The sequence below is a fragment of the Coleofasciculus sp. LEGE 07092 genome (genome assembly GCF_015207375.1).
Taxonomy (GTDB): Bacteria; Cyanobacteriota; Cyanobacteriia; order Cyanobacteriales; family Coleofasciculaceae; genus LEGE-07092.
On sequence record NZ_JADEWY010000038.1, the window covers coordinates 1 to 49000 of the forward strand.

A 49000-nucleotide genomic window follows, 5' to 3' on the forward strand; every position below is an offset into this window, starting at 1 on the left:
GGGGGTGATGGGGGGAGTTGTGTTGGAACATTCGGGTTTTCTATCTCCTTGTCTCCTTGTCCCCGTTCTCCCCTGCCTTCTCGAATCAATCTTGAAGTTTAATCATAGCTGTACTGACTGGGAATCATAGCTTTACTGACTGGGATAGTAGTAAAATTAGAGATTGTGCGCTTATTATATGGAAGTCAATGCCCAAATTAAAAACCCGCAGAGCAGCAGCAAAACGCTTTAGAGTAACTGGTACTGGCAAAATTAGACGCCGTAAAGCGTTCAAAAATCACTTACTCCAGCACAAATCCTCACAACGGCGGCGGCGTTTGTCGAATCTGAGTCTAGTGGACGAACGCGATGCGGACAATGTGCGCTTGATGCTGCCATATTTGTAGAGCTTTAGCCACAAATCACTAACTACTAATACCAAATCACGAGCTATGACAAGGGTAAAACGCGGTAACGTCGCTCGCAAACGACGCAAAAAAATTCTCAAACTTGCGAAAGGATTTAGAGGTTCCCACTCAAGACTCTTCCGCACTGCCAATCAACAGGTGATGAAGGCATTGCGAAATGCTTACCGCGATCGCCGTAAGCGCAAGCGGGATTTTCGACGCCTCTGGATTACTCGCATTAATGCAGCAGCGCGTCAGCATGGCATGAGCTACAGTCAGCTTATGGGTCAGATGAAAAAGGCAAACATCCAGTTGAATCGCAAGATGCTGGCACAGTTGGCAGTTCTCGATCCAGCTAGCTTTGGCAAAGTCGTGGAATTAGCCGATCAAGCTGGAAAATAAGTGAGTCATTTGTCCTCTGTCATTAGTCATTTGTCCTTTGTTGACAATGGCTAATGACTGATGGCTACTGAAGCGATCGCCAATGAAAACGTTTTTTAATTTCACGCTGGTAGTTGGATTGCTGCTGGTATCTTATATCGCACCCGCACCAGTTAGGGCTGCACAACTCGCAGAAATCGAGAAACGGGGTGAGTTAATTGTCGCTGTCAAAGATAACCTACGTCCCCTCGCCTTTCAGGATGCTAATGGTAATCTGCAAGGATTTGAAATTGATGTGGCGAGGCGTTTGGCGGCAGAACTTTTGGGGAATCCTGATGCAGTAGTTTTGCAGCCCGTAACGAATCGCGATCGCTTAGATGTGGTAATACAGGATAAAGTTGACTTGACTATTGCCAGAGTGACGGTAACAGACTCTCGTTCCCGATTGGTAGAGTTCAGCATTCCTTACTACCTAGATGGAACAGGTTTAGTCACCAAGAATGCCTCCATTAATAAACTCAGCGATCTCAGCACTGGGACGATTGCAGTAATCAAGGGTTCTAGCACGATCGCAGTGGTAAAGTATGCGTTACCAGGGGCGACGTTAGTAGGTGTTGATTCTTATCAAGAGGCGCGATCGCTTTTGGAAGCAGGGAGGGCTGACGCTTTTGCTGCTGATCGCAGTGTGCTGACGGGTTGGGTACAGGAGTATCCTGAGTATCAGCAACTTGCTGTGTGGCTGTCTGGGGAAGCCTTAGGCGTAGTGATGCCCAAGGGATTAGAATACGTTGAATTGCGGCAAAAAGTCAATGAGGCGATCGCTCGCTGGCGGGCTGAGGGTTGGTTAGCTCAACGCGCTGCCGCTTGGGGTTTACCATAGGTAAAGATTGAACCTGTATAGATTCCAGCAATCAAAGATGGATAATCCGCTTCCCATTACTTATTTATTGATATTGCTAGTGCTGCTGGGCGTTGCTGCTTCAGCAGTTGTCCGTCAAGTTCTCAAAACTCGCCGAATCGAGACGAACCTCTCACGGCTCGAAAAAAAGCTGCGAAACGAGCGCGGAAAAGTACAAGAGTATTACGAGTTGGGCAGTATTTATTTAGATAAGAAACTCTTTGCCCAAGCGATTATTCTATTTCAAAAAGCAATGAAAGCTGTAGATGCTGAGGAACAAAACCTCGCGCCTGTTTACAACGCCCTAGGTTTTGCTTACTTTTCTCAAGAACAGTACGATATTGCCATTCGCAACTACAAAGAATCCTTAAAACAAGAGCCGGAATATGTCACCGCACTCAATAACCTGGCTCATGCTTACGAACGTAAGAAGCTGACGGCGCAGGCATTACAAACCTATGAAGAAGCGCTACAGTACGAACCAAATAATAGCACAGCAAAACGCCGCTCCGAATCCCTTCGCAAGCGGTTAGCGACACCGGCATGAGACAGACTCCTAAAAACCATCCTTGAATATGCCCGTGCGGACAAATAAAACCGCAGGGGCATATTTTATTTTATCTTGAAGTGTAAAGTTGCAAATCACATCTATGAAACTGCCCGATGGTCCCAAAAGCTCCCCGACGATGCAGCTCATCCGGTGGATTGCTGACCCGCTCGCCTTCTTGGATAGTTGTGCAGAACGCTACGGGGACACGTTTACATTAAATCTGAGAAACTTTGAACCTTTAGTTTTTCTCAGCCATCCCCAGGCAATTCAAGAGATTTTCACTGCCGATCCGAAGCTGTTTGACTCAGGTCGGGGGAACAAGATTGTAAAACCCTTGGTGGGAGAGAATTCTCTATTATTGTTAGATGGCGCTCGCCATGCAGCACAACGGCGTTTGATGATGCCTCCCTTTCACGGGGAACGGATGCACTCTTACAGTCAATTAATGTGCGAAATTGCCGAGCAGGTGGCAAGTCAGTGGAACGTTGGTAAACCGATCTGCATTCGTGCCCAAATGCAAGAAATTACCCTACAAGTCATCGTGCAAACAGTATTCGGATTGCGAGAAGGAGTGCGTTATCAACAACTGATACCACTCCTCTCCGCTATGTTAAACATGACTGACTCTCCCCTGAGTTCAAGCCTGCTATTCTTTCGCTTTCTGCAAAAAGACTTGGGTGCATGGAGTCCTTGGGGACGCTTTGTGGGACGCAGGCAGCAAATTTATGAACTCTTGCAAGCGGAGATTGACGAGCGTCGAGAGCGATCGCAATTGCAGGGCAATGATGTTCTCACTTTAATGATGTCGGCGCGTGATGAACTGGGTCAGCCGATGACTGATGCAGAGTTAAAAGATGAGTTGATGACCCTTTTGTTTGCGGGTCACGAGACTACCGCGACTGCCTTAGCCTGGGCTTTCTACTGGATTCATCAGCGTCCTTCAATTTATCAAAAACTTGTACAAGAACTGGATAGTTTAGGGGAAAATCCAGAACCCATTGCGATCGCAAAACTCCCCTACCTTACCGCCGTTTGCCAAGAAACCCTGCGGATTTACCCCGTTATTTTCTTTGCATTTCCGCGAGTCACGAAAGCACCCATGCAGGTAATGGGTCGTCAATATGACACCAATACCACGTTATTTCCCTGTATTTACCTAACTCATCATCGGGAAGATATCTATCCAGAACCCAATCAATTTAAGCCAGAGCGCTTCCTCGATCGGCAATTTTCTCCCTATGAGTATTTGCCCTTTGGTGGCAGTAATCGCCGTTGTGTGGGCTTTGCTTTAGCGCAGATGGAAATGAAACTGGTATTGGCTAGCATTTTGTCGCGCTATCAGTTAACACTGGCAGATACCAAACCCGTAAAACCCCAACGTCGGGGCTTCACCGTTTCTCCAGAGGGTGGCGTGCGGATGATGGTAATAGGTCAGAGATCGCCTTCGGAGCGGGTTTCTGTCGGGACTGCCAGCACTAGTACTCAATAAATGCGTACTACGAGCAAGTTGTCAAAGGATTAGGACACTGCTCCTCCGGCGCAATCCACCCTTTCAATCCTTCATAGTTAACTAACGCCCAAGATTGGTCACATCCTAACAGCTTTACCTCTGTTGCTGGTGGAATTCGACCCATGACTCTGCTATCAGCACTAGCATTGGCATAAACAGAAACGCCCTCAGTACCGTAACCGCGAGTACTAATCCCCAAAAGCGGAGCGTAAACCCATCCCGTTCCCTGAAATTCCACGTTTTCGGGACTTTCCGCCTTCATTACCTGTACCCACTCCCCTTGAGATGCCTTGATATCAACAAAAACAGCAACAGCAGAGGTAGGTAATTTGTCAATCGTTTCGTAATTCTTTCCCGGACCCGAACGCACGTTCAAACCTTGGGAATCTTTATCAATTACATAGGCGCTCATCTGACAGCTACGCTGACTTTCAGCCGTCGTGCTAGAAACCGCCGCCACTTGATCGCCTGTTTTAGCAGGGGGTTCAGCTTCAGGTGAACTAGATAATTGTGATCTTTGAGATGTCGAGTTCAAGTCAGAAGTCTGACAACCAGCGGCGATGCTGCCCCAAAGTAGAGTCAAAACTAGTAATTTTTTCATGAATTATCCCTATCCTGCACAGATGCATGACATCCAATCGAATTGATTAGTGAAGTGCAATGAAGCAACAGATTTGGTAGCGGATGTAGCGGATTAACGGATATGTGAGAGATTCTAAATATTGGGCTACTTGCAGTGAAGGAGCTATTGAATGGCGATCGCCTGTGGATGTGATTAGGGATTATAAAAATTCCCAGGAACCGAGAAACTCGGCTCCTAGGAGTACTAACTCTACTTCACAGAAGCCTTAGCACCAGCCTCTTCTAGTTGCTTCTTAGCCTCCTCAGCCGCATCCTTGGCAACGGCTTCTTTAACAGGCTTGGGAGCTGATTCCACCAAATCTTTGGCTTCCTTCAGACCTAGACCGGTTAACGTCCGCACTACCTTCAAGATGGCAATTTTCTTGTCAGCGGGAACGTCTTCCAGCACGACATCAAATTCGGTTTTCTCTTCAGCTTCTTCAGCCGGAACCGCAGCTCCACCGCCACCCGCCATACCGGGAGCCATCATCATCATGCCGCCAGCCGGAGCCGCAGCGCTGACACCAAAGGTATCTTCAATTTGCGTGACCAGCTCAGAAGCTTCTAGCAGAGTCAGTGATTTTAATTTTTCCAGAATTTCGTTGGTTGTATCAGACATCGATAAACTCCTTTAAGATGAATTATTTGGTTAGTCCCCCCATCCCCCCCTCTCCCCATCAAAGCTCCAGTGAATTACACCTGGAGAACGCCCATTAGAATTAGGCTTTGTCTTCTTTCTGAGCAGCGATCGCTTGTAAGACGCGACCCAGGGAAGCAGGAACCTCATTGATACCGCGACCCAGGGAAGCAGGAACCTCATTGATACCCACAGCCAGCTTGGTAGCGATAGAATTAATCGCACCAGCAATTTGGGCAATCAGTTCCTCCTTAGACGGCAAGTCAGCGATCGCTTTAACTTGGTCTTGATTCAAGGCACGACCTTGCATGACGCCGCCCTTGAATTCTGTCTTCTTACTGACTTTCTGGAAGTCCTGGTAAGCCCTGATTGCACCGCCAATGTCATCTTTGACTAGCAGAAAGGCGGTTGAACCGACAAGGAATTCGGTCATCGGTTGCCAGTTTTCATCACCCTCGACTGCCCGCCGCATCAGAGTGTTCTTGGTCACTTTACAAACGGTGCCAGTCGGACGCACACGATTCCGCAAGTCGCTGATTTCCGCAACCGACAATCCCTGATAGTCGATAACAATCGCTAACTGAGACTCGCCCAAAAGTTTCTGCAAATCGGCAACGACTTCCTGTTTGTTTTCTAGTGTTCTGCCCATTCGTTTCTCACCTCCTTTTTGTTATTAGTCATTAGTCATTAGTCATTAGTCCGTTGTTGAATTGTCAGTTGACCGAGGACTAACGACTAATAACCAACACAAAACCCCGGACACCATGCCGGGGTTGCGCTTTATATCTTAAGTGCTACGCCATTCACATAGAATGCCCATGGCACGGCAGATATATAGGGCGCTGACCTCGGCAGGATATTAAGCGATTCGCACCTGCTTTCTCTGGTACAAGCCAATTGAGTTTTAGTTTGTCAGACTGCTAAAACTTCAAATTAGACAGCCTCAATTTTCATGTCTCGCAGAGTATTAATTTCGACTTCAATTGATGGACCCATTGTCGCCGATACATATATACTACGCCAAAAACGACCTTTTGCTCCCGAAGGACGGTTGCGGTCGATTGTTTCCTGCAAGGATTTGAGATTCGCTAGCAAGTCTTGGGCAGAAAATGATGTCTTGCCAAACATAACATGAACGATGCCAGTGCGATCGGAACGAAACTCTACTTTACCAGCTTTAACTTCTTCGATTGCTTGCGCCAAATCAAAGGTTACTGTTCCGCCTTTGGGTGAAGGCATCAAACCTCGCGGTCCCAAAAGCCGTCCCAATTTTGCCACCTGCGGCATCATATCTGGTGTCGCAATCAGGCGATCAAAGTCCATCATGCCGTTTTGGATTTCTGCAATCAGTTCCTCTGAACCGGCAATATCAGCCCCAGCGTTACTCGCTTCCGTAACTTTCTCACCTCTGGCAATCACTGCTACCCGCACAACCTGACCAGTCCCCTTCGGCAGTGCCACAGTTGTCCGCAACTGCTGATCGGTGTACTTCGGGTCGATTCCCAAGCGGATATGGGCTTCTGCTGATTCTGGAAACTTAGCAGTGGCTGTTTCTTTTAAAAGATTAAGTGCTTCTAAGGGTTCGTAAGGTCTCTCTTCAACCTTCTTTTGCAATTCTTGCAGTCGGCGCGATATTTTTTTTGACATTTTCTCTCTCCTGGGGTCACTAACGAAGCGCTGCTTCTCCCCCTGATTGGGTTTAGTGAAATTGAGTACTCAGAAAGTCTGAACTTATAAAGTGTAAAGTATGAAAGAGGATTTTTGGTGGGTGTACCAAAGTCATCCTTCCCTTCATAGGTTAGCCTTCTAGTCGCTAATTGCCACTCCCATGTTTCGGGCAGTGCCTTCGACAATTTTCATGGCTGCCTCAATGTCATTAGCATTAAGGTCAGGCATCTTAGTCTGGGCAATTTCTTGGAGTTGCGCCCGCGTAATTGACCCAACTCTCTGTTTGTTGGGTTCACTCGAACCCCGTTCAACTCCTGCTGCTTTTTTAATCAGCACAGATGCTGGTGGCGTTTTGAGGACGAAGGTAAAACTGCGATCCTCAAAAACCGAAATCTCTACTGGCACCACCATGCCAGCTTGGTCTGCGGTCTTGGCGTTGTATTCTTTACAGAACGCCATGATATTTACCCCGTGCTGACCCAAAGCTGGTCCCACAGGCGGGGCTGGGTTGGCTTTCCCTGCCGGGAGAGCCAACTTAATCATTGCAACGACTTTTTTTGCCATTATTTAGCTCGTTTTTTCAACCTGGTTGAATTCTAATTCTACAGGTGTATCCCGTCCAAAAATTGAGAGTAATGCTTTGAGTTTGCTGCGTTCTGGGCTAACTTCAATCACTTCGCCTTCAAAATCTTTGAACGGACCTGATAGTACTATGATCTTATCCCCAACAGCCATGTCAACTTTAATGACTGGCTCTTGTTCTTCGGTCTGCTTGAAGATCCGTTCTACTTCTCCTGGACTCAGCGGCACGGGTTTCACGTGTCCCCGTCCTCGTCCGTAGCGACGTTTTTGTTCTGCCCCAACAAAATTAATCACATTTGGTGTATTTTTGACAACCTGCCAGGTGTCATCATCCATCACCATTTCGACTAACACGTAGCCTGGGAAGACCTTTTCTTCAGAGTGTTGCCGAGAACCATCCTTGCGGATTTTTACGGTTGGTGTCTGGGGAATCTGCACTCTCAAGATCCGATCAGCTACATCAAGGGTTTGAACGCGCTGTTCGAGGTTGGTTTTGACCCGCTTTTCACAACCAGATGCTACCTGAACCGCATACCAATGTGCAGATTGAGAGTCTTCTAGCTGTTGATTTGGATCGCTTGATTCGTTTGTTGTAAAACTCATCAAAATACCTGTCCTGATACCCACACGAAGAGACCATCCACCAAATAAATGAGGGTGGCTGAGAGAATTACCATCATCAGTACAGCCGCTGATTCACTGAGGAGCTGCTGCCGAGAGGGCCAAACCACTTTAGCGAGTTCTTCTTTTGTGTCTTGAAGAAACTTGACTGGATTTAACCCAGAGGTGGTTTCCTGAATCTCTACTTCATTTTTTGTTTTCTTTGCCACAATGTTTTTTCTCCCCCGTTAATCAATTTGGGATGCTCGTTAATGAAGTTAGGAGAACGCTGCCAAACCGAGAATTTGGCAACTATTCACAAAATTAAGTCTAACCCAAAGTCTTTCACTTGTCTGAGGCTACGCCTGCCACAGCGATGCTTTTGGGTAGACCTAAAATTCCGCCTTCATTTAACGGATTCAAGCGCGCCCTGGAGGACTTGAACCCCCGACATCAGGTTTTGGAGACCTGCGTTCTACCAACTGAACTAAGAGCGCTTGATTAGTAGGAGAGGTAAAGCTACCTCTGCTGCCTTATTCAGTGTAGCGCAATTGGGGCATGAATACCAAGTCAACCTTCCATATTAAATATGTGGATTAGCGATCAAAGCGCTGTTTGACTCGAGTCGCTTTACCAACGCGATCGCGCAAGTAAAATAGCTTGGCTCGACGCACTTTCCCCCGACGCACAATTTTAATGTTGGCAATTCGGGGTGAATGTATCAGAAAAATCCGTTCGACCCCAATACCTTGAAAGATTCGTCGTACTGTAATTGTCTCATTGATGCCACCGCTACGCATAGCGATAACGGTGCCTTCGTAAGGCTGTACCCGTTCTTTGTTGCCTTCCCGAATCCGGACGCCCACCCTTATGGTGTCGCCAATGTGGATGGTAGGCAGATCAGATTTAAGCTGTTCGGCTTCCAGTGAGCGAATAACTTCTTGAGCGTTCATTTCTTTTTAAGAAAAGTCACAGCCTATTATAATAACTCAATAACTGAGCTTTTGTCTAGCGAGTCTCAAACTTGCAGCACTGACAATAAACCCTAATACCGTAAGCTGGGCAAAAGCAACTAACGGTGGTATGAGCATTTCAGCTTTAGAAAGTTTGCCCACCCTACCTAAAATCAGCTTGTTGAGATTCGTGCAAGAGGTGAAGAGTTACACTCATCCTTAGACTGGCTATAGTTGATAAAACCCAATGATTTTAATCCGAGCGCATCTATCCAAATGTCACCCCAATCTCTAAAAAGTATTGCTACTACTGCCATTATTATTACCTTGACAGGGTGTAGTCTCCTGTCTAGTCCGGCGACTTATTCGGTTAAAAAAGTCAGCGATGGAGACACAATTACGGTGACAGATGCTAGCGGAACGGATATCAAAGTGCGCTTTGCCTGCGTGGATGCTCCAGAGGTTCCCCATACCGCTAAGGAGAGGAAAAGTCGAAAATTGGTAGACAAAAGCCAATTCCAGTGGGGCGGAAAAGCGCAACAGCGAGTGCAGCAATTAGTCGCACAAGGAGGCGATCGGGTGCAACTGACTGTAACCGATACCGATCAGTATGGACGTAAAATTAGTGAAGTTCATCTAGCAGATGGCACCTTGATTCAGGAAGTTTTAATCCAAGAAGGACTTGCACAAGTCTATCGCCCTTACCTAAAAAACTGTCCCAGTGCTGCAATTGTGGAACAGGCAGAAGCAGATGCTAAAAAGAAGCGTCGGGGAGTTTGGCAAGATCCTAAATACGTTTCGGCTTGGGAATGGCGTCGTAGTAGTAAGTAGGGAATGGGGAGTGGGGAGTGGGGAAAGAACTCAATTGTTAGTAATCTTCATTTTTATAAGATTCCTGTTGTCTCGAAACGGTTAGCTGCCACAAAACCGGCCCAATTGCTCCTCCCATGACCCCAATTCCGACACTAAATGCCAGTACGATTCCTACGGGTAGGCGAATGGATTCAAAGGTTAGAAACCTGAGAGAGACGAGTGTGGCATTCTGTACGGACAAAATAGCGATCGCTACAATCCAAGCTGCGGCTATTAGGGAAACAAGTAGATTCATGAAAGCTTTCATGGGTAATTCAAGAATTAAGATAGCTCAGTTACAGCAGCAAAGTGGAGGCAAAGGCAAGGCTGAGAATTTCCCAATCTGTTGCCAGAATCAGCATTTTAGGGTTAACCTGTCAATCATATTGACTCGATCCTAATACGACGAAAGTTGCCAGCACCGCTCTTCAGGGGGAAGATATATAGTGATATCATCCTCACTACCTAGCAACTGAACGCTGCCCGTCGCCTTCTGCCATTGGGAGAGTACCCTAGTATCGGAGCTGTAAGCCATCGTGAGCCAGACTGAATCCCCAACCCTACATACCTTTCAAACAGAAGTTTCTCGTCTGCGAGAAGAGCTGCACCTGAGAGATCAGCTTGTACAACAGCTATCTCAGGAACTATTTCGCCTCGTTAAGGGCAATGCCAACTTTACTCCTCCACCAGAGGTTTCCGAGCGGCATCAAGCTCAGATGCGAGTCTTGCGAGAACAGTTGCAAGAGGTCGAGCAACAGGTACGCTTTTACCAAGAGCAAATTACCACTCGCGATGAAGAAATTTATCAATTGCGGCAGTCAGTTCAGGAACTCAGTGACCGTTCCCGTATGCTTGAGCAGGTAGTACAGGAACTCCCGCACATTTATCGTCAGAAATTTTCTGAGCGCATGGCACCTGTAAGAGAAAAGGTGACAATGTTGCAACGGGAAAATCGGCAGCTTCACGCTGAGTTGCAAAGCGTCAGCTATCGGCTGGCAGTCAGAAATCGCAACATTACGCACATTGACTTGCCCAGTTTCTCTCGTCCTAGTGGTAGTCCGATTCCAACCTTTGGGAATATCTAGGGCGGTTGTCATTGCAGAAAGGCAGTTTTACGGCAAGGTAGAGACGTAGCGTGCTACGCCTCTACGTTTTGTTGCATATGAATACAGATAATCGTTACAGAACAGAGAATTTTCTGGAAATAATCCAGAGCAAGCCTCTGATGACTTGAAAGAGGTTGTACAAGCCGCATACCAAAAACGAATCGCTTCGTTGTTGGTGGCAGTGAACCATCAGCATTGGGGTGGCTTTGACCCACAAACCAATACGGTGCAACTGCACGAGCAAAAACAAGCTGGCGATGAAGACTTATTGGATTTTGCAGCAGTTCATACTATCTTGAATGGCGGAACTGTTTATGCTGTAGAACCCGAACGGGTGCCAGCCGAGTCATCAGTAGCCGCAGTTTTGCCCTATTGATAACGAAGGCTAGACCTCGCAAGTGATTGCTCTTTAAAGAATCAGGAAAGAATCACGAAAATTTGCTAGAGGGATTGATTGAAAGCACCCCATAGATGATAGGATTCCCATCAGTGCCGTGGGTCACACGGGAATCGTCAAGATGCTACGCATCGCGTTTTGTGTGAGGAATGTTCGCGAAAGGAATAAAAAGTCTGTGATAGATGCAAAATTAACGTCTGGACGGTCTATCAGCTTGACCGGCTCCAGACTCTTGACGTTGCTAGCGGTTAGTTTGAGCCTGGGCGCATTGATACTAGATTGGGTGGCAGGGCGAACGCCGCTATCAGGACTTTCAATCACCTTGCCGCTGTGGGTCTGCGCTTTGCTTACAGCAGCATTGGGATACTGGGTTGTCCCATTCCTGCAAACCCTCAAACTCGGGCAGATTATTCGCGAGGATGGACCCCAAACCCATTTACAAAAAGCAGGCACCCCAACCATGGGCGGGGTGTTTTTCGTACCAGTAGCTGTGATTGTTGCCCTGTTATGGTCGGCACTATTTGGGGCGCAAAACTTTATCTCTGTTTTAGTCGTATCAGTTGTTACCCTTGGCTATGCAGGAATTGGGTGGCTCGATGATTGGCAAATAATCCGCCGCCGTTCCAACAAAGGTATCTCGCCCCGCATGAAACTGGCGCTGCAAGTGAGCGTGGGCTTAGTATTCTGTCTGTGGTTGGCAGCGAGTCAACCTGCTAGTATGACAACGATTAACCTGCCCTTGGGTTTAGTCTTACCCTTAGGGGCGCTGTTTTGGCCCCTAGCGTTGTTCGTGCTGGTGGCAGAAAGTAATGCTACCAATCTCACCGATGGAGTGGATGGGCTAGCGGCTGGGACTTGTGCGATAGCTTTACTGGCACTCGCGGCGATTGTGGCTCCCACGTCACCCGGTTTGATGATTTTCTGTGCCTGTATGAGTGGCAGTTGCCTGGGCTTTGTCGTCCACAATCGGAATCCTGCCACGGTATTTATGGGAGATACTGGTTCTTTGGCACTGGGAGGGGCATTAGCATCAGTAGGGCTATTGAGTCAGAACCTCTGGTGCTTGTTCGTTATCAGTGGACTTTTCTTTGTGGAATCTATCTCGGTAATTGCCCAAGTGGGTTATTACAAAGCGACTAAAGGACCCGATGGCATTGGCAAACGTTTGTTTAAAATGTCACCGTTTCACAATCATCTGGAACTGAGTGGTTGGTCAGAAACTTACATTGTTGGAGTGTTTTATTTGATTAATGGGATTTTGGCGTTGATTGCGTTAGCCGGGAATCCGAATTTTTAAACAGTTGTTGGTTTTGAAGTTTTGTAGGTGAAGCCATCTCATCAGTGGGGTGGCTTTGCTGATTTTGGAAAGGGCGATCGCAAAAATCTGTGAGTTAGGATGGCGTTATCTCGATACCTAGCAACAAGAGATGGCGAGAAACTGGTTGCGGATTAATCACGAGGGTTATGCGATAGGATTGTCCTGGCAACGCGGACAATCTAATCCTCGCTTGGCTCCTGCAGTAAAGTTTGAACATCCGTTTCAGGAACAGGTAGGCAAGAAACCAGATGAGCAACCCTTAGCACAGTTACGCTGGTATCTGGAAGATTATCTGCGCTCTCCCTATGGGATTTTTCCAGACAAGGCGGCAAAGATTGAGCAAAAGTTTCAAGACTGGGGAGAGCAGTTATTTGAATTGGTATTTCGCAGTAGCGAACAAGCACGGCAATTTTTTCAGGCGGCGACTTACGAAGGACTGAATCAGTGCGAACTATTATTCAGTCCGTTTAAACTCAGATCTTGCACCAGTCTCACTAACAGCCAGTGGTTAAAACCACTGTCTCATAGCTGGCATTCGTCTTGCATACGACTGGATAAGACTTTCAGTCCATTTCAATGGACTTGAGCTATTAGCCCGGAGTTTGAACTCCGGGCGGATTTTCGGGCTTATCGACAAAGGTGCAAGATGTCAGTTTAAACGGACTCGGGCTATGAGCCTTGAAATTGATTTCAAGGCGGTGTGACAGCGTGGCGATAAATTCAAGCAATAGATTAACGTGGGGGGTAATTTATTCCAGATGGTGAGTAAGGGTGAACAACTTATTTTCCGGCAATATGACGGTGTAACCCGCTCATCCGCCTGCGAATCAATTCGCAGGCTCATAGCTCAAGTCGTCTGAAGATGACTCAGTAATAATATAAGTTAATCTCAATTATCAGGGCATAACTTTATGGCGTTTTGGCGGCTTTATTATCATCTAGTTTGGGCGACAAAAGAACGCCAACCTTTGATTACCCCTGCACGAGAACCCAGGCTATACAGCTATATAATCGGGAAAGCTGATTCGTTAGGTTGCATCATTCACAGTATCGGCGGTGTAGAAGATCATCTCCATTTAGTGACATCTATTCCACCCACTCTTTCTATTGCAGATTTTGTCAAAAATATCAAGGGTAGTAGCGCACATCAGTTTAACCAAGATTCATCCCCTACATCAGCTAAGTTTGGTTGGCAGCGCGGATATGGCGTTTTTTCGTTGGGAGGCAAACAACTTGATGAAGCAATTGCATACGTGAGCAATCAAAAACAGCATCATTCCCAAGGAACAGCGATCGCATCCTTAGAACGAGATAATTATGAAGATGACGCTCCCACCTCCCGACAAGGAAAAAGAGAATAAGAAACGCTATATTAAGTATTGCCGTAAAAACGGCTGTAAACCTCAACAGTTGCTATGTCTGAGCAGCGAATTGCCATTTCGCCTCGTAACCTACTGCTAATTTTTGCCACGGGCTTGCTGGTGGTGTTGCTGTGGCAGTTGAGCGGTTTGTTCGTCATTCTGATGATTGCAGTGGTGCTGGCTGCTAGCCTAGCACCGATTATCGAGAGTGCTGAACAATTGCGTATTCCTCGCTGGTTAGCCGTTATCCTAGTCTATCTAGGATTGCTAGCCATTTTAACGGGAGTGGGTTTGGCGATCGGTCCGACTGTGATCGCACAAATTCAGGGACTTTTTCAGAGACTACCGGGTTATCTGGAAGTTTTGGTAGCCCTGGTTGACAATTTAGCACGGCGTTTGGGCATCACTGAACCAGCTATTAGTCAGTTTTTTGACACGCAGACACTGACAAGTTGGGCGATTCGTTCCAGTCAGCAACTATTGGTTCGCTCTTACGGAGTAACGAGGGGCTTCGTTGGCGGTGCTTTTAGTCTGATTCTGGCGTTGTTTCTTTCAGGCTATATGCTATCTGGCTCTAAACAATTGATTAAAGGTTTGGTCAGTTTGTTCCCTAAGCCTTGGGATGAACGCTTGGCAGCGCAGGTTAAGCCCATGAGCAAGCGGATGGGAAATTATATTCAGGGAAGGGTTTTAGTTTCTGGAATTTTAGCTGTAGTGATTAGCGTCGGGTTGAAAGCTTTGGGGATCTCGGAGTTTGCCCTAGGTTTAGGTGCGATTGCAGGGGTAACTAATTTGATTCCCTTTTTTGGACCAGTATTGGGTGCTATTCCCGCATTAATTGTAGCAATCGCTCAAGGCAGTTGGACATTCCTATGGGTGTTGCTGCTGTTTTTGATTATTCAGAATGTGGAAACTTACGTCCTCGATCCCCTGTTAGTTGGTTCTTCCGTGAAAATTCACCCGTTATATCAGCTCTTGGCAGTGATCGGTGGCGCTCAGGTTTTGGGAATTATTGGTGCTTTGATTGTCCCTCCTTGGGTTGCAGGTGCTTCGGTAGTGTTAGAGAATCTTTACCTGCAACCGAAACGACTGTCCGAACAACAAGCTGCCGCGATCGCATCCCCTTCAGCCGAACAAGCCTAAAATACTTTATAGCGTTTCTCTGTTTGGTGAAGTATGAAGCCCTGGATTTAAGGGAGTGGGGAGTAGGGAGTTGGCTGAGAAAATTTCCTTAAGTAGGGCTTGCAAGTATTTAGCAACTATTGTTCCTGGTTCATTGTTCCTATGCAATACATTACCAAAAGCGAGCCATGAACTGTGAAGTGTCAACCTTTTTCAGTTTTCCACCTGTCCTAGTTCGGCTTATCCGGACGCTGGTTCTGGGATTTGCCCTCGGTTTGCTGCTAGCGGTTGTACCCGTTTTGGCTCAAGAGAATTCCACAGCACCGATTGTTTTTGATGGACGCAAGCTTTTTGTCGTTACTGAATCTGGGGATTTCACTGCCCAAGCACGGGCTGAATCTGCCAATCAAATCCTCCAGAACAACGTTATAAACGCTGATACTCCTGTGGAGGTTGAGGTCGATGAAACGGGCAAAATACCCGTGATTCGGGTCGATGGCAAGTACTTGCTGTCGGTAACTTCCGAAGATGCACTCGCAGGCAGAAGCCCCCAAGAACAAGCCCAGTTTTGGGCGGCAGAACTAAGGGTGGCAATTCAGCAGATACAGCGCGAGCGCACGCCTAAATACCTAGTCAGAGCGGCACTGTTGTCGATTGGCTGCGTGTTCCTAGCGATCGCTTTGAGTTGGGGATTTGGCTGGTTTTGGCATCACCGACTGAAACCCTGGATTGAGAGAGAAGTCACTGACTCAGAAGAACCCGGAAATGTCCAACAACCAACTAGCCTCAAATTTGGCGCACAGATTCTCCTCACACTCATTCGAAGTGCCATCTGGCTGTATGCCCTGATTTACATCAGCGACTTGTTTCCCCAAACTCGGCAATTGAGCCGCAACCTTACCAGCACTGTAGTGGGGAGTTTCACCTCAGATTTGTTTCCCTTAGGAAATGAGTCCTATTCAGTTTTAGATTTATTGATTCTGATCGGGCTGTTTGTGGCTCTGGTTATGGTAGCCAGTGCAATCAGGCGGGGATTGCGATCGCGGGTTTTAAACTTCACCGGTCTGAGCCGTTCTGCCCAAGAAACTATTGCCATCATTGTCAACTATGCCTTCATTTTCGTTGGTTCTATTGTCGTATTGCAGTTATGGGGACTTGATATTAGTTCCCTAACGGTCTTTGCGGGTGTATTGGGTGTAGGGATTGGCTTAGGATTACAGGGAATTGCCAAGGAATTCCTCAGTGGTTTAGTGCTGATTTTTGAGCGTCCGGTTCAAGTCGGTGACTTTGTAGAGGTTGGAGATTTGATGGGGACGGTAGAGCGGATCAGCGTGCGTAGTACGGAAATGCGGACATTAGATGACATCTCTATTATTGTTCCCAATTCTCGATTTCTAGAGTCAGAAGTTATCAACTGGTCTCATCACAGTCCAGTATCTCGATTAAAAGTACCTGTGGGTGTTGCCTACGGATCGAACCTAACCACTGTCCGGGCAGCTTTGATTGATGCGGCAAAAGAACATCCTGACATTCTCACTCAACCCACGCCGCGAGTATTTTTTAAGGGATTTGGCGACAGTTCCCTTGATTTCGAGCTGTTGGTTTGGATTAGCGAACCCCGCAAACAGTTCCAAATAAAAAGTGACCTTTACTTTCGGCTTGAGGTGATTCTGCGCCATCGGGGTGTGGAAATTCCCTTTCCTCAACGAGATTTACACGTTCGTTCTGGTAGCTTGCCGGTGGAGTTTTCACCTGAGTTGGCTCAATCTCTCACGCAGCTAGCAGATGGTTTGGCAAAGTGGTTGGAAAAACAGCCAAGTGTGGGGAGTCAGGATAATCAATCTAGTAACGGGATGCCTGACTCAGGGAGATAGACAGGATTGACAGGCAAGATGCCTGTCCTACGGGATAATTTATTTTTTGGAGTTTCCACACTTCAACAGTCCCCTTGTCTCCGCTTCCTTAACTTTCTGACGTAGGTCAAGGGAGTAAGCTTTCATCGGGGAAAAATCTTGGTTGACTAGCTCGCTTCACTCTCCTAACTGTATTCCATTCAACTGAGAGGAGTTTTTGTCCATTCACTGTCATCAATTGTGAATCGCTTACCACTAAGTTGAAATAAGTGACGTTTTGAGCTTTCAGCAAACCAAAGAACGCCCTTTGCTCGAAACACATTATCGGGCAGTCGGTAGTCGAGGAACTGTTGAAATTTTTTCATGGCAAGCGGGCGATCAGCTAAAGCACCGAAGAGAATTTGAGCATCTTCGAGCAAATCATCCCCCGGAAGGGCTTCATTGACCTGAGCGACCAGTTCTACGTTGAAACAACGTACCTGGCAGACATCGTTTGACTTTGGCTCGACCACAAATTCTAATGGCTCAAATTCTACAACTCAATTCTACCTATCTAGCGTTGCTCCACCTCACCGACAGCCTCAACGTACTGCCCTTGCCCTTGAGCTGAGTGGTATAACGATTGAGTTCAGCGGCGGTAGATAACTCTTCACTGCCAACCAAATATCTTTATTCCGCCGCTGCAACGATTTGTTAGCCTGCGGTAACACTTCACGGATGCGTCTCTGAATTCAATATCCACACACTCATTTTTTACAAAGATCCAGATACTTCTAACAGAGCCTGAAAAAATGCTTGATCTAAGCGACCTTGATAAAACAAGCGAAGATGAGACTCTTGGTCAGCACCTGTTCCTGATATTGTATATATTCCCCGTTGAGATTGCGATGACCTAACTGCATCAGCAAGTGCCATCAGAATATACTTACGTTGCTGAGGCTTTGTCTTGTCACTTCTACCCAATAACGAAAGAACTCTAGCGGAAGTATAGGCTATGGTAGCGCTTTGATCGTAAAGCCGCTCAATGAGTCTATCCACAACTTCACCCTCAACCCGTTGTAAACGAGTAAGTGTTCCCATTGCAGTTTCCCGTACATATTGATCGTCTAATAAAGCTTGCTGCAATGCATCAAGAGTATTGGCTGAGATTTTGTTTAAATGACTTATCAACTGAATAGCCGCGACCCGACCAGCAACCGTATCATGTTTTTTGACAGCTTCCGCAAGCAGTGGCTCTAGGTTAAAGTCACTAGAAAGGTTAGCAAAGGTCGCTGGTGAACGTTCAGCATAGACAGCAACATCAGCTAAAAGCAATGTGCATTTCCAAGAATAGCCATCGTTACAAACACTGACAGATAAGGTTTTAGTTAACCAGTCAACTAGAAAACTAAAAATTTCTAGCTCATCTTCAACAAGAACTGCATACTTTTCTGATGCATCTTTAAAAATGCTTCCTGTGCCAAGCCAATGAGTAACAGATATCGAGATTTTCCCAAGTGTATCTTTAACTCTATCTGCTTCTACAGCCAATGCCTCAGCAGCGGTGATTGTGTAAGCTTTGAGTGCTTCTTCAGCAGTCTCTATCAGATCTATTTCCGGGTTGTTACGTTTTTGCTGGAGCGCACTTGCTGATGATTGAATGATAGGGCAAGGTACCCTTGGTAGGGCGCAGATATCTTCTAAGCCATCAATATTTAATGTCTTTAGCCAAGAACCTGGATCTTCTGTGTAGGTCTGTGTGTTATCTTCCAATGCTAACCAGCAGAGTGCGAAGGTCATAGCCTTCCGAACTTGCTTGTTTCCAGCTGCAAAAACTTGTCTAAATGTTTGCCAGCTCTCTGAAGTGAGTTCTGCAATGCCCATCAAGTTTTCTTCAGCGGCACTTGCATTGCCTTCATTAGATTGGAGTGTTTTTGCCCATTCCTCAATTAAATTTGGATTGTCATGAATAAAATCGTACTGAGTTGAGAAAATAATTTTACGTACGAACGGAGATTCATTTTTATAATCGTGTATTGCCTGCCCAAGAGCATCTAGAACATAGGAATCAAGTTCAGAAGTCCGAAAAAATCGCTTTTCTCGTTTTAGGTTAGCGATTCCGCCAGTGAGTACTAAAGAAGCACGAATGCGAGAGCGATCTTCTCGACTATTTAGCAATGCTATTAGACCATCAATTGTTTGGGGAGTGAGTCGTCTTTCATTCTCTGAAAGAAACAGAGCGGCATGGTTAGCTATATTCTCATCCCAATGATTCAGCCAGGTTTCTATGGTCGGTAATGCGTCTTGTGTCGGGTCTTGTAGTAAGGGTAGGAATTGACGAACAATCTCCTCGTTGCCGCTATTGAGTAACTGGTCTAAAGTCCTAACAGCCGTGTAGGTTAGGGTTAGCCCTCGCTCAATACCTGCTTCGTATAAGTTTGCAATTTTGCTCTGCTCAGAATTAGTAGTTAATGCTAGCCACTGACCATCTAGGTTGGTTGCTTCATTGAAGTAGGTTAGCAGATCATTGACAATTGTCCCCAGCACAAGCGGAGACCATAAATCTACGCTGCCACCCAATGTTTCTTGAAGCTGAGAGTGGAGTTGGAGAAGTTGAGGGCTGCGTAAACCCAGCGCTTTTGCTCGGCTCCAAGAATCGGCGATTTGTCCAGCTATAGCACGGGACTCTGCTAGTAAATCAGGATAAGAAATTAGGAATTGATGCAACCCTTGTAGGGTTTCTGCCTTCTGATATTCATCAACAATATTTGTCGCTGCTAATAGCGCATCCTGTAACAAACTCTTCCTTTGTCCTTCTAGACAAAATCTCGATAACCTTGCCAATGCTCTCGCCTTATCATCAGGGTCTAAAATGGTTCGAGCACTCAGCAAAGTTTCTTCTAAGATCTGGTTATAGCTCGGTGTAGGTATGCTTGGCAGAAGATATTCAAATACTCGACAACGCAGATGAGGATCGTTAATAGTTCGTGCAACTTCTAAGGATTGATTAAATAAATGGCCAAAACGGAAGGGAAGATACCGAGCCAGCCTGAGTAAAGCTCTTGAACGGAAGTAGGGGTCTTTAACCTGATTAATCATCTCCAGGATACGAGCCGGTTTATCGTAGCTATTACGTATCTGAGGTGCTAGAGATTGAACTACAGATTCACTACTCGATGTATTCAGTAAATTGAGGGTTAGAACTTCTGGAAGTAAGTCAGAACTTATTTTTACCCAAGGAACTATAGCATCTAGAAAAACCGAACGTAATGCTTCACGCAAATCTGGACGCAATTTTTCTGTATTAATATTCTCAATAGCATCGATCACTTCAAGGGGAATATCGGAGCGTGGATTGAAACGAGGTGGTAATGGTTCTACAAACCAGCTTGTAATATATTCACTCCAAGTTAAGTTCTGGGTTTGGTGAAGTAGTGCTAGAGAATGAACAATGAGATCTGCTGATGAAGCAGCCATTTTATCTAAAGCAAGAGCACAATTATAGATGAAATCATCTCCACCACCACCTGCTCCTAAAAATCGACAAACCCAATACTCTGCATTGACATAAGCTTTTGAGAGATATGTTAGATGCCTATCCCACGTAATGTACTCTAAAGGCTTATTGCTATAGCTTAGTGTAAGGTTTACTACTGTAGATAACAAATCTTTCCAATACAAATCTTGCAGACTTTGGGTAAGGCTTTCTATAGAGAGAATGATTTGACAACGACTAGTAATGGTCACGTCTTGACCATCTTTTGTTTTAATTTTTTCAGGGTGAATTAATGGTTCTGGTAATTCGACTTCGACTTGTAATGCACGAGTGATCGGATCCTTGAGAAATTCTTTTAGCTGAGAAAGCTTGTCAAAAATCAATTTAAAGACTTTTTGTTTATCGCTAGCTACTGGGGTATTTTCCAGTACTGAAATAACATCTTCTCCTAATGCGGCTAGAGCAATGAATGCGTCAGCTTGTTGCTCCGAGTGTTTAGAACTTGTCCAGAGATTCCTGAGATGGGGAATCAAGGATTTAGCAGACTCATCTTTTCGGATAGCCGAAAGAATTCGGTTAGTTAATGGGGAGTCACGATAAATAGCTTCAACTTTAAACTCAGGTAGTATTTTTACTTTGTCAAGCTTGCCGTTCATTCCAACATCAAGATAGACGGCAGCATTGTAGACAGTATCATCTGCCCCAAAGTCTCCAATATAGTATTCACGATTGCGTGCAATTTCGTCCTCACGTAGTTTGTCCGGTTTTTGCAGAAATAATGCAATATCACGGTATTCACACAAAACTTCATGAGCTTTGTAGTTGTAGTATCCACCATAAAGAGCGATAACTAAGCGCAACCAGGTTGGGTTAGATTTAATACGCTCAACCAGTGATGGATTTTGTTGTAAAGCTCTTTTAAAGGGAAGGTGATCAATAGGAAGATCAATAGCCTGCTGTTCTACCAATCTGTCATATCTATCTTTTTGCTCTCGATAAGCCACTTGAGCGACTGCAATATTCGCTCGTAGCTCCTGATACTTAGTAAAATCGTTTGCTTTTAGTGTCTCCCATTCTTCTTCAGTAGACTGCTCCTCTCTTCTCAAGGCTTCATAAGCGTTCAGGCGTTCAGTAGAAGTAGCTCGATCTCCTTTAAGGGCAACATAAACTTTTTCTAATGGTACGGTCGGATAGCCTTGTATCTCGCGTACACCTCGTAATTCCAGACGATTATGGTAACGAATCAACCATTCTAAATAGGGATCAGGAGATGTCAGAAGAAGTTGTGAATTATTTAAATTACTCTCATTTAGAGAAAACAGTTGCCCACCTTCGTGATCCTGCCAGCGTAAATATAATATTGGGCGATACCATTGATTTCCTTCTGCTCCCATCGCTTCTTTCCCTTGGCTAACAGCCGTTGCCAAGGCATTTTTACGACCAAGAGAACGATAAAACTGTTCGGCAAACTGGGTTGCACTATCTACTCGAACGGTATACTGCATTGCAACGACCGCAGGTAGGCGATGACTGATCAAGCGTTGAGCTAAACCGTTAAACACAGAATCCCCGCCTAGCGCCATACCAGACTTGCAAGCACTTAACACTGCAACACCAACACCCCCTTGGCGATTCAACTGATCTCCAAAGCCAGTCTTTTGAAGTAACTCACCCAGTTCAATAGCGCTGACATAATCAGCTTCATCTTCTTCAGTCTCGAAGAGAAGATATCCTTGTGGTTCAGGTAAATCTGCTCCACAAGATTTACACTGGCTTGTACTTAGATCCTTATGGATGGTGCGGCAGAAATCCTTGTTACAACGCTTACCAAAGAATCCATGCCCATCGAAATGAAAAACGTGTGGTTGATGTTCAGTCAAGTAAGCACGGAGGTGGTTGATAGAAGCGACTTCCAGGATGTCAACCTGAATGTGTTTCTCTTCCTGAGCTTTCTCCAACCCCTTCAGAATGGCTTTTTGCTCTCTTTTAGAGAGAGGCGGTAGTTCGTTATCTTCATCTGAAGCCTCTGAGGATACCAAAAGGACTTTAAGTTGTTGGATAGGAGGTAATTTAGGGACAGTTGCCACATGTGCAACATAACGCGAGAACCTGATCTGATGATGAACTAAAAACTTTACCCCATCATGTGCCAACTCCCAGGGGTAATCAGGGAGGCGACTACGCTTTGTAACGTCTGAACTGAATTTGAGTTGAACATGAAGCTGAGTTTCTTTAACTTCCGCATGAGAGATTGCACGTTGCAGTACATCTCGCACTTTCCCCTGTGGAAACAGGGCATCGTAGATTGACTGTCCAATTCGAGCGAGCATAGAAGGATGAAAACTTTGGCGATCGCTGCTCAACCATCCTTGTTGTGCCATCCACTCTCGCTCTGCCTCCTCCGGAAAAGCAGACGTTCTAAATTCATTCACTTCCAGAGCTTTAATTAGAGTGGTTCGCCATCGATCAGAAGTTTCAAAGAAAGGGAGTTTTGAATCAGTGTCATCCCCCCCTGCTATATCAGATTCTACGATTACTTTGAAATGGACTTCATCAATGGTTGATAGATAAACGTTCAGTAGTTCCATACACTAGCCAGTAGGAATTAAAGCAGGAGATTAAATAACACTTGGTGGTTCTTCATTACCTTTGAAAAGAGCATCTAAGCTTCGTTTTACACTTGAAGGAACCTTGTCTGGGTGTAACGTTGCATAGAATTCCATCAAGCGTTCTTTATCAAAGAGAGGTGATAACGTGACTTTCACTTTATGAACGTCATCACGACTAATACTGCCGCCTATCTCAGCTCCACCTATCGGGACGACGTTTACTTTGACTCCACCCGTACCTCCGCGCTTAACAGTTACTTGGATCTCTAATTCAACCGAGTTGACAAATAGAAGGGGGGCATCCTTGGCTTGCCTTGGAGCAGTTGAGAGTAGTTCTCGCTTAACCTGCTCAACCAACTCTGCCAAACCAATTGAATTATCATCCGCCATAACATTGAATCTCCGCCTGAACCTTAAGATTTTTAATCGTAATCGAGGTATGTCTGTAACATCACTCAGTCACAACGATTTTTCTGGAGCGATGCACATCATAATGCTGGCACATTTTGCATAAAAAGGCTCTTGATTTCACAGAATCCTAATCTTGCTGGTGCAAGGCTCTTTAGCGAAGCAGGCTAACAATTAATAGACTGAAACTTTCCGCCTAAGATCCCGTATGAGGTGATTAGACGGAACGATTCGGCATAACACACCTTATTCCCAAATTCGGTGGAATGTTTCTGCATAATACCCTGCTGTGGGATCTTAGACAGAATCTTTCCGCATATCTTCCGATTTCCTACAGAGACGACAGAGGTGCTATTGGACACACAGTACATCTACTCATCCTTATCCAGTCTCCTTCCAAAAAGTTGTTAGACCAGGTACGCGATGCCATTCGCCTTCTACGCCTACCGCACCGAAGAAACTTATGTGCAGTGAATTCGCCGTTACATTCTGTTTGACAACAAGCGCCCCCCAAACCCAAAGAAGATGGGCAAAGCTGAAATCGAAGCCTTTCTCGGTGAGAAAGGCTGTGCAAGAACTGATGTTTGATGAGGCTCCATGTCTTGCGGACAGTAGAAGCCTTGATTGTGAGTGACCAGGGAAAGAATCTTTCGGCACTATCGCTCTTTTGTCACTCTCGCCAGAGCGAACTCTGAAAGCCTTACACCGAAAGACTTCCAGCCTAGGGGCTTAAGACATGAGTTTCTATTAGTTTGCGATCGCTAAATTGTCCAGTACGTATGACTTTCATCAGTCGGCTACGATTTTGCTTTTCCCAGAGTGACAAAAGAGGGATATATCGGCACACGTAGTTGGCAAATGTACGACTCAACAACCGGGCAGCGCAGGCAGGAATCACCACAAACGCACTCATTAGTAGCACCCCGATCGCCTTGATCGAAATTCCCACCACCAGCGACAGCAGCACAATAAACGCTGTGCGATAGGCCCAAACCGACACGCCACGGGCGATCGCCCGCAATCAGCAAGCGGTACTCGATGTCCTGCTAAACCAAGCGGATGCCCCAGATTGTATTCCACCCATTTGAGAACCGCTATAAGCAAGTGATCGCCGAAAGGTAAAGTTATTCTACATTGGCTTGTCGAAATTCCAGGCAATCTGTAACATTAAATACAGAAAATATTGAATAAATTAGTAACAGGCAGGGTTAACAAACTAGCAAGGAGCAACTGTTGTCACAGTGCGATCGCTCTTTGACGGTAGCTCTGCCTAAACCGTAGTACCTTGAGGAAATCTGCTAATGAAACTTGATTCCCGCAAACCCGATGTTAGCGTACCCCTGCGCCTGCATCCTCTAAATTGGTCAAATCCCCTAGATACCAGTACGACAGGACATTCAACGTGGGTGCAACTGCAAGAATGCCCTACCCCCTACAGTCATGATGAAGCCCTGCTATTGTGTCAGCACTCTGAGACTAAATGGGTTGTGTGGGTTCCAGATTATGGTGAAATGGTGCTGAATAAGGATCAGTTTTATCTTTGATCCTTTCCCTATTTAAGGCACAAACCAGGCTAAAATACGCCTAGCTATCTGCGTTGAGCGAGGTTTGTGAGAGAGCAAACCTGACAACATCCAACGCAAAAGCCTGCGGCGGAAGGCAGGTAAAAATACGCGCAATAACCCCTGCAAACCTATTTGTAACAGCCATACCCCTAGCAGCGGAGCTATCAGTAACCAAGGGTTATTCAGGAATTCTGGTATAAAGAGGATGACAAATAGGGCGGCAATGAGCAACGCTAGCCCCCAAGAGAGTAAATTTAAAAGCAGATTTAAGGGCAAGAAGGCTCCCAGACGCAGTTGACTCATCAGTTGCTCGATTAACCAGTAGTGAGCTGAGGTAAGAGCTTGACAAAAGTTGGGATGTTCTAGACAATCACGTCTAATCTGGTGCAGGATATCACCATCAAGGGAAATAACACTCCGCATCAGCGCTTCCTCAGACTCGCCGCGCCGATAGTAAGTGCAGAAGGTTAGTCCTGACTGCAAGCGATTTTCCCAATCAATCAGGGTGTAATCGCGCAAAGTTGCTAACAAGTCGCGGGGAACGTAGAGACGGCAACCTGTCTTGCGGGCAGTTTGAATGTTTTGGAGGAAGTCGTTATCTAATGTGAAGCGAATAGTGTGAACGAGGGAGCGAGAGCGGGAAATCCGTTCCTGCTCAAGATTAATGCACCCTTCTAAATTCAACCCACCCCTTTGGGATTGCTGTTGGAAACGATGATGCCCCACCGGAAAAATACCCTAATGATTAATTTGAATCCCGCCGTCGCGCTGCCTGCACTAAACTAATAATCAATTCCAACAGTCCGCGCCACTGCTTTTGACTAGCGGTGACACTCTCTCTATGAATTTGGAGAATAACATCTCGTTGGGAATGGTCGAAAATTTCCCGATTGTACCGATTGAGGATTTCTCCATCGAGTTGAATGACGGTTTGGGCGCAGATTGTATCGGTGATGACTGCCTTTTGAAGGGGGTTTGACCGATTAACGGTCTTGTTTCGATTATCCAGTGCGCTTTTGAGTTCCCACGTCTTGCGCAAGCCGCGCAAAAAACGGCAGTTTCTGAGAAGTCTCTGAACATTGAGAATTTCTTCGGGACTGTTGAGTTGCAGGGGGTTGGGGAGTCGGGTGGTAAGGGTGAAGTCATCCCCGGCTACTGTATTGAGATCAGTTGGTTGGTAAAGTTCTGAGTTCGGCTCGCTCAGAAGCGCCCGATATTCCATTTCGAGTAGTCTGCGCAAGTCCAGATAGCGATCGCGCAAAGACTCGTGAATTCCCCGTTGTTCGAGATAGTCTGGAGAAATAGGGTAAATCTCTCGGTAGGCTTCCCAGGCAATAAACTTGCTAGCACTAATTTGTTCGACGACCATGGTGTTGACTTCTAATGCCGTGATGTCGATTAGAACATCCTCCAACGATTGCAAAAAGCGATCGAGAGTCTGACCTAGACCGGCGGAAGTAACCTTTCGATTATCTGGCACGGGTAAATCTGTACGTGCTTTTTTCTGGCGATTTTCGATCACGGCCGTCTATCTCCCTAAGGCTAATTTTTTTGATCGGGAAAGCGACTGGGTGGAGGTGGTGGAGGGGGTTCTGGTGGTTCAACCGATTTGGGTTTATCTCCCCAGTCGTCCTCCAATTCTGCTAGGGGATCAAAATCATCCATCGAAATTTCTTCAAATGATATATCCTCAAACAGTGCATCTTCGATAGTATCGGCTTCCCTATCAGCCGATGAAGCTGGCTCAGAATCATTTTCTGACGAATCAGCCTCTTCAAACAATAGCTCTATCGGGTTAGGAAATTCCTCTTCTTGATCGCTGCCCTCAGACATTTGGGGCAAACGCTCTAAGTACTCAAGGGGGTCGTTTTCTCTCGGTGGGGAATCTGCCTGCTGGCTTTTGTCTCGCTCTCCCTGTGCCGTTTTGTCAAGAGCTGACTCAGTATCACTCAAGTCTGCCAGGGGATCGGACTGTTCAAAATCACTGTCTGCCTCGGTTATGTCTGAATAGGGTTCGAGTTCCTCAATCGCGAACTCATCCCAATCCTCATCCATTTCCAACTCTGATGCAGTCCCCTGTAGGGGTGGGGCAGCAGCAAAGGGATCGAAATCCTCCACTAAGTCATCCCATTGGTCATCCTCATCCTCATCTAAGGGCAACCTACCGCCAAGTTCGGGTTCCTCTACAACCCAGTCATCCCAGTCTTCATCGTCGGCTAAATCCAATGATTCTAGACTGGGAATGGGTTTTTGGGGTTCGGGTTCGACGGTTTCCCCTTTGTCTTCGTCCGTTGGTGCTGGGGGTGTTGGGGGTGACTCAAAATTTTCTAGCTCTGGGATTTCCCAATCTTCACTGAGAATTCCCCAATCCTCATGATCTAGATCGGATTCAGGGGGTTTTTGGTCGGGCTGTTCGTCTTCTTCAGCGAAATCATCCCATTCTTCATCAGGAGTTTGAGTCTCTAAAACCTCTGGACTAGAGGGGGGTGGGAACGATAAAGACTCAAGCAAATCTAAGACAGTCTCATTCTCCTGTTCCCAGTCGGTTTCTTCTGCTAGTGCCTCCTGGCTAAGGGGTGTCCCTAAAGCTTCTGGTTCTGCCGGAGGTGGCGTCGGTACTGGTGCAACATCCTCCTCAAGGGCAGGTTCTGAAAATTCTAGTGCTAACCCTGGGGCTGCTTCTTCTAGTCTCTCATTTTGAAGTGCGATCGCTGATTCTGCTTCGGTAAGTGACTCAGCCGCTAACTCTAGCTGATTCTCAACGTTGAGTGGGGGATAGGTGGCAGCTTGACGGTGCAGAGTCACCAAAACCTGAAAGAGCTTTTGCAAGTTTTCCAGATTGTTTTGTATTATCTGATTACTCTGGGCTACCTGCTCGAGGTGAAAGGGCAGAATATCCCGATAGGGTCCGTTGCCGATAAATTGGTCGCCAATCTCGTTGGCAATCTCGCCCTCAATGGTGTTGATTTGGGTACGCAAGCAATGACTGGGTTGGGTTGGAGCTGCTTGAAGTTCTTCTGCTTCAGAAGCAACCCAAGTCGTAATTTTTAACTGAACCGCTTCGCCCATTGCCAGGATTAGCGCTTCCTTAATATTGCCTGCTTTCAGTTGTTCTCTAAAGTCATTGCTCGACGCCATAATAATCTCACTGAATTTGGCGATTGCCGACAAAGACAAGGCTGGCATTTTCCACCAAGCCCTTTATCGCTTAGGGCATATTGTCCTGACTGGACGGTGAGAGGGCCCGATTGCCATCTTCAAGTCGGCGTGGTGATTGTGGCAGTTGGGATAAGGTGTGAGTCAGAACGGTAAAGAGCTTTTGCAAGTTTTCCAGATTGTGCTGGATAATCTGGCGTCCATCTTTAACCTGATCCATGTGAAACTGCCGCAGTTCGGTGTAAGGACCATTGCCGATAAATTGAGAACCCACTTCATTATCGATCGCACCTTCGACGATATTCATGCGAGTGCGTATGCGAGAACCGACGGCGGGCTGTGCTGATTGAGTGGAGTTGGTTGAACTTACCCAGGTGGTAATTTTCAACTCCACCGATTCAGTTAGTGCCAGAGTCAGAGCATCCACAATCTTTCCTGCCCTGAGCTGTTGTTTGAATTCGTCGCTGGTTGTCATAATTTTCTCCAGCCGTATAAATAGCTTGGTAGTAGACCTAAGGTGCCTTGACTATAGCAAACCTCCGCCCAAAGGTTAACAGATTTCACACCGAAAAGTTTGGAAGTGGTGGACGGGGAAATTTAGATCTCGGTAAAATTGACCTGAAAATAAGTCAGGGCGGGCAAGTTGCCCATCCCCACAAGCGGTAGCTGGATATTTTTTTGTTTGGGAGTCTCTAAAGATCTTATCTATTCTTGAGGCTCCAAAAGTCTGTAACGTCATAGCCCAACTCACTCAGCATCTGGTAAAGCAATGGCAAACTCAGTCCAATGACATTGCTGTGGCAACCTTCTAATTTTTCCACAAACAGTCCCCCTCGACCTTCTAGGGCAAAACAACCGGCACAGTTAAGGGGTTCACCTGTGGCAACGTAGGCAGCGATCGCGCGATCGCTGATATTGGCAAAGTAAACTCGGGTTATGCCGCAGCGAACTATCGTTTTATCCTGAGATAAGTCAATTAGCGCATGACCGGTGTAGAGTTCGCCTCTATTCCCTCGCATTTGCTGCCAACGAGCGATCGCTTCTTCTGAATTAGCGGGTTTTCCGTGAATCTCACCCTGAATACTCAAAACCGAATCACAGCCTAAAACCAGAGCATTACTCAATTGACTGGCAACAGTTTGCGCTTTGTGCAAAGCCAATGTCTGTACTAACTCTACAGGGTCACTTAGTTGAATCTGAGATTCATCAAAATCGCTGTGACGAACTACGGGTTCAATTCCAGCAGTTTGCAACAAGCGTTTGCGTGCTGGGGAAGCGGAAGCCAACACAAATGTCGGGATAGTCATAACACTCAACTCAATTACCCCCGTTTCTGCCCTGATAGTAAAGACGTTCCGTGGAACGTCTCTACAGAATGTCTCCTGACTAATAAACATTAAAAGACTGAACGACTTGCTCAAACACATCTTGCACCTTATCCCAACGGAGTTCAGTGGCAGAAGCATTCAGGGTGTAGAGTTTCCCGCGACTCACCACCGCCGTTGCCAAGTCATGCCGTTTCTGGCTAGGAAGTTTAACGCTATATTCTATAATGTAATAAGTTTTGTCTCCAGACTCGCGAGATCCAGCATTGACTAATTCTACTTGGCGATTGGAATTAGACCGAGTGATAATATTTTTTTGTAACTGATACCCCACTTCCCCAGGAGTTCCTAAATCTTTGAGGGTTTTCCCTTCAGGAACTGGGTTGATCACCACGCTAACATTTTCAGTTTGCTCAATCAAATCGTGCAATACCACATCAGGTCCATCGGTTACTTTAACGGGAACCCAACCATTAGGATAGAGAAACTCATAGCCATCCGTGCTATCGACATAGCTGTTGAGTCCACTAGTGCCAACACTACAGCCATGCAAGCTTAGACTAACCATGAGTAACAATACTGCGGCAATTGTTTTGAGCATTTCTTTGTCCCTTCCATCTGTTCCATCGATGCTACCTCATTGTCTCATCTTTTGAATGATGAATTATGAATTACAAACGGTTTAATAAAGGGAACGACTGACTGTTTTTTAACGTCTGTCTAAAAATGATTAGCCTTACCCTTCTGGAACGACTACTGCCTTAAAAACCATGAACCAGACTTATCGAAGCATCGCTATTCTGGGACTGGCTACGCTCCTAACTGGACTCCCTGAAACTGTCCATGGGCAAGTGCCATCCACTCAGCCTCTCATTGTCGTTCAAGCTGAGGAGGAACAGCTAACGGCTGTGCGACTATACAACCAAGGTGTCGATAAACTCGAAGCTGGTGACTATCCTGGGGCGATTTCTGACTTCAGCGACGCCCTAAAACTCAACCCTAGTGATGCCGACAGCCATTACAACCGGGGCTATGCTTATCACAGCTTGGGCAACTACGATGCTGCCATTTACGACTACACTGAGGCCATTAAGCTAAACCCCGATTTCGATCAAGCTTACAGCAATCGGTGTTATGCCCATTTTGTTTCTAGGGATTATGAAAAAGCGATCGCAGATTGCACGAAAGCCATTGATATTAATCCTGATAGTGACACTGCCTATGTGAGTCGCGGCAATGCCTATGACGAACAAGGCAATCACGAAGCCGCTTTAGCTGATTATGAAAAAGCGATCAAGGTTAACCCCGAAAATGCCATGGCTTATTACAACCGGGGTTTAGCTCACAACCGACTCAAACAGCACGAAGCGGCGCTGGAAGATTATACAAAGTCAGTTCAGATTGACCCAGTATTTGCAGAAGCCTTCTACAATCGGGGAATTACTCAAGTTCAGCTCAACAACACAGAGGAGGCTGTAGCTGACTTAAGGCAAGCGGCTGAACTATTCCAGAAACAAGGTAGAACGGAGAGTTACCAGGGTACGATGAACGCCATTAGAACTCTAGAAGAGGAAAAGCCACAGGCGAACCCCTGAAGCTTTTGACTCACAGGGGCTTTCTCTATTTATTTATATAGAGTCCCGCAGGATTAGCTGACGTTCGATACTGAGAAAGCCACAAACATCAAGCCGCTCACCAAAACCAAAGCACCAATGCTCAGGACAAAGTAGTTTCGCTGTTGGGTTTTTGTCGGTGGCTCCGCCTGATAGATTTTAGGTTCGCGGGCAAAGTTGTTCAAACGTCCGCCTTCTTCTGTGGTATATGGCATGAATAATAACCTTTGTTTTCTTAATCTTATAGAATTGTAACAAATTATGGACAGAAATAATCTCATCCTTTGGTAATAAATTGTTATAATTCCAGCCTTTAGGGGGTACTCAGCGGGAACTGTGAATTTTAAATAGCTTCAAAGTGGCTCAACAAGAAGGGTTTGGCAAAGGAAATTAAGACTGCTGTCAATGTTAACTAACCGTCCCCGTCAACGGAGAACTCGCACTCGCATAGCCTTTCACTGGAATACGACCCGCTAGATAAGCCAAACGCCCCGCCTCCGTTGCCATGCCCATTGCTTTGCCCATCGCCACTGGATTTTTAGCCAAAGCGATCGCACTATTAACTAATAACGCATCAGCCCCCATCTCCATTGCTTGCGCCGCTTCACTCGGCGTGCCAATTCCCGCATCCACCACCACCGGCACGCCTGCCTCTTCAATAATGATTTGGATATTCGCCGCCGTTTTAATGCCCTGTCCTGAACCAATGGGAGAACCCAAGGGCATCACTGTCACACACCCCACGTCTTCTAACCGTTTTGCCAACATGGGGTCAGCATTAATATAAGGCAGCACCGCAAACCCTTCTTTCACCAGTTGTTCTGCCGCTTCTAACGTGCCAATCGGGTCAGGCAGTAAGTATTTGGCATCAGGAATCACTTCCAACTTGACAAAATTATTGTCCTCTTGCCCTAACAGTTTCGCCATTTCCCGACCCAACCGCGCCACCCGCACCGCTTCCTCAGCAGTTTTACACCCAGCCGTATTGGGTAGCATCCAGATTTGCGTCCAATCCAACGCTTCTGCCAGTCCTTCATGTCCTGGGGCTTGGGTTTGCACCCGCCGCACAGCAACGGTGACAATCTCACTGCCACTGGCAGCAATACCCTGCTGCATGAACTCAATGCTGCTATATTTCCCCGTACCCGTCATCAGGCGGGAACGAAAGGTTCGACCCGCAATAATAAGTGAGTCTGCTGGCAGTTGTTCTGCAAGGGATGAAGCTTGAGGGGTTACGGGGGTAATAGGGGAACTAATCATTAAACTCGTCTTATTCGGGGACGATTGATGGTAAAGTCGGTCGTAAAGAAAATGCTCTAAGAGTGGGTCAATCTTCTGATGATCGATCACATCCGCCAGCAGTAGGGCAGTCACGGGTGCCAAAAGAATACCATTCCGGTAGTGCCCGGTAGCCAAGGTAAGATTTTCACAGGGACTCGTCCCCAGAATCGGCAACTCATCCGGGGTTGCCGGACGAAACCCCCACCAGCACTCCTCTATCGACCAATCCTGCAAGGAGGGATACAAGCGTATGGCGCGTTCTAGCAGTGCATGAATTCCCGCTGGCGTATTGTGAGGCTGCCATCCGACTTCCTCACTGGTGGCACCAATCAGCAACCGTCCATCCCGACGCGGCACCAAATAGGTATCGGCACCAAAGAGTATCCGCTGGAGAGGTAAGGGTTGGCGGTTCCCTTCTGGCATCTGTACCGACAGCATCTGACCTTTTTTGGGACACACTGGCAGGGGCAATAGTTCGCTAGCCCAAGCGCCAGTTGCCAAGACGTAATGGTTGGCATGGAATTCTCCAATGGAGGTTCTCACCGCCGATACCCGACGATTTTGCTGTTCAAATGCCTCGACTGCTACACCTTCCCGCAAGTCTATGCCCAATTCCTGGGCTGCCAACCGCAACGCTTGAGCCAATGCCCGGTTATCAACCTGACCATCTTCGGGATACCACCAGCCACCCACGACATCAGAACCCAAACCGGGTTGATATAAATGAATTGCTTGTCGATCTAGCCAATTGCTAGTATCTTGCTGGGAACCTGGAATCTCTTCATAAACAGGTGCCAAAATGCCGCAAGGTAAGTAACCTGTAGCGATACCCGTTAACTGTTCGAGTTTGGCACACCAGTCCGCGTATAATGATCGCGATCGCAAGCACAATTCCCGCATCGGCTCGACAGCAAGAGCTTCGGCATGAGGCGCTAGCATCCCAGCCGCCGCTAGGGTAGATGCTTGTTGAAAGTCACGGGTCAAAACCGTTACCGTTGCCCCCCGCAACTTCAGTTCGACAGCGATCGCCAAACCAATGACGCCACCGCCTACAATCAAAATGTCATTTGCTGCACTCATTGTTAAAAATAAAAATCCAGACGCGCCCTGAAACGCCTATACATTTTTTTCCTACCACAAGGCTGTCACCGGTTCGCTAGCAGCAGACGGCGGTGGTTGAGTGGTTCCGGTATCGGCGGGACTTGTTGTTTGAGGTGCCTGTGCCGTTGGTTGATTGGCAGGTTGCACCTGTGTAGTTTGTCCACCAGCAGATTGATTAGCGGGTTGCACCTGGGCTTGACCAACCTGTTCACCTTCCGTTCCTTCTGTCATGGGTTCTACTTGGTTGCTACTTTGATTCTGTCCTAAAGAGAAGGGGAAGCGCCAAGCTGTTGCGGCTCCGACCAGAGCGGAAACGACTATAATTAATCCAATCAATTTGTTCATATCCAGAACTCCTAGCAAGAAATTGGCATCAGGTTAATCTTAAAAATAATCTAAGCTAACTTTTACGAGGTTGCGCTCTGGCTTTAGAGATAAATGCCAATCAAACCTCTAAATTCTCTCTAGAGTTTATAGATAGAGGGTTTTAGCGCCTTTCTATTATACCTCTGCCTGATCTTCATCAGATGAGAGCGGTCATTATTCGCTACAGCCAAGACTAGGGAGTAGGGGTTTTTTGAAGGGACAAGGGGACAAGAAAATTTTTTAGGTTTTACTCAGTTCCCCAGCTCCCCAGCTCCCTTATCTTCATTGCCTTACAGGGCTAAACTCAACGCAGGCTGGGTTTCACCCGATATAGCGGCTAGCAACCCTTGGAATAACTTGATGCCATCTGTATTGCCCAACGCGGGATCTGATGCCCGTTCTGGGTGGGGCATCATCCCGACTATCCTGCCCGTGCGATCGCAAATACCTGCAATGTTGTTGACTGAACCGTTAGGGTTGCTGGTATTGTCTACCTGCCCTGTGGCAGTACAGTAACGGAACAGGACTTGATGATTGTCTTCTAGGGCTTTGAGGGTGTCGGGTTCAGCATAATAGCGTCCTTCCCCGTGGGCAATGGGCAGGGTAATAACGTCTTCGCTAGAGTAAGTTGATGTCCAGGGAAGGTTGGTGCGTTCTACTTTGAGAGAGACGCGATCGCAAATAAAATGTAAGTCCCGATTTCGTACTAGTGCCCCTGGTAGTAGTCCTGTTTCCGTTAAAATCTGAAAGCCGTTGCAGATACCCAGGACGAACTTACCCTGTTTGGCGTGTTCTACCACGCGCTGCATTACCGGTGAGAATTGAGCTAGTGCTCCGCAGCGCAGGTAGTCTCCATAACTGAAACCACCTGGCAGCACGATCACATCTAAGTCAGAAATATCTGTTTCTTGGTGCCAAACCATCCGAGTTGGCACGTTCAGCAAATTTCTGGTGACATAAGCAACATCGCGATCGCAGTTTGACCCTGGAAAGACCACAATTCCACATTTCATGTTGATGCCCCCATCTGTGTATGTACCTGATCTAAATCAAACCGATAGTTCTCAATCACTGGATTTGCCAGTAGCTGATCGCAGATACGGTCGAGCTGCTGCCGTGCTTGGTCTTCATCTGCTGTCGTCAGCATTAGCTCGATATACTTGCCAATACGCACTTGTTCTACGTTTTGATAACCAAGCTGTTTTAAGCCCGACTCGACAGCTACACCTGCTGGATCTAATACTGAAGGTCGGAGGGTAACATATATGCGAGCCTGATATGTGTGATTCACAAGCACTCCCTAACTGTTAGGATAACCTTCTTACAAGTTTGAACGAGGAAGCCCCCACACTCCAAGCTATTTCTAGGAGATTGAGAAGCAAGCCCATGAAACTGCAACGCACCCGCTCTCAGGAGCGAATTTTGAATTTGCTCAAAACCGTGAACCGCTCCCTGTCTGCACAGGACATTTACGTCGAGTTACGCAACCGCGACCAAAATATGGGTTTAGCAACAGTCTACCGCTCCCTTGATGCGTTAAAACTTGATGGTATGGTGCAAGTGCGAACTCTCGCAACTGGGGAATCCTTGTACAGTTCCGTGCTACGCGACCAGCACCACTTGACTTGCCTCAATTGCCGACAGTCGATTCCGATTGAGAAATGCCCAGTTCACCAACTAGAGACGGAGTTACAAGATACTCACCAATTTAAAATTTATTACCACACGTTAGAGTTTTTTGGACTGTGCGATCGCTGTGCTGCGGCTGAAGCTGAGGAGAAAGATACTGCAAAGGCATAACTCCAGTACCTAAAGGAAAGGAAAAACCTAACCTCCACATCCCTCCCCCACCTCTTATGCTAATGTTGTGCATTTTAGAGTGAGTGATTGAGGAGTGTATAGATTATGCGAGAGCTAACGGGAACTACAGGCGCGATACACAGCCCTTGGGAGGTTTCCGGCGGACTTAGGCAACGCGCCTGGGTAGAAATCAATCCCTCGGCTTTATCCCATAACGTGCAGCAACTAAGGCAGTTTTTAAACCCCAAAACCCAACTGATGGCAGTGGTGAAAGCAGATGCCTACGGACATGGGGCGACGGTAGTTGCCCAAACTGCGCTAGAGGCGGGTGCGTTTGGGTTATGCGTGGCAACCGTAGAAGAGGGGATTCAACTCAGGGAAACGGGAATTGACGCGCCGATATTGCTATTAGGGGCAAGTAATACACCAGAACAAGTAAGAGCGATCGAATCTTGGGAATTACAGCCAACTATCTGCACCCCCCAACAGGCTTTGGTTTTTGAAGAAACACTTAATAATTTAAACGTTACTCTATTAGTACATCTCAAGTTAGACACGGGAATGTCTAGGTTGGGAATGCCCTGGCAAGAGGCAGCAGAATTTGTGCAATTAGTACAGCGATTGCCCCATCTAGAAATCAAGAGCGTTTATTCCCACCTTGCCACGGCTGACAGTCCAGATCCGACAGTCATGAAACAGCAGCACCAACGCTTTGAAATGGCAGTCGCCCAACTGAACGCCGCAGGTATTACACCACCCTACCTACATTTTGCTAACTCGGCTGCGACCTTAGCCGACCCCGCACTGCACTACGATCTTGTCAGAGTGGGACTAGCGCTTTACGGTCTTTACCCAGCCGAACACTTACACGGTACGATTCATCTTAAGCCTGTGATGCAGGTGAAAGCGCGGGTGACGCAAGTGAAAACTATTCCCCCTAGTACGGGAGTTAGTTACGGGTATCAATTTATTGCAGATCGACAGTTGCGTTTAGCAGTGGTGGGCATTGGTTACGCTGATGGCGTCCCGCGCAGCCTCTCAAACAAGATGACAGTATTGATTCGGGGTCAGCAGGTGCGACAAATTGGTGCAATTACGATGGATCAGCTCATGCTGGATGTGAGTGAAATTCCCGATTTACAAACCGGAGAAATTGTTACCCTGATTGGATGGGATGGAGATAGTCAAATTTCTGCCGATGACTGGGCAAAATCCTTAGGAACTATTTCTTGGGAAATCCTGTGCGGCTTTAAGCATCGATTGCCCCGTGTTGCTGTTTAAATCTGTAGAGACGCGATATATCGCGTCTCTATTAGGGATTAAGTTCTAGGCACTGGCTTGAGCCAACACTTTCGCGGGTTTTTGAATCAACTGGGTGTAGAGTTCGCTGAGTTGATACGCGACGCCATCCCAGCTAAACTTTTCTTCTACACGGTTTCTTGCACCTTGACTGAGTTGGTTGCGCCAGTCGGGGTTGGAGAGAATGCGGTCGATCGCTTCTGCAAAGGCAACCTCATCTTTAGGGGGTGCCAGTAAACCCGTTTCTTCAGATACAACCGTAAACTGCAAACCGCCAACATCACTAGCAACCACTGGTGTTCCGCAAGCCATGGCTTCGATGGCGACTAAACCGAAGGGTTCGTAGTGACTAGGAACCACGCAGATATCTGCGGCTGTATAGTAGGCTGGCAGGAGTTCGTCGCTAATGCGTCCGGGGAAGATCGTAAAATCGGTCATACCGAGTTCAGCAACAATCCCTTCAATGCGATCGCGTTCCATGCCGTCACTTTCACCCGGACGAGAACCACCACCAATCACCAGCTTCAGGTTAGCATTGCCCCGCAACTGGGAGCGACCTACGGCTCGGACTAAGGTTTCGATGCCCTTGCGCTTATCAAAGCGTCCGACATAGAAAACAATTTTATCGTCGGGACTCAATCCTAGTTGCTGTCGTGCTTCCAGGCAGTTGATCGCACCAAAGCGGCGAATATCAGTACCGCAGGGAATGATGTCGATGTTGCCTTTGCTGGAAACGAGCGATCGCATATGCTCTTGTTCTTGAGGAGAGGTGGCGACGATTCGCTCTGCTGTCTCCAGCACGGTTTTTTCCACCTCTAAGCGGGTGTTGGCAATCCTTGGGATTGCCTCTATGGACTTGTACTTTACAGCTCCGAGGGAGTGGTAGGTATGAACTTGGGGAATCGACTGGCGTTTTTTCCACTGCATACCCACCCAAGAAGAAATCCAGTAGTTGGTATGGACTAGGGAATAATGGATACCCTCTTGCTCCTGAAACTTCAGCAGTTCTTCCAAAAATTCACCCGCGTAGCCAAAAATATTATCTCGCGGCACAAATGCTTCGGGTCCCCCTTTTAAACGAATGGTCCGGCAATGCGGACCATGTTCAACAATTACAGGATCTTCAGTACTAGCTTTTCGGGTAAACATATCAACGTGCCATCCCAGTTGTGCTAATGCTTCACCAACGTGGCGCACGTATACGTTTTGTCCTCCAGCTTCTTCCTTGCCTATCTCTATTGCTGGATCGCCGTGAACTGAAATCAGAGCAATATGTTTATTCGTACTGTCCATGTGTCTAGTCCTCTATTTCGACTTAAATACAGGTTAATTAGCCGCCTAGATGCTGCACTATTCATCCCCCAGCTTTCTTTAAGAAATATTAAGAACTAAGCTCTACCTGGGGTATGAGTCCCTACAATGATAATGTAGCCCCCCGCCTTGCTTTTCCCTCTTAAGGGGTATTAAATTCAGCTTACTCTATTAATATTATTCCTCCCACTCTGACTAAAGAATTACTCTTAAGCAACACTCCCCAGGTGAAAAGGTAGCCTTCATCAAGGGCGTATGACGTAAGACATTAAGAAAGTCGCCTTGTATTACAGCTAGAGAATGTAAATAGCAGAATCCCTGATAAAAAAAGATGAATTTACTCTTTGTAAAGAAGTATACCCTTTAGGATTTAAAGTTGCAAGACGGAAATTAAGGTTTAGTTAAGCAAAAAATACTTCGCAAAGAGTTAAGGAACATTCAGGTTAACTGTTGAAAAAAATAGGGAGTAGGGAGTGGGGAGTAGGGAGTGGAGAAGGAAAATTGGCATCCTGACGAAAGACCCTTTGGAGCGGATGTGGGGATAATTTAAGCCCCAAAGAGAAAGCAGATTAGCGAATTCATTCATTAATTAAGGGGGTTCTCCACACCCCACAGCTTCTCCCTTGACGTTCTAAAATTTCAGTCCAGCCACAAACGACTATAATCTGCTATTATGGTTTACTGTCACCCTGGAGAGGTGGCTGAGTGGTCGAAAGCGGCAGATTGCTAATCTGTTGAAGTGTTTAGATGCTTCCGAGGGTTCGAATCCCTCCCTCTCCGTTTTTTAAACTCGCCAATTGGCACTAAACGCCAAGCCTAAGTAGCGTGGCGTTAGGTTTTGTTCATCCCCTCATTCTCAATTTCCCTTATATCTGTCTACTCAGATATTGCACCAGTCTCACTAACAGCCAGTGGTTTAAACCAGTGGCTCATACATAAAGTCCTCGCTATGAGGACTAAATACTTACTCTACAAGACTTTCAGTCCATTGAAATGGACTTGAGCTATTAGCTTGGAGTTTGAACTCCGGGCTGATTTTCGGGCTTATCGACAAAGGTGCAAGATGTGAGTCTAGAGACAGTAGACAGGTTTACAATCGAATATTAGCCCGCTTGCAGACTAGTGAAGAAAGGAGTTTGACATCCCAATGAGTAAAGTTACACTAGCCCACGGCACCAAGCCCAGTTTGGCAATTAGTTTAGCGATCGCGTTCGCAACAGGTATGCTAACAACAGCTTGTCAAAGCTCTACCACAACTACCACAGAGGATTCCAGTGCTGGTGGTGGCGGAGACGAACTGAAAATCGCCACCCTAACCCCCTCCACAGGCGACCTCTCGTCAATCGGACAAGTGTTTCCGGCAGCCGTTGAATTAGCGGTGAACCAAGTCAATGAGTGTGGCGGAGTCAATGGTAAACCCGTCTCCCTTGTGGTGGAAGATAGCCAAACCGACCCCAACGCAGGTGCGGCAGGCATGACTAAACTAGCGGAAGTCGATAAGGTTGCTGGTGTTGTTGGTGCCTTTGCCAGTAGCGTGTCCACTGCTGCTTTACCTATCGCCGTGCGCAACAACGTTATGATGATCTCTCCCGGTAGCACCAGTCCTGTTTTTACCCAACAGGCGCAAGAGGGTAAATATAACGGCTATTGGGCGCGTACAGCCCCCCCGGATACTTACCAGGCTAGGGCATTGGCAAAACTTGCCAACGAAAAAGGCTTTAAAAATGTTTCTACCGTGGTTATTAATAACGACTACGGCGTTGGCTTTGAAAAGGAATTTACTCAAGCCTTTGAAAAGCTAGGCGGCACAGTGGTTAACAAAAACAACCCCACTCGTTACGATCCTAAAGCCACGACCTTCGATACGGAAGCGGCTTCTGCCTTTGGCGAAAAACCCGATGCTGTCGCTGCCGTTCTCTATGCCGAAACCGGCTCATTACTCCTCAAAGCCGCCTATCAGCAAGGGTTGGCAGAGGGTGTCACTGTAATGCTGACTGACGGGGTTTATTCAGAAGATTTTCCCAAACAAGTAGGCAAGACTAGTGACGGTAAATACTTACTGGGAGGCGCAATTGGCACGGTTCCCGGTGCCAATGGTCCAGCACTAGAGGAGTTCACCCAACTTTGGAAAGAGAAGACGGGTAAGGAAGTAACAGCCTATGTGCCTCATAGTTATGATGCTGCTGCCTTACTAATGCTGGCAGCCCAAGCCGCTAAAGCCAATACTGGGGAAGGAATTCAAAGCAAAATTCGTGAAGTTTCCAGTACTCCGGGGACGGAAGTCACCGATCTTTGCCAAGCGATGGAGATGGTACGCAACGGTGAGGAAATAGACTATCAAGGGGCTAGCAGTAATGTTGATATTGATGAAAATGGGGATGTGGTAGGTGACTACGATACCTGGGAAGTGGAACCCGACGGTAAGCTGGATGTAACGGGTAAAGTTAGTCCTGAAGCGTAAACTACCCCGCCCATGCTTAGGCTATGATGCCTCTATCGCCAGTCCCCCTGCACGGTAAACGCCGCCCAATAATAAGGAGACTGCCAATTCTGGGATTTCCACATCTCTAGTTGTGCGGCTCTTAATGCCGATATCGGATTTTGCCCTTCGGTGAGCATCTTCTGGTAAAATTTTGCCATCACTTCAGATGTGGCGACATCGTTAACACTCCACAAACTCACCACCACGCGCCTTGCCCCTGCATACATAAAGCCTCTTGTCAAGCCCACTAAGCCTTCACCTTTCACTTCCTTACCCAATCCGGTTTCGCAAGCACTCAAGACAACCAGTTCCGCAGGTAAATTCAGGTTAAAAATATCGTGAAGGCGCAAGAATCCATCAAGAGATTCACCGTTTTGGTCATACAGAGACAGCACGATTCCTGATAATTCCGGATTAACGGGGTCGAGTAAGCCGTGAGTAGCCAGGTGGATAATTTGGTATTGGACTAAATTGGGGTCAGTGGCGGTGGTGCGGGAGGCATCAAAGTCTAGGGCTTGTAGGCGTTTAGCTTCTGGGACGAGGGCGAGGATTTTCTCCGCTTCAGTGCGAGTATATTGTAGACGGTCAAGTACTTTCGCACTGTCCCCTAAACCTAAGTTACGGCTGGCGCGAGTTAGGGCAGAATTATTGAGTGTATCGGGGGTTGGTTGGGGTGGATTGCCGGTCAGACGAGAGTCGTTGAGAGTGAAGATGGGGTCGGCAAGAACGGCAATGGATTTGGCAACAGGGGGACGATTTTGCAGTTGCTGGCGTTGAATGGCAACGGTTGAGGCGGAGGGGAGGGTGATGATTTCGTTTTGGACTAAAAGCGGGGTGTAACCTAATCCCTTCGACTCTTCAACATTTGCAGCGAAGGGGGGATCGAGAGGGGCTGGGGGAGAGGTCAGAATCGGCAAAGCAGCAAAGGGAACATATTGTAATGCCCCATCGCCAACAATTAGTAAGCGTTTGTTGCTGAGTTGATTAGCAACGGGGGCAAGAAGCATCTGACTCAGGGGTACTCCCGCATCAAGATTAGCCCCACTATCTTGAGTCACTGATTCGCGGAAAGTTTGGGCGGCGGCTTCTATTTCACTGCGTTTGGGGAGTACGTAGCTGGTGATGCTGGTTTTGGTGACTGCCCAGAGGTAACTGCTCTCTTCGCCTAGGGAATATTCTAAAAGTAGGGTATCGTCGTCGAGTACCTGTTGTTGAATCTGTTGTAAGTTTAGGGGTTCGGGATATTTCAGGGCAGCATAGCGGGGACTGGTAACGCGAATTTGGGCTTTGAGTTGGTCGAGTTGAGTGAGTAGGGATTGGGATTGTTGGTTGATTTCATCAAGTTGTTGTTGGGTATACTGACTGCTTGAGAGTTCATACCTGCGACGTTCTAGGGCGTTGAGTTGTTGAGTGAGGGTGCTCTCTTGTTCTAGGAGTTTCGGTTCAACGCCTTGGCGGATATGGGCATTGGCTTCGGTGAGGAGTTCGATGAGACTACGGGCACGGGCGCGTTCGCTGGTGTGGAAGGCGAGGGCGTCATATCCTTGGGAGGGGTTTTGTTGATGCAGTTCCATCAGTAGGTCGATGTAAAACTTGTAGTAACCTTGGACTGTGGCGAAGTAGGAGGCGCGGAGTTCTTGGGAGCCAATTTTGGTGCGGAGGTCTTCAATAATGGTGATGGCGCTATCCATCAGGGTTAAGGCTTCTTTCAGGTTGCCTTGGCTGCGTTGCACTACGGCAACGTTAAAGATGGTAGTGGCTTCCCCAGATCTATTCTCCACCGCCCGTACTAAGGGCAGAGCTTGGTTGTAGAACTCCAAAGCCTTCTGCTTTTCTCCCAATGAGTTGTAGACAAAGCCAATATTACTGAGGATAGCGGCTTCCCCACGTCTATCCCCCACCGTCCGTAATAGGGGCAGAGCTTGGTTGTAGAATTCCAAAGCCTTCTGCTTTTCTCCCAAGTCGTCGTAGACAGTACCAATATTATTGAGGGTATTGGCTTCCCTACCTATATCCTCTACTGCCCGTAATAGGGGCAGGGCTTGGTTGTAGAACTCCAAAGCCTTCTGCTTTTCTCCCAAGTCGTCGTAGACAGCACCAATATTATTGAGAGTACTGGCTTCTACACCTCTATTCCCTACTGCTCGTAATAGGGGCAGGGCTTGGTTGTAGAATTCCAAAGCTTTCTGCTTTTCTCCCAATGAGGAGTAGACAGCGCCAATATTATTGAGAGTAGTAGCTTTCCTACCTATATCCTCTACTGCCCGTAATAGGGGCAGGGCTTGGTTGTAGAACTCCAAAGCCTTCTGCTTTTCTCCCAATGAGGAGTAGACAGCGCCAATATTATTGAGAGTAGTGGCTTCTCTACCTCTATCCTCCACCACCTGAAATAGGGGCAGAGCTTGGTTGTAGAACTCCAAGGCTTTCTGAAGTTCTCCCAATGAGTCGTAAACACGACCAAGGGCAAGAAGAGATAAGGCTTCTGAGCCTTTTTCACCCGCTTGATGATAGAGTATGACGGCTTGTTCAAATTTAGGAATTGCCTGTCGCAGAGATTCTTCTGTTCCTTGCTGAAGGAGTTGGAGCGCTTCCTGTAAAACTTGTTCAGCCGCATTAGAGTTAGTTGGCTGTTGGGCTATCCTGGGAGCCATCTGCTCAAGGGTAGCGGCGAAGGATTGTGAGCCTAAGAGTAGGCAAGTTATCCCTGAAAGTGAAATGAGCTGAACTAACCCTAACAAAAGTTGTTTCTGAGTTACTGCTGTTTGGAAACGTTGAGCCATCACTGTACCTCAATTATGAATGGAATTGAACTGATAGAGAATGGGCGCTACCCCCAGTCCGCCTCCTCCACACCACCAGGGGTTAAAACCCCTGGCTAATAGCCCAAGTCGTCTAAAGACGACTCAAACCAAGTCCATCTAACGCGGACTCCATGAAAAAAGGGGTATTCAGTCCGGATTTGGTATCAACTACTAATTTTTAGTCCTCTTTTAGAGGACTTTAGCTATGAGACAGGGGTTTTAACCCCTGGCGGACTGGCTTCTACAAGCAAAAATCCATACCCATTTACCCCATCAACCGCAACGGCATTCCTTCCGTTACCGCTTTCTCAACCGTTGCCTGTGCCACCAACCCATCACGAGAAACAACTTTCACCTGCCCTGTCCTATTAATGGCAGTAAATACCGTTCCCGCCTCCACCTTTCGCAAATCAACTCCCCCTAACCACAACTGAGCAGAATCACCACTCACTCCTGTCACCACCGCCTGGGCAGTTGAATTAGGAGAATTAATAAAATAGGGACTTTGCTGATGATACTCTCTCCCCACCTTCACTTCATAACGGGGCAATTGCTCAAAGTCTTGCGGAATTTCTGGGAGAATCTTCTGGAATACCCGCTCAATATTGCTATCGTCCTGCCAAAGATAATGCGTCAGTAAATAACTAAAAATTCCCGCTTTAAAGCCATTAATATTCACTTCTCGCGCCAACTGATCAGGTGCAGTCGCCGCTAAAAGTATACCTTTAGCCACTCCTGCACGGTAGCCTTTAACAAATTCTTCCGGCGACATATTTAACCGCGATAACCACTGTTCTTGGTAGGTTTTTTCATCAGCAGACACTAAAACATTCCTACCCCCATCCCGCGAACGTACCCGCGCTTCTCTAGTCGCCCCACCGGAAAAACAACTATCTAAAACCGCCGTGACATTTTCAGATTTCAGGGCAGACATCAGCAAAAATAAGCTATGCCCCATAATATCTTTTACAGGCCCTCCCACCTCTGGATATCCAGCCGGTAAGTTACTATCCACCGGCACAAAAGTCCCATTCAGTCCTTCTTTCTCTCGTTCAACGACAATCGGATGAGGGTCAAAGATACGCGAACCATGCCCAGAATAGTGATAAACCACCACATCTCCTGGTTTTGCCTGTTTAATCAAATGTTCCTCAAATGCCGTTAAAATCCCTTCCCGTGTCGCTTCTGTATCGGGCAAAACCAAAACATCTTTCGGATTAAACCCAAAGCGATAAATCAGCAGATTTCGTTGCAAATCTACATCATTGAGGCATCCTTCTAGGGGTTGAGAAGTGTAGTTATTGATACCAACGATTAAAGCCAGTTTGCGAGGTGTACTTTGAGCGAGAACTTGACCATACTGTTGGGCTTGCCGTTGGAATAATAGCTGATTGATTCCAATGCCTGCTAGTGCTGAACCAACAAATTGCAAGAAATGACGACGAGTAGTGCGGGTCATAGTGAGCTAATTTGAAGATTTAGGGTTAGTCTGAGAGCGTCTCTGGAAAAATCGGTTGTAGCGGGCATTTTTGGTCAGATTGATGCCCAATATAGCCAATTTAACACTACAACCTCAGTAATCGGGAATACCCTGATTGCTGTCCATTTATCTATCTCTCATCAAGAGTGAGGATATGCAGGCGGTTTTTGGCTAAGTATTAATACTGCTGTATTCGCTTGGCTCCCAACGCGCCAGTCAAAGTAATGCTTTCAGCAATGCCTGGAGTTTGAGTTGAATTTCTGCTAATTCTTTGTTGGGATCAGAGCCTGCAACGATACCAGCACCTGCATAGAGTCGGGCACGATAGGTATTGCTGCCAGTTTTTGAAGACTGTCGTGTTTCAATGAGAGCCGAGCGAATACCTACAATAAACTCGCAATTTCCTTGGTAGTCAACCCAGCCTAAGGGAGCAGCGTAGAGGGAGCGATCAAAGGTTTCGTAATGGCGGATTTGTTCTTGGGCGATTTTAGTAGGAACACCTGCTACGGCTGGCGTAGGGTGTAGTTTGGCGAGAATTTCTAAGGGATGGACGCTGGTGAAAAGTTGAGCTTGAATTGGCGTCCATAAATGCTGGATATTCGATAATTTTAGCAGTTGAGGTGTCGGTAAAAGTTGGGGAATTAATCCTAACTCTGAGAGATGGTGGGTGATAAAATCTAGTACGAATTGGTGTTCGCGCCGTTCTTTTTCACTACTGAGTAACCGATCTGCCAAGTCAGTATCCTCTGCTGCGGTTTTACCTCGTGGTGCAGAACCTGCTAAGGCATCTGTTACTAACTGACGGTTGCGAATACCAATCAAGCGTTCTGGACTAGCACCTATAAAATTTTGTCCTTTACCATTACTGATAGAGAAGATGTAGCAATCGGGATAACGCTGGCGTAAATTGTCCAGAGAATGAACTACATTAAACGGTTGGGGTGAAACCACATCAATGATATCTGCCAGAACAATTTTGCTAAATTGATTGGCTTGTATTAATTGGAGAGCCGATACAACTGAAGATTTGAAACGTTCGGCAGTTTTAGAATCTTGCTTAATAAAGTTTTCGGGTTTAGATGAAGGACTAGTTGAAAGGCTGCGATCTAGATCATGAATTCGCTTAAAGGAATAGCACAAATTTTTCACAAGCCATTCTAGGTTAATTTGAGGTGTTATTTTTAAATTAGCAACTAAAATGCCTTGATTTTTATATAAGGATACTTGCCAACGAGGTAAGAAAATGGTGGCAGCGGGAAAAAGAGTGTCGGGAAAATTTTTATTGTCAAAAAATGTAAAACTACAGAAGAAATGGGGACCTGAAAATGGTAAATTTAGCTGACCGCTGCTGAGGGTGTTTGCCAGAGAAGTCTGAATGAAAGATTGGGATTTTTGAAAGCGGTTCCCCCCTTCGATTTGAATAGAAACTGCCGAATCAATGGCGGCAATTGCTTCATTTTTACTGCTTTTTTCAAAGTAAAATTGAAGTTGGTTCGGTTCAGCGATCGCTTGCAGCACAGCGAGGGGATCGATGGGGTGAATTTCTTGAGAAAGACTGAGAATTTGCGGGCAATTTTTGGCAATAGCTTGCTGTTTGGCTTTGAAAAGAAGTTGGTATAGCTGTTGGCAATCTTGGAAAAAATTAGTGCGATAGGGAGTGACTGTCATAGAATCAGAAATGTAAACTTTTTTTAAGTTCTGTTCCTAAAGTCCGATTATCAATGGTGGGATGTCTAAAGGGACGATTTGCTCCCTACCTAACTAACCCCTAGTGTCGATTGACACCATCCCTCAGGCGCTACCTACCCCAGTCACGGGAAGGTCAAGCGGCTCAAGACCCGTCCTGTCTTGCTGACTTACGTGTGGTACATAAGAAACTATCACAGGCTGGCTATCGTGGGCATTGTCAGCAACGCGAGTAGGGTACGACAACCGCTAAGTCTAACAGGAGGGGCAGCGCGTAGGGGTTTGAGAAAACAACTAACAGCGAACAACACACAGGCAATCGTACTTTAATCAATTTTGCTGAATGACTACAAGTTTTGTTAAACAGTCAACGAGTAAACTGTGGCTAGCGGCAATTAAACCACCGATGTACAGCGTTGCAGTCATCCCAATTTGGCTGGGGACTGCTGTGGCATTTGCAGAAACGCGAACGATTCACTTGGGAATATTTTCAACCTTCTTGATTTCAGCAATTTTAATTATTGCTTGGCTCAACCTTAGTAATGATGTCTTTGATTCAGAAACGGGAATTGATAAAAATAAAGCCCATTCCTTGGTGAACTTAACCGGGAATAAAGCCCTAATTTTTGGGTTGAGTAATTTATTTTTAGCAGCAGGCATCCTAGGCATACTCGCGATCGCTTGGTGGCAGCGAGACTTCACAGTGATTGGCATCGTCTTACTGTGCTGTGCATTGGGGTACAGCTATCAAGGTCCGCCCTTTCGCTTTGGCTACCAGGGGTTGGGAGAGATTATTTGCTTTTTCACCTTCGGACCGATGGCAGTAGCCGCCGCTTACTACTCCCAAGCTCAAACCTTCTCTCTGACAGGGTTTGCCGCGTCTGTTATTATCGGCATTAGCACCTCGATTATTTTGTTTTGCTCCCATTTTCATCAAGTTGAAGACGATATAGCGGCAGGAAAGCGATCGCCTATTGTCCGCTTGGGTACAAAACGGGGTGCTCAACTCTTATCCTGGCTGAGTGGCAGCATTTACGCCCTCACGGGTTTGTTTGTCCTGTGGGGGATTTTCCCGGTTTGGACGCTATTGACGGCAATCAGCTTGCCCTTTGCTCTTGATTTAGTGCGGCACGTTCAGAACTATCATGACCAGCCTGAAAAGGTCAGCAACTGCAAGTTTATTGCGGTTAAACTCCATTTTTGGAGTGGACTCCTTTTCGGTCTTGGTTTCCTAATGACGGTTAGCTGATACCCTACCCAGTCGTATTTTCATCCTCATGACATCTAATGGAGTGAGGATGTGTTTCCTGGCATCCAAATTCTGATGAATTTTGAGAATTATAACGTTCACTATTATTTCAGGGGGAACAGAAGCCAACCTATCCTGCTGTTTTTGCACGGCTTTTTGGGCAACAGCCAAGACTTTAGCCGCGTTATTTCCGTCTTGTCTCAACAATTTTGTTGTCTAGCTGTTGACCTTCCCGGTCATGGAAAAACTAGAGTTCTGGGTAGTGAGGAGTGCTACACCCTATCCAACACAGCTCAAGGGTTGATTGAATTCCTCAATCATTTAAACATTGATCAATGTTTTATCGTCGGTTACTCAATGGGGGGACGATTAGCGTTATATATGACGCTAGAGTTTCCCGCTCGATTTCAGCGAGTGATACTGGAATCAGCATCACCGGGATTAAAGACTGAACGAGAGCGATCGCTACGCCTTCAAGCTGATGAGCAACGGGCAGAAGAATTAGAAACCAGCAATTTTCAGTCTTTTTTATCCAACTGGTATAGCCAACCTCTATTCCAATCCTTACAGAACCATACCGACTTAAAACATTTAATCGAACGTCGGTTACAGAACAATCCAGAAGAGTTAGCTAAATCACTCCGTCAAATGGGAACAGGCAAGCAACCTTCCCTCTGGGAGAGACTGAAACAGAATAAAATCCCCCTGTTGTTGCTTGTAGGAGAGTATGATCAGAAGTTTAGAACCATCAACACAGAGATTGCTAATATCTGTCCAGTAGCACACTTGAAAATAATCCCCAAAACGGGTCATAATATTCACCTGGAAAATAGCACAGCCTGGGTTAATCAGGTGAGACAATTTTGTGCGTTGGCAGGAGGCTGATGCCCTACAGATTTAATTTTCACTCCTACCAGCGCCGTTTCCAACAACCCCTGAAAACCAGTCACGGCATCTGGGAGGTTCGGGAAGGTATTATCCTGTGCCTCACCGATGAAACAGGACAAGTGGGTTGGGGAGAAATTGCCCCATTGCCCTGGTTTGGTTCTGAAACCTTGGAACAAGCCTTAGACTTTTGTCAACAATTACCCCCAAAAATTACAGCAACCGATATTTTCTCCATTCCCGATAAACGTCCCGCCTGTCAGTTTGGCTTCGAGTCAGCTTGGGAAATGGTGGAAGCTGGGGGGCTGGGGGG

46 protein-coding genes, 2 tRNA genes, 3 pseudogenes and 1 other annotated feature are annotated in these 49000 nt (G+C 46.7%); of the genes and pseudogenes, 22 read left to right on the forward strand and 29 right to left on the reverse strand.

The annotated features are described in order from the left end of the window. Window positions 1-188 precede the first annotated feature (188 nt). The 5 genes from rpmI (at window position 189) to IQ257_RS11510 (ending at window position 3704) form a co-directional block, all read left to right on the forward strand. A complete protein-coding gene (gene rpmI / locus IQ257_RS11490) occupies window positions 189-386 on the forward strand; it encodes a 50S ribosomal protein L35 (RefSeq protein WP_193874972.1) in 198 nt (65 codons plus the stop codon). A 45-nt stretch (window positions 387-431) separates the two neighbouring features. Further along, window positions 432-788 (forward strand): 50S ribosomal protein L20, encoded by a 357-nt coding sequence (gene rplT, locus IQ257_RS11495; protein WP_193874974.1) that lies wholly within the window; start codon window positions 432-434, stop codon window positions 786-788. 82 nt (window positions 789-870) lie between these two features. Beyond that, entirely contained in the window at window positions 871-1647 is a 777-nt protein-coding gene (locus IQ257_RS11500) for a transporter substrate-binding domain-containing protein (RefSeq protein ID WP_193874976.1), read from the forward strand. Between the two features lie 37 nt (window positions 1648-1684). Beyond that, window positions 1685-2212 (forward strand): tetratricopeptide repeat protein, encoded by a 528-nt coding sequence (locus IQ257_RS11505; RefSeq protein WP_193874978.1) that lies wholly within the window; start codon window positions 1685-1687, stop codon window positions 2210-2212. A gap of 103 nt (window positions 2213-2315) precedes the next feature. Further along, window positions 2316-3704, forward strand: a complete 1389-nt coding sequence (locus IQ257_RS11510; protein ID WP_193874980.1) for a cytochrome P450 — start codon at window positions 2316-2318, stop codon at window positions 3702-3704. A 7-nt stretch (window positions 3705-3711) separates the two neighbouring features. Here IQ257_RS11510 and IQ257_RS11515 read toward each other — a convergent pair whose 3' ends face one another. The 9 genes from IQ257_RS11515 to rplS form a co-directional block, all read right to left on the reverse strand. Then, window positions 3712-4326: an SH3 domain-containing protein gene (locus tag IQ257_RS11515; protein ID WP_193874982.1), complete on the reverse strand. Its 615-nt coding sequence runs from the start codon at window positions 4324-4326 to the stop codon at window positions 3712-3714. A 231-nt stretch (window positions 4327-4557) separates the two neighbouring features. Next, the gene (gene rplL / locus IQ257_RS11520) at window positions 4558-4965 is read right to left on the reverse strand and encodes a 50S ribosomal protein L7/L12 (protein ID WP_193874984.1); all 408 of its coding nucleotides are present in this window, start codon (window positions 4963-4965) and stop codon (window positions 4558-4560) included. Window positions 4966-5065: 100 nt separating this feature from the next. Beyond that, a complete protein-coding gene (gene rplJ, locus IQ257_RS11525; RefSeq protein ID WP_193874986.1) occupies window positions 5066-5632 on the reverse strand; it encodes a 50S ribosomal protein L10 in 567 nt (188 codons plus the stop codon). A gap of 89 nt (window positions 5633-5721) precedes the next feature. Next, window positions 5722-5888 (reverse strand) — a sequence feature (ribosomal protein L10 leader region). 28 nt (window positions 5889-5916) lie between these two features. Continuing rightward, a complete protein-coding gene (rplA, locus tag IQ257_RS11530; RefSeq protein WP_193874988.1) occupies window positions 5917-6630 on the reverse strand; it encodes a 50S ribosomal protein L1 in 714 nt (237 codons plus the stop codon). 159 nt (window positions 6631-6789) lie between these two features. Beyond that, entirely contained in the window at window positions 6790-7215 is a 426-nt protein-coding gene (rplK, locus tag IQ257_RS11535; protein WP_193874990.1) for a 50S ribosomal protein L11, read from the reverse strand. Window positions 7216-7218: 3 nt separating this feature from the next. After that, window positions 7219-7836 carry a transcription termination/antitermination protein NusG gene (nusG, locus tag IQ257_RS11540; RefSeq protein WP_193874992.1) on the reverse strand — a complete coding sequence of 206 codons (618 nt, stop codon included), beginning with the start codon at window positions 7834-7836 and terminating at the stop codon, window positions 7219-7221. Next, window positions 7836-8063, reverse strand: a complete 228-nt coding sequence (secE, locus tag IQ257_RS11545) for a preprotein translocase subunit SecE (RefSeq protein ID WP_193874994.1) — start codon at window positions 8061-8063, stop codon at window positions 7836-7838. The genes nusG and secE overlap by 1 nt, the downstream gene beginning before the upstream one ends. A 194-nt stretch (window positions 8064-8257) precedes the next feature. Beyond that, window positions 8258-8330: transfer RNA gene (locus tag IQ257_RS11550), tRNA-Trp, on the reverse strand. Window positions 8331-8429: 99 nt separating this feature from the next. Further along, window positions 8430-8786: a 50S ribosomal protein L19 gene (gene rplS / locus IQ257_RS11555; protein WP_193874996.1), complete on the reverse strand. Its 357-nt coding sequence runs from the start codon at window positions 8784-8786 to the stop codon at window positions 8430-8432. A 276-nt stretch (window positions 8787-9062) separates the two neighbouring features. Here rplS and IQ257_RS11560 point away from each other — a divergent pair, with 276 nt between their 5' ends. Continuing rightward, the gene (locus IQ257_RS11560; RefSeq protein ID WP_193874999.1) at window positions 9063-9617 is read left to right on the forward strand and encodes a thermonuclease family protein; all 555 of its coding nucleotides are present in this window, start codon (window positions 9063-9065) and stop codon (window positions 9615-9617) included. 37 nt (window positions 9618-9654) lie between these two features. Here IQ257_RS11560 and IQ257_RS11565 read toward each other — a convergent pair whose 3' ends face one another. Continuing rightward, window positions 9655-9906, reverse strand: coding sequence for a LapA family protein (locus tag IQ257_RS11565; protein ID WP_193875000.1), 252 nt, complete (start codon window positions 9904-9906; stop codon window positions 9655-9657). 268 nt (window positions 9907-10174) lie between these two features. Between IQ257_RS11565 and IQ257_RS11570 the strand changes: the two genes are divergently transcribed. The 7 genes from IQ257_RS11570 (at window position 10175) to IQ257_RS11600 (ending at window position 16816) form a co-directional block, all read left to right on the forward strand. Then, window positions 10175-10723 carry an Npun_F5560 family protein gene (locus IQ257_RS11570; RefSeq protein WP_193875002.1) on the forward strand — a complete coding sequence of 183 codons (549 nt, stop codon included), beginning with the start codon at window positions 10175-10177 and terminating at the stop codon, window positions 10721-10723. Between the two features lie 145 nt (window positions 10724-10868). After that, window positions 10869-11120: a hypothetical protein gene (locus tag IQ257_RS11575; RefSeq protein WP_193875004.1), complete on the forward strand. Its 252-nt coding sequence runs from the start codon at window positions 10869-10871 to the stop codon at window positions 11118-11120. Between the two features lie 199 nt (window positions 11121-11319). Then, window positions 11320-12438 carry a phospho-N-acetylmuramoyl-pentapeptide-transferase gene (gene mraY, locus IQ257_RS11580; protein ID WP_193875037.1) on the forward strand — a complete coding sequence of 373 codons (1119 nt, stop codon included), beginning with the start codon at window positions 11320-11322 and terminating at the stop codon, window positions 12436-12438. 130 nt (window positions 12439-12568) lie between these two features. After that, a complete protein-coding gene (locus IQ257_RS11585) occupies window positions 12569-13045 on the forward strand; it encodes a hypothetical protein (RefSeq protein WP_193875006.1) in 477 nt (158 codons plus the stop codon). Between the two features lie 325 nt (window positions 13046-13370). Further along, a complete protein-coding gene (tnpA, locus tag IQ257_RS11590) occupies window positions 13371-13820 on the forward strand; it encodes an IS200/IS605 family transposase (RefSeq protein ID WP_193875008.1) in 450 nt (149 codons plus the stop codon). Window positions 13821-13874: 54 nt separating this feature from the next. After that, entirely contained in the window at window positions 13875-14963 is a 1089-nt protein-coding gene (locus tag IQ257_RS11595; RefSeq protein ID WP_193875010.1) for an AI-2E family transporter, read from the forward strand. 167 nt (window positions 14964-15130) lie between these two features. Next, complete coding sequence (locus IQ257_RS11600) at window positions 15131-16816, forward strand: mechanosensitive ion channel family protein (RefSeq protein ID WP_193875012.1); 1686 nt, start codon at window positions 15131-15133, stop codon at window positions 16814-16816. Window positions 16817-17004: 188 nt separating this feature from the next. Here the strand turns inward: IQ257_RS11600 and IQ257_RS31510 are convergent. The 4 genes and pseudogenes from IQ257_RS31510 to IQ257_RS31515 form a co-directional block, all read right to left on the reverse strand. Further along, window positions 17005-17178, reverse strand: a pseudogene (locus IQ257_RS31510) (GTP-binding protein); the annotation flags it as partial. A 370-nt stretch (window positions 17179-17548) separates the two neighbouring features. Further along, window positions 17549-22858: a CHAT domain-containing protein gene (locus tag IQ257_RS11610; RefSeq protein WP_193875014.1), complete on the reverse strand. Its 5310-nt coding sequence runs from the start codon at window positions 22856-22858 to the stop codon at window positions 17549-17551. 30 nt (window positions 22859-22888) lie between these two features. Then, window positions 22889-23269: a trypco2 family protein gene (locus IQ257_RS11615; RefSeq protein WP_193875016.1), complete on the reverse strand. Its 381-nt coding sequence runs from the start codon at window positions 23267-23269 to the stop codon at window positions 22889-22891. 862 nt (window positions 23270-24131) lie between these two features. Then, window positions 24132-24302: pseudogene (locus IQ257_RS31515) on the reverse strand (metal ABC transporter permease); the annotation flags it as partial. 286 nt (window positions 24303-24588) lie between these two features. Here IQ257_RS31515 and IQ257_RS11625 point away from each other — a divergent pair. Next, complete coding sequence (locus IQ257_RS11625; RefSeq protein WP_193875018.1) at window positions 24589-24831, forward strand: hypothetical protein; 243 nt, start codon at window positions 24589-24591, stop codon at window positions 24829-24831. 12 nt (window positions 24832-24843) lie between these two features. Here IQ257_RS11625 and IQ257_RS11630 read toward each other — a convergent pair whose 3' ends face one another. The 6 genes from IQ257_RS11630 to psbP form a co-directional block, all read right to left on the reverse strand. Further along, window positions 24844-25578: a hypothetical protein gene (locus IQ257_RS11630; protein WP_193875020.1), complete on the reverse strand. Its 735-nt coding sequence runs from the start codon at window positions 25576-25578 to the stop codon at window positions 24844-24846. Between the two features lie 19 nt (window positions 25579-25597). Further along, the gene (locus IQ257_RS11635) at window positions 25598-26374 is read right to left on the reverse strand and encodes a hypothetical protein (RefSeq protein ID WP_322744295.1); all 777 of its coding nucleotides are present in this window, start codon (window positions 26372-26374) and stop codon (window positions 25598-25600) included. A 20-nt stretch (window positions 26375-26394) separates the two neighbouring features. Continuing rightward, window positions 26395-28038: a hypothetical protein gene (locus IQ257_RS11640; RefSeq protein WP_193875022.1), complete on the reverse strand. Its 1644-nt coding sequence runs from the start codon at window positions 28036-28038 to the stop codon at window positions 26395-26397. Between the two features lie 22 nt (window positions 28039-28060). Beyond that, a complete protein-coding gene (locus IQ257_RS11645; protein ID WP_193875024.1) occupies window positions 28061-28483 on the reverse strand; it encodes a hypothetical protein in 423 nt (140 codons plus the stop codon). Window positions 28484-28709: 226 nt separating this feature from the next. Then, on the reverse strand, window positions 28710-29315 hold the full coding sequence (locus IQ257_RS11650) for a Maf family protein (protein WP_193875026.1): 606 nt from the start codon (window positions 29313-29315) through the stop codon (window positions 28710-28712). Between the two features lie 79 nt (window positions 29316-29394). Beyond that, entirely contained in the window at window positions 29395-29934 is a 540-nt protein-coding gene (gene psbP, locus IQ257_RS11655; protein ID WP_193875028.1) for a photosystem II reaction center PsbP, read from the reverse strand. A 169-nt stretch (window positions 29935-30103) separates the two neighbouring features. Between psbP and IQ257_RS11660 the strand changes: the two genes are divergently transcribed. Further along, window positions 30104-30928, forward strand: coding sequence for a tetratricopeptide repeat protein (locus IQ257_RS11660; RefSeq protein ID WP_193875030.1), 825 nt, complete (start codon window positions 30104-30106; stop codon window positions 30926-30928). Window positions 30929-30981: 53 nt separating this feature from the next. Here IQ257_RS11660 and psb34 read toward each other — a convergent pair whose 3' ends face one another. The 5 genes from psb34 to purS all read right to left on the reverse strand — a co-directional run bounded on the left by psb34 (window position 30982) and on the right by purS (window position 34985). Continuing rightward, entirely contained in the window at window positions 30982-31161 is a 180-nt protein-coding gene (psb34, locus tag IQ257_RS11665) for a photosystem II assembly protein Psb34 (protein WP_193875031.1), read from the reverse strand. Window positions 31162-31354: 193 nt separating this feature from the next. Beyond that, a complete protein-coding gene (gene thiO / locus IQ257_RS31180; protein ID WP_193875033.1) occupies window positions 31355-33307 on the reverse strand; it encodes a glycine oxidase ThiO in 1953 nt (650 codons plus the stop codon). Window positions 33308-33358: 51 nt separating this feature from the next. Beyond that, on the reverse strand, window positions 33359-33673 hold the full coding sequence (locus IQ257_RS11675) for a hypothetical protein (RefSeq protein ID WP_193875035.1): 315 nt from the start codon (window positions 33671-33673) through the stop codon (window positions 33359-33361). Between the two features lie 311 nt (window positions 33674-33984). Beyond that, window positions 33985-34707 carry a phosphoribosylformylglycinamidine synthase subunit PurQ gene (gene purQ, locus IQ257_RS11680; RefSeq protein ID WP_193881657.1) on the reverse strand — a complete coding sequence of 241 codons (723 nt, stop codon included), beginning with the start codon at window positions 34705-34707 and terminating at the stop codon, window positions 33985-33987. Continuing rightward, a complete protein-coding gene (purS, locus tag IQ257_RS11685; protein ID WP_193881654.1) occupies window positions 34704-34985 on the reverse strand; it encodes a phosphoribosylformylglycinamidine synthase subunit PurS in 282 nt (93 codons plus the stop codon). Before purS ends, purQ begins: the two co-directional genes overlap by 4 nt. Window positions 34986-35080: 95 nt before the next feature. On the opposite strand from purS, the gene IQ257_RS11690 reads away from it, so the two are divergent. Both IQ257_RS11690 and alr read left to right on the forward strand, forming a co-directional pair. Continuing rightward, window positions 35081-35494 carry a Fur family transcriptional regulator gene (locus IQ257_RS11690; protein WP_193881652.1) on the forward strand — a complete coding sequence of 138 codons (414 nt, stop codon included), beginning with the start codon at window positions 35081-35083 and terminating at the stop codon, window positions 35492-35494. A 105-nt stretch (window positions 35495-35599) separates the two neighbouring features. Further along, window positions 35600-36775 carry an alanine racemase gene (gene alr / locus IQ257_RS11695; protein ID WP_193881649.1) on the forward strand — a complete coding sequence of 392 codons (1176 nt, stop codon included), beginning with the start codon at window positions 35600-35602 and terminating at the stop codon, window positions 36773-36775. Between the two features lie 45 nt (window positions 36776-36820). Here alr and IQ257_RS11700 read toward each other — a convergent pair whose 3' ends face one another. Further along, a complete protein-coding gene (locus tag IQ257_RS11700) occupies window positions 36821-38086 on the reverse strand; it encodes a glycosyltransferase family 4 protein (protein WP_193881646.1) in 1266 nt (421 codons plus the stop codon). Between the two features lie 709 nt (window positions 38087-38795). Here IQ257_RS11700 and IQ257_RS11705 point away from each other — a divergent pair. Both IQ257_RS11705 and IQ257_RS11710 read left to right on the forward strand, forming a co-directional pair. Then, window positions 38796-38884 (forward strand) — tRNA-Ser (locus IQ257_RS11705). Window positions 38885-39251: 367 nt separating this feature from the next. Then, window positions 39252-40565, forward strand: a complete 1314-nt coding sequence (locus tag IQ257_RS11710) for an ABC transporter substrate-binding protein (protein ID WP_193881645.1) — start codon at window positions 39252-39254, stop codon at window positions 40563-40565. Between the two features lie 32 nt (window positions 40566-40597). Here IQ257_RS11710 and IQ257_RS11715 read toward each other — a convergent pair whose 3' ends face one another. From IQ257_RS11715 to IQ257_RS11725, 3 genes are all read right to left on the reverse strand, one after another. Next, entirely contained in the window at window positions 40598-43366 is a 2769-nt protein-coding gene (locus tag IQ257_RS11715) for a CHAT domain-containing protein (protein WP_193933047.1), read from the reverse strand. Between the two features lie 286 nt (window positions 43367-43652). Continuing rightward, a complete protein-coding gene (locus tag IQ257_RS11720; RefSeq protein ID WP_193881751.1) occupies window positions 43653-44846 on the reverse strand; it encodes a caspase family protein in 1194 nt (397 codons plus the stop codon). A gap of 237 nt (window positions 44847-45083) precedes the next feature. After that, complete coding sequence (locus IQ257_RS11725; protein ID WP_193881753.1) at window positions 45084-46535, reverse strand: isochorismate synthase; 1452 nt, start codon at window positions 46533-46535, stop codon at window positions 45084-45086. Between the two features lie 361 nt (window positions 46536-46896). On the opposite strand from IQ257_RS11725, the gene menA reads away from it, so the two are divergent. From menA to IQ257_RS11740, 3 genes and pseudogenes are all read left to right on the forward strand, one after another. Beyond that, on the forward strand, window positions 46897-47802 hold the full coding sequence (gene menA / locus IQ257_RS11730; RefSeq protein WP_193881755.1) for a 2-carboxy-1,4-naphthoquinone phytyltransferase: 906 nt from the start codon (window positions 46897-46899) through the stop codon (window positions 47800-47802). A gap of 75 nt (window positions 47803-47877) precedes the next feature. After that, window positions 47878-48687 (forward strand): 2-succinyl-6-hydroxy-2,4-cyclohexadiene-1-carboxylate synthase, encoded by an 810-nt coding sequence (gene menH / locus IQ257_RS11735; RefSeq protein ID WP_193881757.1) that lies wholly within the window; start codon window positions 47878-47880, stop codon window positions 48685-48687. Then, window positions 48687-49000, forward strand: a pseudogene (locus tag IQ257_RS11740) (o-succinylbenzoate synthase); the annotation flags it as partial. The gene menH and the pseudogene IQ257_RS11740, both read left to right, overlap by 1 nt.

What these genes read in the sequence shown, in the direction of transcription:
- rpmI (WP_193874972.1), top strand. Translation starts at nt 189, where the DNA reads ATGCCCAAATTAAAAACCCGCAGAGCAGCAGCAAAACGCTTTAGAGTA.
- rplT (WP_193874974.1), top strand. Translation starts at nt 432, where the DNA reads ATGACAAGGGTAAAACGCGGTAACGTCGCTCGCAAACGACGCAAAAAA.
- IQ257_RS11500 (WP_193874976.1), top strand. Translation starts at nt 871, where the DNA reads ATGAAAACGTTTTTTAATTTCACGCTGGTAGTTGGATTGCTGCTGGTA.
- IQ257_RS11505 (WP_193874978.1), top strand. Translation starts at nt 1,685, where the DNA reads ATGGATAATCCGCTTCCCATTACTTATTTATTGATATTGCTAGTGCTG.
- IQ257_RS11510 (WP_193874980.1), top strand. Translation starts at nt 2,316, where the DNA reads ATGAAACTGCCCGATGGTCCCAAAAGCTCCCCGACGATGCAGCTCATC.
- IQ257_RS11515 (WP_193874982.1), bottom strand. Translation starts at nt 4,326, where the DNA reads ATGAAAAAATTACTAGTTTTGACTCTACTTTGGGGCAGCATCGCCGCT.
- rplL (WP_193874984.1), bottom strand. Translation starts at nt 4,965, where the DNA reads ATGTCTGATACAACCAACGAAATTCTGGAAAAATTAAAATCACTGACT.
- rplJ (WP_193874986.1), bottom strand. Translation starts at nt 5,632, where the DNA reads ATGGGCAGAACACTAGAAAACAAACAGGAAGTCGTTGCCGATTTGCAG.
- rplA (WP_193874988.1), bottom strand. Translation starts at nt 6,630, where the DNA reads ATGTCAAAAAAAATATCGCGCCGACTGCAAGAATTGCAAAAGAAGGTT.
- rplK (WP_193874990.1), bottom strand. Translation starts at nt 7,215, where the DNA reads ATGGCAAAAAAAGTCGTTGCAATGATTAAGTTGGCTCTCCCGGCAGGG.
- nusG (WP_193874992.1), bottom strand. Translation starts at nt 7,836, where the DNA reads ATGAGTTTTACAACAAACGAATCAAGCGATCCAAATCAACAGCTAGAA.
- rplS (WP_193874996.1), bottom strand. Translation starts at nt 8,786, where the DNA reads ATGAACGCTCAAGAAGTTATTCGCTCACTGGAAGCCGAACAGCTTAAA.
- IQ257_RS11560 (WP_193874999.1), top strand. Translation starts at nt 9,063, where the DNA reads ATGTCACCCCAATCTCTAAAAAGTATTGCTACTACTGCCATTATTATT.
- IQ257_RS11565 (WP_193875000.1), bottom strand. Translation starts at nt 9,906, where the DNA reads ATGAAAGCTTTCATGAATCTACTTGTTTCCCTAATAGCCGCAGCTTGG.
- IQ257_RS11585 (WP_193875006.1), top strand. Translation starts at nt 12,569, where the DNA reads ATGGCGAGAAACTGGTTGCGGATTAATCACGAGGGTTATGCGATAGGA.
- tnpA (WP_193875008.1), top strand. Translation starts at nt 13,371, where the DNA reads ATGGCGTTTTGGCGGCTTTATTATCATCTAGTTTGGGCGACAAAAGAA.
- IQ257_RS11595 (WP_193875010.1), top strand. Translation starts at nt 13,875, where the DNA reads ATGTCTGAGCAGCGAATTGCCATTTCGCCTCGTAACCTACTGCTAATT.
- IQ257_RS11600 (WP_193875012.1), top strand. Translation starts at nt 15,131, where the DNA reads ATGAACTGTGAAGTGTCAACCTTTTTCAGTTTTCCACCTGTCCTAGTT.
- IQ257_RS11610 (WP_193875014.1), bottom strand. Translation starts at nt 22,858, where the DNA reads ATGGAACTACTGAACGTTTATCTATCAACCATTGATGAAGTCCATTTC.
- IQ257_RS11615 (WP_193875016.1), bottom strand. Translation starts at nt 23,269, where the DNA reads ATGGCGGATGATAATTCAATTGGTTTGGCAGAGTTGGTTGAGCAGGTT.
- IQ257_RS11625 (WP_193875018.1), top strand. Translation starts at nt 24,589, where the DNA reads ATGAAACTTGATTCCCGCAAACCCGATGTTAGCGTACCCCTGCGCCTG.
- IQ257_RS11640 (WP_193875022.1), bottom strand. Translation starts at nt 28,038, where the DNA reads ATGCCAGCCTTGTCTTTGTCGGCAATCGCCAAATTCAGTGAGATTATT.
- IQ257_RS11645 (WP_193875024.1), bottom strand. Translation starts at nt 28,483, where the DNA reads ATGACAACCAGCGACGAATTCAAACAACAGCTCAGGGCAGGAAAGATT.
- IQ257_RS11650 (WP_193875026.1), bottom strand. Translation starts at nt 29,315, where the DNA reads ATGACTATCCCGACATTTGTGTTGGCTTCCGCTTCCCCAGCACGCAAA.
- psbP (WP_193875028.1), bottom strand. Translation starts at nt 29,934, where the DNA reads ATGCTCAAAACAATTGCCGCAGTATTGTTACTCATGGTTAGTCTAAGC.
- IQ257_RS11660 (WP_193875030.1), top strand. Translation starts at nt 30,104, where the DNA reads ATGAACCAGACTTATCGAAGCATCGCTATTCTGGGACTGGCTACGCTC.
- psb34 (WP_193875031.1), bottom strand. Translation starts at nt 31,161, where the DNA reads ATGCCATATACCACAGAAGAAGGCGGACGTTTGAACAACTTTGCCCGC.
- thiO (WP_193875033.1), bottom strand. Translation starts at nt 33,307, where the DNA reads ATGAGTGCAGCAAATGACATTTTGATTGTAGGCGGTGGCGTCATTGGT.
- IQ257_RS11675 (WP_193875035.1), bottom strand. Translation starts at nt 33,673, where the DNA reads ATGAACAAATTGATTGGATTAATTATAGTCGTTTCCGCTCTGGTCGGA.
- purQ (WP_193881657.1), bottom strand. Translation starts at nt 34,707, where the DNA reads ATGAAATGTGGAATTGTGGTCTTTCCAGGGTCAAACTGCGATCGCGAT.
- IQ257_RS11690 (WP_193881652.1), top strand. Translation starts at nt 35,081, where the DNA reads ATGAAACTGCAACGCACCCGCTCTCAGGAGCGAATTTTGAATTTGCTC.
- alr (WP_193881649.1), top strand. Translation starts at nt 35,600, where the DNA reads ATGCGAGAGCTAACGGGAACTACAGGCGCGATACACAGCCCTTGGGAG.
- IQ257_RS11700 (WP_193881646.1), bottom strand. Translation starts at nt 38,086, where the DNA reads ATGGACAGTACGAATAAACATATTGCTCTGATTTCAGTTCACGGCGAT.
- IQ257_RS11710 (WP_193881645.1), top strand. Translation starts at nt 39,252, where the DNA reads ATGAGTAAAGTTACACTAGCCCACGGCACCAAGCCCAGTTTGGCAATT.
- IQ257_RS11715 (WP_193933047.1), bottom strand. Translation starts at nt 43,366, where the DNA reads ATGGCTCAACGTTTCCAAACAGCAGTAACTCAGAAACAACTTTTGTTA.
- IQ257_RS11720 (WP_193881751.1), bottom strand. Translation starts at nt 44,846, where the DNA reads ATGACCCGCACTACTCGTCGTCATTTCTTGCAATTTGTTGGTTCAGCA.
- IQ257_RS11725 (WP_193881753.1), bottom strand. Translation starts at nt 46,535, where the DNA reads ATGACAGTCACTCCCTATCGCACTAATTTTTTCCAAGATTGCCAACAG.
- menA (WP_193881755.1), top strand. Translation starts at nt 46,897, where the DNA reads ATGACTACAAGTTTTGTTAAACAGTCAACGAGTAAACTGTGGCTAGCG.
- menH (WP_193881757.1), top strand. Translation starts at nt 47,878, where the DNA reads ATGAATTTTGAGAATTATAACGTTCACTATTATTTCAGGGGGAACAGA.